The following is a 57,671-nucleotide window of genomic DNA, read 5'->3' on the forward strand; positions in this document are numbered from 1 at the left end:
GGGTCATTGTTTATTCTCAGGTATTGCAACGCCTGAACGTGCACGTTTGGTAGCGTGGAATTTATTAAGTGAGTCGATGTTCTCAGGATGGGGAGTTCGTACAATTGCCACGACGGAAGCGCGATACAACCCGATGTCTTATCACAACGGATCCATTTGGCCGCATGACAATGCGATGATTGCGTATGGTTTTTCAAGGTACAATCTTCAACGTGAAGTGAAGCGATTGCTCACCGGTATGTTCGATACTGCAGTAGCCATGGATGATCAAAGATTGCCTGAGTTATTCTGTGGATTCGAACGTAGAAAAGCACAAGCGCCAACAGCTTACCCCGTAGCGTGTTCGCCACAAGCATGGTCTGTGGGAGCGGTCTTCCTAATGTTACAGGCTTCACTTGGTATGAAGATCAATGCGCTCACCAACACCATTACATTTTGTCATCCTGTGCTACCAGACTTTTTGCAAGAGGTCACCATCACCAATATTCGCATCAACGATAGACAAATAATCTTGCAAGTACGGAAAGGGAAAGAAGGTATAGAAGTGAATTTATTGACACCAGGAACAGATGTGACGATCGATCTTCAGACAGAAACGATGTTGGAACCGGTGTAACTTGAAATGATAAGGCATTAGAATTTTATGTTCAGAAAATCAAAACTAAAAAGGAGGTAATTATGGCGACGAGTTTAGAAACATTAACATCAGAGGTAGAAAACTACAATACAGAACATCGCGAAGGCCGTGTGGCGAGAGCGATTGAAGAGCAAACAGCAAAACTTCCGTCGGATGTGTTTTTATGGACATCCGTTGGTGCAATGGCCGGAGCACTTACATTGAAATTGCTGAAGAAGGATCACCTTGCATTGTTCGTTGGACAATGGGCTGCACCGTTCCTACTATTGGGCATATATAATAAACTTGTAAAACTTGAAGGTCACGATAAGCAAGACGCATAATACTACGTCTGCAATATGGAAAAACAAAACAGCCCGGACGTGCGTCACGGGCTGTTATCTTTTGGTTGATTAGGGGTCGCGCAAAATATCACATCGCGCCGAACTGCTTCAGAAATTTTTCTGAATTCGCACGCACATTAGCAGGAGGGTTAAGGCTCAACGATTTTTTAAAATTCTTAATCGCATTTTCTTTATCACCTTTCGTCGCATAAGCTTCACCCAAGCTATCCCAGGCATTGGCGCTCTTGGGGAATCGCGTCGTGTTTAAAGCGAGTATATCGATTGCTTTGTTTACATCACCTTGTCCCATCAATTGATATCCATAGACATTAAGTTCTGCCTCTGTGGCCATCGCCATGGCTTCCTTCAATAGTTTTTCACCTTCATCGTTTTTGCCTGTTTTCTTCAGTAAATCAGCCTTCGTGCGCAGCGTAGGAAAAGATTTGTTTTGTGCGATTGCTTGATCAATCCAATTAAGTGCCTGAGGCAAGTTAATGTTGTTTTGCAGTGCATAGTTTGCAGCACTTGCATAACCTTGCCATGTGAATCCGGTTACACTCTTCAACTCTTCCGTTGCATTTGCCATGACAATATCATCTACTGCGAACTCGATCTTAACAGGGAATTGTTTTTTCTCCCAATTGAGCATGAGCTCACAGTTATTCTTCGCGATATTTCCGAACTCGATACTTAACAACTCTTCATGAGCAATGTCGCGGAGCTGTATTTTGGCGCGTAGTTGATCTTGTTTCGCGTCGTACCAAAAGCTTCCCCATGAGCGATAGTCTTTTGATAGAATGACTTCACCGGTATTGTCTTGGTTGATGACAAAGAATAAACCATAAGAGCCAGCGGATACATCTTTTCCTTCTACTTTGACTGGATGCGAAAAGGTTATCACCGTGTTTTCATTCGCGCCAGCACGCCAAGGAGCTTCATTCCCGGAGCCGAAACCTTGTTTATTCCAGCCATAAGGTACCAGCGCACCCCATACTTGTCGACCTTTTACTGCGGGGCGCGAGTAGTCTACGTTGATTTTCGAAATGCCAATGGTTTGTGAAACAGATGCTGCCGGACTTGCAGGTCGCGGCGTCGTAATGCCTTGTGCATGAAGCAAACAATTGACCAGTGAAACCAAAGCCATGGTGATCACCAGGAGGGGAGTGATTTTTTCATAGTAGTGTTAGGTTTCAATGAATCTACGGGTAACATTCATGACCATCAACACTTCCGAGGATGAACGCGTTTAATCACGCTAAGCGGTTTAGAAATGTTGTTAGTGGTAAACGAATGAATAAATTCTTCGAAAGTCGCTATTGCGCTGCGATAATTTTGTTCCCGTCACTTGGGGGATCGACGCCACGCCGTAACGTATGTAATCGGAAGCCCCACAGCCACCACTAATATTGCCGCGTTGATGACAGCTTGTATGAGATTAAATTCTTTCGCAGCAGGAACGTTCGATGCAGGAACGACGATTAAATTCATACCGAACCAAATCACAATACCATAAATAATACCAATGATGATTTTATTTTGCAACGATTGGATTACGTAAGGATATACAACATACAACAGCAGCGCCCATCCTGTAGCGATGATGTAGTGAAATAGAATTCCGTACATGACCATGGCAGTGCCACCTTTAAACGCTTCTGGCCCAAAGTAGCCACTGGCGATATACTTGAACACAACCTCAGGTTTTACACCATTCCTGAAGTAAGCGAGTATCATCGCGCCAATACCATCGAGTGTTCCCGCGAGTAAACCAGCAATAAGAATAGTGGAAAATGGTGGTCTGATGGACGTTGTTCGAAGTGGATCAGTTATCATGGCTACCGGGTTGTTCATCTAATTTAAGGCGTAAAACGATAACTCCGGTGCTTCGAAACTGGTGAGTTTTTAATGCATGCAAGATTTTCTGCTTTTTTGCACCTGTTATTGGGCAAACTGCTCTACATTTCAATCTTTCTCAATTGAAAATTATGCATGGCACCCGTATCTTACCCCCTCGCAGGAAGTGCCGTAGGCTATGCAACCAATCATCAGAAAATTCGTCGAAAGACTCCAACAAATTTGGCTTTGGGTCAAACTGAAGTCACAACCCGTTACCGATAAAATTACTTCGCTCTATCAGCGCGCCGCGTTATATTATCGCACACATCCAAAAGCAAAGCGGTGGTCGATTATCGCCAGCATTGTGTTAGGTCCGCCATTACTGCTGTTGCTAATCGTATGGATTGAAATACCAAGTAAAAAAGAATTGCGTAACATTCAGAATCATGAAGCTACCGAAGTATATAGCGCCGACAGTGTACTCCTTGGAAGATTTTATATTCAGGATCGGACAGCAATTAACTTCGACGAAATTTCACCCATTGTTGTACAAGCGTTAATCGCGACTGAAGATATTCGTTTTTACGAACATGACGGCGTAGACTATATCAGCTTGGGACGTGTAATCGTAAAATCGATTTTCATGGGAGAGGAGTCTTCGGGTGGTGGAAGCACTATTTCACAACAGCTTGCAAAGAACCTTTACCCACGAAAAAAATACTGGGTGCTTTCTATGCTCATCAATAAGATGAAAGAAGCCATCACGGCACAACGACTAGAAGACATTTACGACAAGAACCAATTGATCACCTTGTATTTGAATACAGTACCATTTGGTGACGAAGCGTTCGGAATTCAAGCTGCTGCTAAAAGATTCTTCTCGACAACGGCAAAAAAACTCACTGCTGGTGAAGCCGCTGTGTTGATCGGTATGTTAAAGGCGACACATACTTACAATCCAAGACTTTTTCCAGATCGCTCAAAAACACGCCGCAATGTTGTGTTGTCACAAATGGAGAAAGCCCACTACATAGATTCGGTTGCATCAGATTCTATTCGTGCCACACCGTTAACTTTGAAGTATACCAAACTTTCGTTTCATCAAGGACTCGCGCCATATTTCCGTGAGTTCCTCAAGACAGAGTTGATGCAATGGTGTAAAAATCATAAGAAGCCGGATGGTACGACGTACAACGTTTACACCGATGGATTAAAAATATATACAACAATAGATTCACGGCTGCAGGAGTATGCAGAGATCGCGGTGGAGCGCCATATGAAGGAGTTGCAGAAGCAATTTATTGATCAGCTTGGAAAAGATAAGCCCTGGAAAGACAATGAAGCAATTTTGCGTGACGCTATTTTGAGAACATCTCAGTACAAAGCGCTCGCGGAAGATGGTATGTCTGAAGAGGAAATCATGGAAGAATTAAAGAAGCCGATAGATATGCGTCTCTTCTCATGGAACGGAATTCGCAAGGTGAAAATGAGTCCCATCGATTCGATCATTCATCATATTCAGTTTTTAAACGCCGGGTTCTTAGCCATTGAACCACAAACGGGTGCCGTTAAAGCATGGGTTGGAGGTATCGATCATGATTTCTTTCAATACGATCACGTAAAGACAAGTACAAAGCGTCAAGTCGGTTCGATCTTTAAGCCAATTGTGTATGCGATGGCGATTGAGAACGGCGCTTCACCCTGCGAATACGTTTCTGCAGAACGCCAAACTTACATCGACGACGAAGGAGAGAAGTGGACACCGAAGAACATGCAGAACGACTATCAAGTGAAATATTCGATGCGTGGAGCGTTGGCGTATTCGGTAAATACAATCGCAGTGAAGATGATTCAACGTGCGGGCGTTTCCAATACAGTTGAGCTTGCACGAAATATGGGAATACTGAGCGAGATGCCGAATGTGCCATCTGTCGCTTTGGGCTCGTCGTCCATTTCATTGATGGAAATGACCACCGCGTATGGTTGTATCGCCAATGAGGGACTAACAACACCGACACACTACATTACATCGGTGAAAGATCAATACGGAAATTCATTTACGGATTTGATCAGTGACAAGAAACCGAAACAAGTTATTTCGAAGGAGACCGCGATGCTGGTTCGTCGAATGCTTCAAACTGTGGTGCATGAAGGCACAGCATCTCGACTACGCTGGAAGTATGGCGTGTATAACGACGTCGCTGGAAAGACGGGTACAACACAGTCAAACGCTGATGGTTGGTTTATGGCCATCACGCCAAATTTAGCTGTTGGTACGTGGGCGGGAGCTGATGATCCGCGTATTCACTTTAAGAGTACGGAACTCGGACAAGGATCGAACACAGCACTTCCTATGTTTGGCTATTTTATGGAGCAAGTGAACAAAGACAAAGCGTTCGCGACGTTATCCAAAGCGACCTTCCCAGCGATGCCGTCAACATTACAACAAAAACTCGATTGCGATTTGTATGAGCTCGATGAATCATTACAACTTGATATTGCACAGATGATTCAGCAGGCGGATTCCCTGATGAAAGCTGATACCCTTGCGCCTCCACACAAAGAAACATTCCTCGAAAAATTGTACAAACGTAAACTCAAAATGCTTCAGGCAAGCATGCCGCAAGATAGTACGGATGCGGAGGAGATGGAGGGAGTTGAATTGTAATAGCTCTCGACAAGCAAACTTTTTTATCTATTGAAGTGCAGAATAGTCCTCGCAAATTTGGGGCTATGGTATTAATATTTTTTAACCATAATTGAATTAATGAAACAGCTTATGAAAAAAGTAATCTTGTTCGCGTGTTTGGTCGTACTATTTTCTTGTAAAGATGACGACAGTGGCCCAGGTTATGATTTTGAAGATCAAGATGCTATGGGCGAGATTGATGGCAAAGAGTGGCGATATCAAGATGGCTACGCCGACGTGAGTAATAACGAAGTCAGAGTAACATTGATGGTAGCGCAAGATGGTGAATCCGGATGTGATGTGTTTCTGGCTGAAGGTGATCAAGTTTTCTTCACTGTTCCTGCAGAGAAAGGGATATACAAGCTTTCACTTGGAGCGGACTCAAGAACGGTAACACTTTTGAGCGATGAAGAGATTCCTGATAACCATATCGCGAGTGAAGGCGCAGTTGAAATTGTAAGTATTTCCAGCACGGATGTGAAAGGGAAAATAGACGCGCGCAGCAGTGACGATAGTTTTGTAAACGGTGACTTTAGAGTGCTGATTTGCAAATAGGTTTGTGCTCGCTCAAATAGAAAAAGCTGAGATTACTCAGCTTTTTCTATTTATAACGGAGCGTACGATGATCTATTTGACTACCATCCTGTGTGTGACTATTTTCTCGCCACTCATCAGTTTGTAGTAATACGTGCCGGAGATATTTCCAGTTGTAGCGATCTTGTCACTGCTAACTTCGACAGTGTGTTCCCCAGCACTTAATTCTTCATTCAAAATAGTGGCAACCTCGATTCCTTTTTCATTAAAGATTTTGAGTACCACATGCTGGTCGCGATCTAATGTGAAAGGGATCGTTGTACTGGCAGAGAACGGGTTAGGGTAATTCTGTCCAACGCCAAATTCAAACAGAGATTCCTCCACCGATGTTTCATCCGCGGACGAAACTTCCGTTGACATACGCGCAGACGTGTTCGTAATGCCCGGTTTTACGGCGAGCCTAACAATAGAACTCGCAGTCGCACCTTTGTTGTCTTTCACCGTCACTTGGAAAACGTAGGTACACTCCACTGCATTCGATAATGAAAGCTTCGCTGTGGTAGCTCCGGACATGGTAATCGTACCGCCACCAATTTTCGTCCATTGATACGAAACAATGCTGCCATCCGGATCTAATGCTGTTGCTGTGAATGAGGCATAGTTAGTTGGTAGATAGATGTATTTTTTTTCGCCCGCACTAACCACTGGAGATTGATTTGTGTTAGAAGTTGTATTGACGACCAAGTCGACTACGTCGCTACTGGTAGCGCCTTTGTTATCGGTGACCGTAATTTTGAAAGAATATGTTCCTGCTAATGCCTGTGTCAGCTTTAATGTTTGTGATGTCGTACTGCTCATGGTGATGGAACCGCCACTGACTTTAGTCCATGCGTAAGAGACGATTGATCCATCACTATCTTTCGCAGTCGCCGTGAATTGGGCAGAACTCGAGGGTAGCAGAATAGTTTTATCTGCTCCTGCATTCACAGTTGGTGTAACATTCGGTGTGCCCGAACTTTTCACAGTGAGTTGTACATCGTCTTGCCCTTGCAAATTGTGATTGTCTTTAACCACTACGCGAAATACATATGTACCTGATTGTGCATTCGACACAAACAATGTGTTGGTTGCTGTATTAGACAGGGTAACAGAAGGGCCCGACACCTTTGTCCAGTTGTATGAACTCACTTCTCCATCGGCCGTAGCACTCGCGGTGAATGATGTATTTGCAGTAGGCAGTGTAATGGTTTTATCTGCGCCAGCGTTGGCCACTGGTGGATCAGGATTTGAGATTGGCGGAGGAGGCTGAGGTACAGGTGCGCCGTTTCTTCTTTTCGTTAAAAACCATTCGTACACGTTAGGATTATGATACGTGTGGTCGGTGCGATATGCGCGATCCCAACATCCACCGTGACCTACACCAGGATATACTGTCCATAGTGGTGATGGATTCGCGCTAAGATTCAACATGCCAGTGATTGGAAGTAGTCCACCGCCGATGCCCAAAGCTGTATCAGCGTCACCATGAAATGCCCAAACATTGATTTTTCTCAAGGCTGTATTAATGCCATGCTCTAAAGTACCGCGGCCCGCCATCACAGCGATTCCAGCCAAGAGGTTCGGGTTGTTGTCGTCTAGCCCAGACGTTAGCCATGCGCCTTCGCCACCCATGCTGAGACCGGTAACAAAAATTCTATCAGGATCTATTTTATAGTTAGCCACCGCCCATTTAATGAACGGAATCACATCATGCTTCCATGACCAGTCGATAGTTTGTGGAGAGAGCACCACGAAGCATTCTGTTTTTCCATTGACTGTGAAACACATATTATGTCCTTCAGCAATGTATTTTGGAGGGCCATTGCGCTTTACCTTTTCGAGATCTGAAGCTGACCCTGTGCCACGCTCACCGGAACCATGTAAAAAAATGATGGCAGGATATTTTGAGGATGACGATGCGTAACCGCTAGGAAGGTATTCAAGAAATCCGCGACCATCGGGTGTCATCTTAGCTTTTTGAGGATCTTGCCCTTGAGCAATGACGGAGGCAAACAAGAAGAGTAGGAAAGGCAGCATCTTGAATGTTGACTGTACAGGTTTAGGCATAAAGTGAACAAAGTTTATCCATGCTCAACATTAGTTCTGAAGCTGATGTTGAGTAAGGGAGTGAAACAAAATTTGTATTTGCGCTAGTGGGCTACTAACAAGACGAGTGCAAAGGAAGAATAAAAAATTTTCTCACTGCTTAAAATGCAAGTTTAGTAGTGTTGTGAAAAATTTTAAAAGAAGTAACCGGCTGTAATGCATGCTTCACATCGAAACGATCATGTGAAGCATTGTATTGATCATCATACTAATCGACTCACTGCGATGTCGTTCATCTGCACTATCAGAATTTCGTGGTAACAATAAACGTTTACGATCGTCGATAATTGATTTGTGTAAGCTTTGTATGGTCCGCGAAATGCCAGAAGGTAAAACTTTACTCATGTGCGGGTATTTTTCCCCTTTCGTGATGTAAGGTATTTCGAGAAAAGTTAAAATATCGCTGCTTGTTCATCCCCCAAACCAGGCGGTCGCGCAGTAGACCGACCGTTGCAAGCTAACGGAGGAGCATTACATTTCCTTTAAAGTTGTTTTTATTAGAGCTCATCCCAAGATCGATCGTGTAATAATAATTGTCGGTCGGTAATTTTTCACCATGGTAGTTTCCGTCCCATTCGTTGGTTATGCCCACAGCACGGTATACTAAAATGCCGCGACTATTGTAAACACTCACCACGGCAGTCTTGAGTCGCTCGCTATCTTTAACGGCCTGAATCCTCCACGTGTCGTTTGCAAGATCACCATTTGGGGTAAATGCGTTTGGAATGTCGAGCGCAATCTCTTCACCCATAATAATCTCGCGATGGTAAATTTCGCTCACCATTTTTCCATCATTCAACTTGATGTACAAAGTTCTGTTCTCTTGCTCTAGTGGAATTTCTTCGTTGTATCGGTAGCGTATTGAACGTAATGCATCTTGATACTGCCCAAGTGACGCTACACCGATCAGGGACAATACACCTTCCTTTGGGTCGAACACGCCGCGGATGCTTTCGGTGTTCGCGAATTCGAGCAGGTCGCCGTCGGGTGTATAAGTTTCAGAAGTGAACCCTACTTCCGCTAACACGATCTGCTGATCGTCAGGGTCAGTTACTTGTACAGTGCTTGAGATGTTAACGGCCTCCATACCGACCATGTGACGGAGCGCAGTAGTCTCCAGGTCGATAAGCTGAGGTGGATCGTTAATAGGATTGATCGTGACCTGAAACGCATACACGTTACTCGCATCCGGCCCTTTCTGTACCGAGACGTTCACAATCAAAGTACCACTAAAATCAGGCGATGGAGTAATGACTTGATTGTCCACTTGGTAATTCTCTCCTGCACTTATATTTAGCGAAAATCCGTTTGGATACGTGTTACTTGGATCGAACACAACCAAATCAGCGAGCTGTATGCTAAAATTTTCTCCCTCATTTGAAGCAAGGCTCTTTTGGCCGGTAATTCGAAGCGATTTCGTAACATCGATTCGAAGGTTAAAGGGCGGACTATCTGCTCCACCATCGTTAACAACGGTTGGCACAGACAGTGCGCCCGAATAATTTGGCGATGGTGTCACGGTCGTGCCCGACACGGTATAGTTTGCGCCTGCTCCCAATCGCATCGTAAAACCAGTTGGGTATGTGTTATCGGGATCAGAAACTTTTAAGTCCGCTAACTTGACAGTCAATGAGCCATTCATGCCAATGCTCAACGCATTTTGTCCCGTAATTGCCGGCGGCGTGTTGATGTCAACAACGTCAATAATCAAGTTGAATGGATCACTACTATGTTCACCGTCATTGACAGTAACGGGGACGGTCAGCTTTCCATGAAAGCCTCGCTCAGGCGTAACTGTTTTGTCAGCAAACGTATAATGCTGACCGGCGTAGAGTGTCATCGTGAATCCTAGTGGATAAAACCAATCATCACGATCTCTTACATCCAGATCGTTAAAAGTAATGGTGATGGGCTGATTTTCATTTGTACTGAGAGGTCGCTGCCCGCGAATGACGGGAGCATTACGCTGTGCAAACGTCGACGTTGAAGCGAGGCAAAACAGGATCAACAATATCCGCATAAGGCTGTCCGGTTAAAAATTTGAGGCCAATCATCGGTGCGTTGATTCCAGGGGTAATCTTCAAATTTAAGCCATTCTTAAACTCAAGTTTCATTTGCTGTCAACCACAAGTGACCATGAACTTCTACATCTAACGCGTCGCATACTTATCGAAAGCTTCGTAAAGTTTGTCCTTGATTTGATTACAAGAAATGAAAAAACTCTTTTCAACAATTTCGATTTCGAGAACACTTGTTGGTTGATTCCAGGCGTAACGAATGACTATCCCGAAAGGTCCATCTACCGTGCCGGAAGTACCAGTAAGGTTAAATCCCGCTGCAGAGAGATCTCTTTTTACATTGTTAAAAATTTCCTCTGATATATCGCTCAAAACGATCGGTTCACATGCTGCCATAGCTTAATAGTTAAAAAATCGGTGCCCACACAATTGAACACTTTACTGTTCGTAAATGTACAATCTTTTACAAAAGCCTTGCAATTTTCTTTCCATTGCAAGGATAGGAAATGGCATGATGTTGCGTGGTAATAATTTGATGGCGTTTGCCGTTGTATTGTTTCATGAATAGAATAACCTCTTTTTTTTGGATCTGCTCCGGTGCCGATAGAAACCTGCTGCAAAAATGCCCAACCGAATCCAGCAAATACGCTGGGATAGGCGCTACGATTTTTTTTACCGGACTATTCGCTGCTATCGCTGCTGGCTACGCACTGTTTACAGTGTTTGACCACCTTGGGCTGGCAACTGCTTTCGGTTTGTTGTGGGGACTCATGATCTTCAATCTCGATCGATATATTGTGTCGTCCATGAGGAAAGAAGGACGTACAAAGTCGGAACTTCTGATGGCATCACCCCGACTAATTTTGGCTATCATTATTTCAATTGTAATCGCAAAACCCTTAGAGCTGAAGATCTTTGAAAAAGAGATTGAACCGGAACTCGTGATGATGGAACAGGAGACTTATGCACGACAGGAAAAGGAATTTTATGCGCGTGTCAATCCATCACGAGATAGTTTGGGTAGGCAAATCGATATTCTTAAAAAAGAGATTGCGTTGAAAGTGCTCGAACGAAACTCACGTGTGAGGGCCGCGCAAGAAGAAGCCGACGGTACAGGTGGAAGCAAAAAGAAGAATCTGGGGCCCATCTATAAAATCAAGAAGGCCGATGCTGATGCTGTTGAGAAAGAGTTGCAAGAACTATCAACACGGAATAATAAACGTATCAACGAACTACAAGACGCTGTTGATCGTAAAGATTCACTTATTGCGGGCGAATATAATTTACTCGAGAAAAAGAAAATGAATGGGCCGGCTGCGCGTATGGAAGCACTGGATCGAATTTCTGACAAGAGCAGCGCCATTGCTTGGGCCAATTGGTTTATCATGTTGCTTTTTATTGCGATTGAAATTTCTCCCGTGTTGGTGAAGTTGATGTCACCACGTGGACCGTATGATAATCTACTGCGGCAAACTGAGCATGAGTTCAAAGTTCAAGAACTAGAAAGTGTTACGAAACAAAATGCCGAGGCCAAAGAGAAAGCCTCGACATTACCGACACATGAAAAGAATTTTCTATCTGACAAACTAGATGCGTCGCTGTAGTAACTAAACTGATTTTACTTGCTGTTTAGTCTTCTTTGTTACACGGCGAATCAAGAAATACACAATAGGGCCGACAATGAAAAGCGGCCATAGGTAGAGTAGGGCGATTAATACTTTCGTAATACCGTTCCAGCCAGCGCCCAATGCTTCAGCTGAATCTGACCAAAAGGTGTTTTCTATTTTTGCAATCTCTTGCGTGATTGTTTGATAATATTCTAGTTGAAGTGTACTGTACGTAACCTGATCTTTTAAATAATTCAAACGACTAATGGTCGCTTCAATTTCTTCGTGGAGATCTCCAATCTTTTCCTCGGCTTCCAGTAGCTCTTCAATACTACCCGCTTTACTTCGCAAGATTTCCATGTAACGTTGCTCAACTTCACGTTTTGTTTTCAGCCTCGACTCCAGGTCAACAAAATCTTTCGAGATGTCGTCGGTTGTGATGTTTCTAAAATTTACAAACACAGACTGTTGATCGATCTCCTTTAACAGGTCTGCAAATGATTCATTAGGAACCCTGATGGTAATTTTGTTTTCGAGGATCGGATTTTCTAACACCAGTTGAGAGGTTTCTATATACGCACCGAATTTTCTGGCTGCGCTTTCAATCGCTTCCGTTGTTGTTTTTACGTTGTTGACTTCAAATCGGTAATGTGCTTTTTTGATAACCTTCTTTCCGTTCGAATAAATGTCAGGTATCGGAGCGTTGATCGAAACCTGCTGAGATTCAGTTTTTTGCTCTAGTTCCATTACATCGGCCGTAGCCTCGCTTTTCATCGATTGACCACAAGAAACGAGCATGATGCACGCGACAAAGCATGCAAATAGTTTTGCATTCATAAATGATAAAAGTTTTAGTAAAAGAGAAGAAAGGGGCCGTCCAAAGAACGAGGGACGGCCGGAGGAGGAAATGCTAACGAAGTGTTAGCCAGTATTATTTAGCGATAACGCTATCTTGCGCGAGAGAGTCAGTAGAAACGGTGGTTGTAGTATCCACAGGTGTTGCTTCAGGTGCAACAGTTGCTGAATCTGAATCTGCTGCTGTTTTTTCAGATTTTCCACTGCATGAAACGGCCGCAAAAACGATTACCATCAATGCAAAAAGTGACTTAACGTTGTTTTTCATATGCTTTTGGTTAAAATTTTCCTTCATACCAAAAAACTTTGTGGGTAACCCAATCAGAAATACTTTTCTTTTGGGTTACCTTCTCACCACCTTTGTATAAAGTCCGCCTGTGCAAGGGCGACGTCTAACGTATCGATGAATTATAATTCCGACGATCTCATTATCGCCGAAATCCGCAAACATAACCAAATGGCCTTGCGAGAGTTGTATCGCGCACATTATCCAATGGTGAGAAATCTCATCACGAATAATAGTGGCTCGGAACAGGAGGCAAAGGATGTTTACCAAGAGGCTGTTATCGTGTTTTATGAAAAGCTTCAGCGAGCGGATTTTGTTCTTACCTGCAAAATCAAGACCTACTTGTATGCGGTATGCAGAAGGCTGTGGCTGAAAAGGCTAGCTGAAAAGAAGATGTATACTGGGAACATTGAATCTTTGGAAACGTTTTTGGGTGTTGAGGACGAAGTAAATGACGTCGAAGAAAAGGCGCTTGCTTTTAAGAAAATGCAGGTTGCACTAGGAGGCTTAGGAGAACCTTGTAAAACCATTATCACAGATTTTTATATCGGTGACCTAGGCATGGAAGAGATCGCGATAAAATTCGGATATACAAATTCCGATAATGCAAAGAATCAAAAATATAAATGTTTGCAGCGGTTAAAGAAATTATTCTTCGCTGACGACAAAAGGAATTAAATATGAGTGAACGAGACTTGATCGAATTATTGGATAGGCAATCTCGTGGCGACCTGTCGCACCAAGAGACTATACAACTTGAGGAAGCTTTGAAGCATCCTGAGATGCGAGCTGCTGCTGAAAAGCATGGCGTGTTATTATCGCAACTGCACGCTTATGGAAAAAGGCAAGCGTTGCACACCATGATGGATTCGCTCCACGAAACCATCGACGAGCAAAAACCAAAAGGCAAACGTGTATTCTTACGAAAAGCATATTGGCCCATCGCGGGAATAGCAGCGTCGATAGCACTCATCAGCGTTATTTTTACGTGGTCATTGAACCAATCGGTTCAAGATAAAATGGAAGAATATAAAGAACTTCGGTTGGAGGTACAGCGCATCGAAAAATCACAGAATGCCATCGTTAAAGAAATAAAAGAAAAGGAGAAAGCTATTCAACCAAGTCGCTATAGCGGTACGGGATTTTTTATTTCGAGCAAAGGCTACTTAGTGACGAGTTATCACGTGGTTAAAGACGCCGACTCCGTGTACATTGAAAATGGCGCCGTTGGCAACCACAAGGCGGAGGTGATATACTTAGATGCACTGTCTGATCTTGCTTTGCTGAAAGTTGTGAGCGATACATTTGAAATGAAAACGAGTATTCCATTTCTTATTAGAACTGCTGAAGCTGATCTCGGAGAAGAGGTTTATACGTTAGGGTTCCCACGAGAAGATATCGTATTCGGAGAAGGTTCCATTAGTGCACTCACGGGTTATCGACAAAATCCAACGGCATATCAAATTTCAATTCCTGTAAATCCAGGTAATAGTGGGGGGCCATTGCTGAATTCGAAAGGAGATCTAATTGGGGTGATCAGCGGTATACAAACCAAGTTAACCGGAGCAGCTTTTGCTGTAAAGTCAACGTCGTTGTATGAAGTAGTGAAAAACGATTCCATTCATGAGACGATACCGTTGCCACGTCAAAATACAATGCGTGGCAATCGAGTTGATCAGGTGAAAAAATGGAAAGACTTGGTGGTGATGGTTCGAGTTTATAATTAAACAGAAGGAGATTTACCCGACGTATTTTGTTACGCGATCGTGAATAAATGTTTTAAAATCATCAGGGCCTTCTACTTTTATTTCGTCGATAAGTCCCATGGTAAATCTACCTGCACCTTCAAAGCTCACCACAGGAGCGTGGAATTGATAATGATCCTCACGTTTTTCCAAATAAGGTATCGCGAGTGGATATTCTTCGCGGAGCAGTAGGTAGGCTCGCATCGTCATTCGAAGTGTAATCCAAGTATCTGCATCACCCGTGTAACCGAAAATGTCGGTCTGCGTTTTCTTGTGCAGATTTTCAAATGCATAAGATTTGTTCATTTCCACGATATCGCCGATCCGGTCTAGTTTGAATTGCTTGCAAACTTTGTCTTGTGTGTCTAATGCCATTACCGATTGATAATTGTCGCCAAAGTGAATCGGCTCAACGAGTCTATCGCGAATCTCGTTACTATTTGCTGAGTGATAATTTTTGAGTACAATCTGCTTCTTACCGCGAATGGCTTCAGAGACTTGTTCGACAATCTTACTAAGACGTGCTTTAACGAAGAGTTGTGGAACGCTATCCAACTCAGAGTTGAGGGATAGCTTTCGTAAAAGTGAATTTTTTATCGGTGTATCTGTGGCGGCTGATTTGATCAACTTTTTAATGAGACTCATCTCATCAAGCGTGAACTGGGCTTGAATTGGGTCGTCGTCGGAGGTGACGATGAAATAACGATTATTAAAGTCGGTTTCCACGAGAAATTCAACCTGCTCCAAAATTTTCATGTAACGATACATGGTGCGCTTACTGGTGTCAAATCTATCGGCAAGTTGTTGGATTGTCCAATGCCCAGATTTAAGCACGGCTATGATTTGAAATAAGCGGAGAAGCTTGGTTTGAGGAATGAAAGCATCATCGGTGGCTTTAACGGTTTTCGCCTTTGCCTTTGCCTTCGGTTTTGTTTTCGCTGCTTTGGCCATATAGAATCTCTGAGTAGCAATGTTACGCAATTCCAACTTTACAGCACAATTGTTTTTTGCGACCAATATTTTTAGCGGCCCGTGGCAAGTGACAGCCATTGACACTGGGCGCCCATACTTTCGAGCTATCAATTCAAGGAGGACTTATGAGCACCATTAGCAATCCATCGTTATTAGTAAAATGTCCGCATTGTAGTGGCACATTTACACCTGAAGATGCCATTGGCCATGATATTCGTATTCAACTGGAGAAGGAATTTGAGCAAAAACTGCATTCAGCAGCGAAGGCAGTAGAGGCGCGCGTTGTTAAGCAAGAAAGTGACCGCTACCGCGAGAAATTTCTAATGCTGGAGGAGGACCGTAAGATAAAGACGCAACGGCTGCAGGAGTTTGAACGAAATGCCTTGGCGCTTGCGGAACGGGAACGTCATCTAAAGGATAAAGAGGAAACGATGGAGGTTGACATGAAGCGACGTCTGTTAGAGCGTGAAAAATTACTACGCGAACAGGCGGATAAGTTTGCATATGAAAAAGCAGCACTAAAGATTCGAGAAGAAGAACAAAAGCTTAAGCTAGAGCGGGAGCAAATGGAATTCATTTTGAAGAGACGTGTACAACTTGAGGCGGATAAGGCGAGGGACGAGGAACGGATGAAGCAACTGGAACTACAAAAAAAACTAGACGATCAGGCGAAACTCATCAACGAGATGAAGCGAAAGTCCGAGCAAGGTAGTATGCAGACGCAAGGGGAGGTGCAGGAATTAGCCATCGAGACATATTTAGAAACAACGTTTATGCGCGATGAAATTGAAGAGATTTCGAAAGGGAAACGTGGCGGCGATTGTATTCACGTTGTAAAAGATCACTATGGAAATCGATGTGGAAGTATACTCTACGAAAGTAAGCGTACGAAACACTTTAGTAACGAATGGATTCCCAAAATCAAAGATGATCAGCGTTTAAAGCAAGCAGATATTGCTGTCATTGTTACCGAGGCGCTACCAGAAGGGATGAGTCGATTCGGTGAGTTGGACGGCGTATGGGTCTGTTCCTTTTCTGAATTCAAAGCGCTTGCTGTACTTCTCCGCCAGAATTTGGCGCGTATTGGTGAGGTATTAGCAGCGCAGGAAAATCGCGGCGATAAAATGCAACTCATCTACAGCTATGTGACCAGCAATGAGTTTAAACAGAAGTTGGAAGCGTCGTTCGAGTCTTATCATGGTATGCAGGAAGATTTATTAAAAGAAAAAACAATGATCACTGCACAATGGGCGAAACGAGAAAAGCGATTGCTGAAAGCTATGGAGAATCTGGTCTCGTTGTATGGAGACGTTCGTGGCATAGCGGGCGGCGCTGTGCAAGAAATTAAGGCGCTCGAAATACCCGACCTTCTACTCGAGGAATAAAAAGAATTGAATAACAAACGATAAAAACGTTAGCTGTAATTTTGCCATAGTGTTTGGGGAAGACTGCGTCAATGCAGTCTTCTTTTTTTATCGGTAGCGAGAACTAGACAAGCTATTTAAATGCATGCTCCTTCTGGTGCATTAACGGTAAGGATATAATGAACGTAGATCCTTCATTGATCTTACTCCTTGCTGAGATGTAGCCATTGTGCTGTTCAACAATTTTTTTGCAAAGCGCTAGGCCAATACCAGTACCTTCAAATTCTGCATGACGGTGAAGTCGTTTGAACATACCGAAAATTTCTTCAGCATATTTTTGATCGAAGCCAATGCCATTATCCTCTATGTAAATTCTGCAATAACGATTATCAACGGTTCCACCATTCCTTGTGCTGGTCGTCATAGACAGTTCGGATCGGATTTTAATGATCGGTGTAATATCTTTTTTGGAGTACTTTAATGCATTGTTGATGAGGTTATAAAATAGGGGGCGTATCAGTCCTGGGTTGCCTTGTATTGTGTACATATCATCGACTTCAATTTGCGCATGGCGTTGTCTTACTTCCTCGTCGACATCGGCAAGTATATCGTTAATCACTTCCTTCAAATTGCATTCTGAAAAGGTCATTTTTTCGGCTGATACTTTCGAGAACGTGAGGATGTCTGTGATAAGCGCTTGCATTCTTTCCGCGGCCTGCTGAATCCGATTCAAGTTGCTTTTACCATCATCATCCAGAAGCTGCTGATATTTGTGGAAAAGACGATCACTGAAAACACGAATTTTTCGGAGAGGCTCTTGTAGGTCATGAGACGCCATGAATGCAAATCGATCGAGATCGCGGTTAGCTGACTCTAGGTTGCTAATGTTTTCGAGTAAACGGTGATTAAGCATTTTCACTTTCTCTTCGGATGCCTTTCGTTCCTTGATCTCATTCTCCAAGCTTCTGTTGATCGCAACCAACTTCTGCTCCTGCAAAATGAGTTGCTGATTTTTTCGATATAGGTCAATGAGTACAGAAACCTTGGCACGCAATACGTTCGGGTTGATTGGTTTGTAGATGTAATCCACGGCACCGGCCTGATATCCCTTGTATGCGTTTTCGTCGCCAAAATTGTTTGCAGTAATGAAGATGATCGGAATATGCTTTAGCTTTTCACGCTCGTAAATTAACGACGCTGTCTCGAAGCCATTGAGGTTAGGCATTTTTACGTCCATCAATATGAGTGCGAAATCGAATTCTGTCAATAGGATTTTTAGCGCCGAACGGCCAGAGTTTGCTTTAACAAATCGGTATCCGTCCGGCTCAAAAATGGCCTCGATAGAAAGGAGATTATCCTCCCGGTCATCAACAAGTAAAATCTTCGGTTGCATCAAGCCAATATTATTTACAGAACCACAATCTCATTAAAGACAAGAGTTGATCAATCTTTAAAGGTTTTGTGATATAATCGGAAGCGCCTGCTTCAATACATTTTTGCCTGTCGCCCTTCATCGCTTTCGCGGTTACGGCAATGATAGGCAGAGAGCTGTTTTTGTGTTCTCTTCGGATTTTTTGCGTGGTTTCATATCCGTCCATCTCCGGCATCATGATATCCATGAGCACCATGTCTATCCTTGGATTGTCGTTCAAAATCTGGATTGCTTCTTTACCACTTTCTGCTGTAATCGCGTTGATGTTAAAACGTTCGAAGACGGTCGTGAGTGCGAAGAGATTTCTGACGTCATCATCGACGACCAGAATCGTTTTTCCGCTAAGGATATCTTCTTTGCTTCTAACGTTTTCAATAATTCGTTTTTTCTCCGGCGCTAAATTCTTATGGTTGATGTGCAGCAATGAAACGGTTTCTTCAAGCAGTTGATCGAGAGAATTCACGCCTTTGGTGAGTACTGCATTGCTATTATGGTTTACATAATTTAGTTCGTTTTTGTTGAAGTCTTTTGCGGAGTATACAATCAATGGCGTGAGACGTTGCTTGGCTTTACTCGTCTTACTTATTAAATCAGTACCAGAAATGTCTGGCAAAGTATAATCGAGAATGATACAGTCGAAATCTTTTGATTCGATCTGGTGGAGTCCTTCTTCCCCGGTCTTCGCAATCGTTATTCCAATGTTGTCGTCAGTCAGAATTTTAGCGATTTGAGAGGCGTCAAGTTCGTTGTCTTCTACGACGAGTACGTTACGCATTTCTTTTTTGCTATACTCGATAATATCCTTAAATACTTCATTCAAAGATTCATTGTCGAGTGGTTTTAATAAGAAGTTTCGTGCGCCTCGTTTAAGGGCCAATGACTTATTCTCTTCTCCAGAGATCACATAGATTGGGATATGGCGATAGGTGAGATCGTTTCGTAATAGGTCAATCACTTTCCAACCACTCGTGTCTGGTAGTTTTACATCGAGTGTGATGGCGATTGGGTTGAATCGATTTATAAAATCAAACACCTCAAGATAGTTGGTTGCGACGACAGCTTTCATGTCCATGCTGTGCGCTTTCTCGACAACAATTTTTCCAAAGCGAAGATCGTCTTCAACGACTAACACTACCTTATCGTTGGATTGGATATTGTTTCGGTCATCGCCGGAGTCATTGATCATCTCATTCACGATTTCCAGATTACGATTTTCGATGCCTTCGTTCGTGATACGAAGTGTATTCAGCAACGAGTCGATTTCTTCGGATTCTTTGTCGAGCTGTAATTTCTGAATCGCTTTGATGCTTTCGGATGCTTCGCGTGTAGGGGTTACGTTAGTGTGGCTATCCAATGGTAGGTAAAGGGTAAAAGTACTACCTCTGCCAGACACACTTTCAAGTTCAATTGTTCCACCGAGTAGCTCCGCTAATCCGCGACTAATCGACAGGCCAAGACCCGTACCGCCATATTTGCGACTGGTTGATCCTTCGGCTTGTTGGAAAGCTTCGAAAATAATTTGCTGTTTCTCAAGCGGGATACCGATGCCGGTGTCGCTGATCGAGAAAGCAATCACTTTTGAGGCATTGTCTAAGTTCAAGTTGCCCGCCTTCCAGCGGCGTTCGGCTTGATAGATACTTAGTGATACTTCTCCTTTTTCAGTGAACTTGAATGCGTTAGACAGCAAGTTCTTCAGGATTTGGTTGAGACGCTGGATGTCGGTTTCAACATTCACCGGTAAAGCGGAATCGGTTTCAATCTTGAAGCGTAAGTTTCGTGCCTCTGAAATCGGTTTGAACGTTGTTTCGACAAAGCTGGTGATCTCAGAAAGTGAAACAGGAGAGATGTTCGCTGAGATGAAACCAGATTCGATTTTTGAAAGATCCAGAATGTCATTAATCAATTGGATCAAGTCGTCGCCGCATGAGTGAATTGTTTTTGCGTAGCGGATTTGCTTTTCGGTTAAGTTACCTTCGAGGTTTTCGTAGAGCTGTTGCGCTAAGATTAGCAAACTGTTGAGTGGTGTTCGCAACTCATGAGACATGTTCGCCAAAAATTCCGACTTGTATTTTGATGTAAGTGTTAATTGTTCGGCCTTTTCCTCCAGTGACAAACGCGCTTCTTCTACTTCTTTATTTTTTGCTTCTACTTCGTTTTTCTGTTTAACGAGTAGAAGGGCTTTGTCTTGCAGTTCATCATTTGTTCTTCGGAGTTCTTCTTGTTGACTCTTTAATTCACTCGCAAGCGATTGTGATTGAGCTAGGAGTTCTTCTGTTCTTGAGTTAGCCTCAATCGTATTCAATACGATACCGATACTTTCTGTTACCTGCTCAAGGAAGTCAAGGTGAGTTTCGTTAAACGGTTCAAGCGAAGCGAGTTCCATTACGGCTTTCACGTTACTCTCGAATAGTACAGGCAGAATAATCAAGTTGGCAGGAGTCGCTCTACCAAGTCCAGAATTTATCTTAATATAACCATGGGGAATGTTCGTTAGTAAGATGCGTTCTTTTTCAAGTGCACATTGTCCGACGAGGCCTTCGCCGATGGCAAATTCTTTTGGTGTGTTTTTATCTTCTTTATAAGCGTATGCGGCAAACAAGTTCAATTTCACCTGAGGGGTTTCTTCATCTTGTTTGAGAATATAGAACGCTCCGTAGTGTGCATTTACAACTTGTGCGAGTTCCGAAAGGATGCGTTTTGTTACCGTGTTTAGGTCGCGTTGGCCTTGAAGCATTTGTGTGAACTTCGCGAGGTTAGATTTTAACCAATCTTGATCTTGGTTTCGAAGTGTTGTGGCGCGAAGGTTTGCGATCATTTGGTTGATAGTATCTTTCAATGCCTCTACTTCGCCTTTTGCTTCGACGCGAATCGTTCTTGTTAAGTCTCCCTTTGTTACCGCAGATGCCACTTCTGATATCGAACGAACTTGTGTTGTTAGATTCTGTGCGAGCTGGTTTACGTTTTCGGTTAGATTTTTCCAGATGCCCGATGCACCCGGTACGTTTGCTTGACCTCCCAATCTTCCTTCGACACCTACCTCGCGGGCTACTGTTGTTACTTGATCTGCAAATACAGCAAGCGTCTCGATCATTTCGTTGATTGTTTCAGTCAGCTGTGCCACCTCGCCTTTTGCATTGATGGAAAGTTTTTGACGGAGATTTCCTGTAGCTACAGATGTTACCACCTTTGCAATACCACGCACCTGTGATGTTAAGTTGGAAGCCATCATGTTTACCGAGTCGGTGAGGTCTTTCCAAGTACCAGCAACGCCCTTCACTTCAGCTTGGCCACCAAGTTTACCCTCTGTACCTACTTCTCTCGCTACCCGCGTAACTTCAAAGGCGAATGAGTTCAATTGCTCCACCATGGTGTTGATGGTGTTTTTTAACTCAAGGATTTCACCCTTTACGTCGATGGCAACAGTCTTCGATAAATCACCAGAAGCAACTGCTTTCGTAACCTGGGCAATGTTTCGTACTTGCGCAGTGAGATTTCCTGTCATCTGGTTTACGGAGTCAGTAAGATCTTTCCATGTTCCAGCGACACCGGGTACAAACGCCTGTCCACCGAGTTTACCATCCGTTCCTACTTCGCGTGCCACACGCGTTACTTCAGAAGCAAATGCGCGCAACTGATCCACCATCGTGTTCAGGGTTTCTTTCAACTGGAGAATTTCTCCACGAACATCTACAGTGATTTTTTTCGAAAGGTCACCATTGGCCACCGCGATAGCCACGTCAGCGATATTTCGAACTTGCGCTGTAAGGTTCCCTGCCATCTGGTTAACTGAATCGGTGAGATCTTTCCACGTACCTGCTACACCTGGCACGTTAGCTTGGCCACCGAGTTTACCTTCAGTACCAACTTCACGAGCAACACGTGTAACTTCTGACGCGAAGCCACGCAATTGATCCACCATCGTATTGATCGTATTTTTTAGTTCGAGGATTTCACCTTGAACATCTACTGTAATTTTTCGCGACAAATCTCCGTTTGCAACAGCTGTTGTTACTTCGGCAATGTTGCGCACCTGTGACGTGAGGTTCGAAGCCATTTTGTTGACCGAATCTGTCAGATCCTTCCAAGTACCACCAACGCCTGGTACATCAGCCTGGCCTCCAAGTTTTCCTTCTGAACCTACTTCGCGGGCAACGCGTGTTACTTCAGATCCAAAAGAGTTGAGCTGATCAACCATTGTGTTGATCGTATTTTTCAACTCAAGAATTTCGCCCTTAACGTCTACCGTTATTTTCCTTGACAGGTCACCCTTCGCTACTGCGGTAGTTACTTCCGCGATGTTACGAACCTGGCCCGTGAGATTAGAAGCCATTTGGTTTACCGAGTCGGTAAGATCCTTCCAAACACCACCGACACCAATAACCGTTGCTTGTCCACCGAGTTTCCCTTCTGAGCCTACTTCTCTTGCAACCCTTGTTACTTCCGATCCAAAAGAGTTGAGCTGATCCACCATGGTGTTGATGGTGTTCTTCAACTCTAAAATTTCGCCCTTCACATCTACAGTGATTTTCCGCGATAAGTCACCATTCGCTACGGCCGTTGTTACCTCAGCGATATTACGCACTTGCGACGTTAAGTTACCGGCCATCTTGTTCACCGAGTCGGTCAAGTCTTTCCAAGTACCGCCAACGCCGGGTACATCGGCTTGTCCACCCAATTTTCCTTCTGAACCCACTTCGCGTGCCACACGCGTTACCTCTGAAGCAAATGAATTTAATTGATCCACCATTGTATTGATGGTGTCTTTTAATTCAAGGATTTCTCCTTTTACGTCCACAGTGATTTTTCTACTGAGGTCGCCGCGTGCCACTGCTGTAGTCACTTGCGCGATATTTCGAACTTGTCCTGTGAGGTTAGAGGCCATCTGGTTTACGGAGTCAGTAAGATCCTTCCACACACCACCGACACCTTTCACGGTAGCTTGGCCACCAAGTTTCCCTTCGGAACCTACTTCGCGAGCAACGCGTGTTACTTCCGATGCAAATGAGTTTAGTTGATCCACCATCGTGTTGATGGTATCTTTTAACTCAAGAATTTCACCTCTCACATCTACTGTGATTTTTCTGCTGAGGTCACCCCGTGCTACCGCTGTTGTTACCTGTGCAATATTTCGAACTTGGCCGGTGAGGTTCGAAGCCATTTGATTTACGGAGTCTGTAAGGTCTTTCCACACACCTCCAACACCCTTTACTGTAGCTTGTCCTCCAAGTTTACCTTCTGAACCAACTTCTCTTGCTACACGAGTCACTTCCGCTGAGAAGGAGTTCAACTGATCTACCATCGTGTTGATGGTATTTTTTAATTCTAGGATTTCGCCTTTAACGTCGACGGTAATTTTTTTCGATAGGTCACCTTTCGTCACGGCCGTCGTAACGTCCGCGATATTTCTAACCTGACCAGTGAGGTTTGATGCCATCTGATTCACGGAGTCGGTAAGATCTTTCCACGTTCCCGCCACACCTTTCACTTGTGCTTGGCCTCCGAGCTTTCCTTCGGTACCAACTTCAAGCGCTACACGCGTTACCTCAGAGGAGAAAGAGTTAAGCTGATCCACCATCGTGTTGATGGTATTCTTCAACTCAAGGATTTCTCCTTTTACATCCACCGTGATTTTTTTGGAAAGGTCCCCTTTCGCTACGGCGGTTGTTACTTCGGCAATATTTCGTACCTGTGCCGTAAGATTGCTTCCCATCTGATTCACAGAGTCCGTCAAATCTTTCCACACACCGGCAACGCCTTTTACTTTTGCTTGACCTCCGAGTTTACCTTCAGACCCTACTTCGCGCGCCACACGGGTTACTTCCATGGAGAACAGGTTAAGCTGTTTTACCATGTCATTTACTTCTTTTGCAATTTGTGCGAACTCACCCTGCAACGTATGACCACCAATTTCAAGCGGCATTTGTTGGGATAGATTTCCTTTTGCTACAGAACTGATAACGTGTGCAATCTCTATGGTAGGGTGTACAAGGTCGGAGATTAGCACGTTCAATGAATCAACGCCTGTGCTCCACGCGCCCTTTGCTTTTGGTACTTCTATACGCTGATTTAACTTCCCTTGCTTACCAATGATATGTCCTGCGCGTGTAAACTCCAACATCATTTTTTCATTGAGCGAAATGACTTCATTCAATGTGTCGCACACCTTTCCACTTAAGCCAACTTGGTCGAACGGCATCCGCGCTGAGAAATTTCCGTTACGGACTTCCGTCAGCACGCGTAGCAGTTCTCGGTTATCGATGAAGTCTTGATTTTGTACGGAGAACGAAGGAACAATTTCTTTGTTTTTCTTCGCGACTTTTTTTGCAGACCGACTCGGTGGTGTCAGCGTTGCTATTGTCTGCTTAGCGGTATCGTGGTTTTTCTTTCCATTCGTACCTGATGAAGCCTTCTTATTCATAGAAAATGTTGATTCAAAGTAGTGATGAAATCAGTACACTAAATGTAGACATAAAATGCTGAGCGCTGAGAGAAGTTCATTGCTAAATCGTGTGTTAACAAAGAAAAAAAATGTCAGTGATGATAATCATCCACACGCGATCCTTCGTAAAATCTTATGCCAGCTTGACCGCTATAGATTTGTCAATCTTGGATTCGAGAAGGGAACAGAAAGTGCGTGAAAAAGATGCTACTCACTACGATCTCTTGATAAACAAGAAAGAGCGGTATCTACTCAATTAACTAACTTTTAAAACATCTCAGGGGAGCGCACTCTTCAAACTGGCGTAGCCTGTATCGTTGCTCAGACTTGTATCACAATCAAGTTCTTCTGCTTTTTTGTTGATGTCTTCGATTCTGTTTTCGGGATTTGGATGTGTACTCAAAAATTCGGGAGGTTGGCCTCCGCCTTGTTCTTCTAATTTAATGAAAAATGTAGCCGCACCGTTGCAAGCGTATTTCGTTTGAGAAAGATATTCTACAGAGTTTGCGTCAGCTTCGCGTTCAAAATCACGACTGAAACTCAAGCCAGCAAGAGAACCGGCTATCTGAGCTGCGATTTCTTGAAGGGCGGAAGGATTTTGTCCGAGCGCGATCGCCAGAAGTGCATTAACACCATACGCCTTTTGCAAATTTCGCACAGTATGTCTTTCGTCCGCGTGCGCTAATTCATGCCCCAATACGCCCGCGAGATCGTCAGCGTTATCAAGATATTTAATCAATCCAGTATAGATGTAAATATATCCGCCCGGCGTGGCAAACGCGTTAAGGACGTTGTCGTCATGAATGACATGTAATTCCCACGCGAATTCCTCTTTATAGGCCAGCTTTCCCGAATTTAGTATTTCGTTTTTCATGCCGTTTAGGTAAGCGTACACTTGCGGATACTGACTTTCTGAAAGGATTTTATATTCCGGATTTGCCATGATTTCTGCTTTCACCTGTTGTCCCAGGGCGACATCATCTTGAACCGAGAATACAATGAAATTATTGTTCTCATCACAGCTTGTTGCAAGTAGGAGAGAACTGAAGACAAATAAACAGATCAGACGTTTCATAATCTAAGTTTGTATACAATCTCAATACCAGCGGCTATTCCAGGATTTTTCCCCTTCTACACATTGTTTCGAAACTTCCTAGTGCCACTTTCCGAAAACGACTTCGATAAATGTTTATCGTTGGCATACGATTTCTATAATCGATTATCGCCGAGTTAATGTCGGAGGATTATGGAAGTTATGAAAAGTATAGCGAAAGATTCCACCAATTGTATGCTGAGCTATATGTTATCGCAGCCGGTGGAAATTGATTTGATCATGTTGTTATTATTCATTCTCGAATATGTTGGCGTATTGCGTGTAGGTGAGGCGTTGCGTAGTGTAAGGTTGATGTTCGATTTGACACTTAAAGCGTTCAAACATTTTTTGTACTACGCCGGAAATCTAACGGTATATGGACGGTCGCGCGAATGATGTGGGATGATGTAGGCAACCGAAGATAAATGTGCAGTATGAATAATTTCCTACAATAAATTCTTCTCCTCTGAGTCAATGAGCTTCTCCACCCACGAAGTTATCATCAATACAAAAAAACATTTTGTTGTGCATCGGTTGGAGGTGTTCGTCACAGTAATCGTTCGCGGTGATTTTTCTTTATCATCCTTATGATAATTGCAGTGCAATGTGAAACTTCGTAGTAAAGCTTTCGTATTGAGAGTCGAAACGATGTAAGAAAACAAGCGCAAAGAAATAGGATCGCTTGATCGTAAAAAGAAACGTTATAAGGCAAACCGGCTAACTGACAAAACTTTTTAAACTTAAACTAAGCCGGGGCAATTTTTAAAAATGAATATGAATTGGAACACAATATACATTACGGGTAAACCTGGTTTTCAGCAGGAGTTGCGTCGTAAACTTGAGCACACTGATTTAGAGTGTATGCCGGGTTACGTAGATAATTCCACAGCAGATGTTAGCCATGATTTGTACTGGCTCGATGAGCGTACTGAAATTCGTGAGCTAAAAGAAGCGATTGGAAGCAAAATGGTTTGGAAGTACAGGTTGAAATTCTATGCGTCGCTGGAATCATTTCTCGAAGCGCAAGAGCGTGGAAAGCCGAAGGGATTAACAAAGGACGAAATGGACCTCATGGCGCACATGAGAGAAGTGGCATAAGCGCCTTTATCGTTAGCCACCATTTATTTTTTGGAACTTCATCGTCTACCGAACTGTTAGGGATAATTATTGCTGGTAGGCGTCTCTATCGATTGAAACTCATCACAAACACTTGTTTGGACTTTTAAGTGGAGAGAAAATATCTCGGAATGATTTGAATTGATGAATAATATCTATAATATTGATCGATATTTAGGACAATGAGAAACAATAAGACCTGTTCGAGCAAGAAGTTTGCAGCCAAGATGTGGTGCTGTAAACAGGTACGCCGTGCAGGAATTATGGATTCGTGATGATCTCTGATAGACTAACACAGAAATTAATAGCATAACGAGCCTTTCCTGCACCGAAACACGGGGAAGGCTCTTTTATTTTATAAACATATACCCGAACTAACAGCCCTTAGCCATATGCAAAGCTTTCGTTCTGAACTTGAAGATTTAAATAACCCGGTTGTCGCGCGCGATATTATCGATCTGGAAAAGAAGATCAGGTTATTTCGTGAGGGAAAAATTGATGACGATAAATTTCGCAGCCTTCGCTTAGCGAGAGGAATTTACGGCCAGCGTCAGTCGGGTGTGCAAATGATCCGCATAAAGCTTCCCTTAGGACGCGTATCTACGAAACAACTTCGTACCATCGCCAATATTTCAGATGAGTACGCGAGCAAGAATCTGCACGCCACTACGCGTCAAGATATTCAAATTCACTTTGTGAGTTTAGATCGTACACCAGAGCTGTGGGCGCGACTCGAAAAAGATGACATCACAACGCGTGAAGCTTGTGGTAATACTGTTAGAAATATCACAGCGTCTGACTTAGCTGGTATTGACCCGAAAGAACCATTTGATGTGTCGCCGCATGCTTATGAGATGTTCCGTTATTTCTTGCGCAATCCGATTTGCCAAGAGATGGGTAGAAAATTTAAGATCTCTTTTTCATCTAGTGAAGACGACTCTGCTTTCAGTTTTATCCACGACCTTGGTTTTATTCCCAAGATCGTTGACGGTAAGCAAGGCTTCAAGGTAATGATTGGCGGCGGGCTTGGTGCAAATCCATACCTCGCGCTCGTTGCCTATGAGTTTTTGGAAAGCGATCAAATCATTCCATTTGCAGAGGCTGTGCTTCGCGTATTTGATCGTTATGGAGAACGCAATCGCAGGATGAAAGCACGATTCAAATTCTTGCTTGATGATCTCGGATTGGAAAAAACGATGGCACTTGTCGAGGAAGAAAGACTAGCGATAAAACACAAATCTTACGCGATCGATTTGAATGTTCTTCCGCAGTCTACCAGCCCAGTGTTTAGAGGTGTAGATCCTTTTATAGCAGACCAAACCAAATTCGAGCGCTGGAGAAAGACCAATGTGTTTGAACAAAAGCAAAAGGGATTTTACGGTGTCTATGTTAAACTTCCGTTAGGAAACATGTCATCAGACCTGGCGCGTACATTTGCAGACATTGTTGATCAACATGCGTCAGAAGAGCTTCGCATTACAGTGAATCAAGGTTATTTGATACGTTACGTACGTCCCGAAGCGTTGAAATCATTGTATGTCGCGTTAGATCAATATGCGCTTGCAGAACCTGGTTTTGATAGTGTTGCTGATGTTACTGCATGTCCTGGAACTGAGTCGTGCGCGTTAGCAATTTCTGACAGCACGCATATTTCGCTTGCGCTTGAGAAGGTAATACGCGAAGAATTCCCTGACATGATTTTTAATACTGATATTAAGATTAAGATCAGCGGATGCCCTAATTCATGCGGCCAACATGGTTTAGCTGCGATAGGGTTACATGGCAGTACAATCAAGGATAAATCTGGTAAACTCCTACCAGCATTGGTTGTCTTGTTAGGGGGCGGAAATCTGAAAGACGGAAATGCGATAATCGCGGATAAAGTTGGTGTGAAGATTCCGAGTAAGCGTGGTCCAGATGCGTTGCGTTTAATCTTAAATGATTACGAAGCAAATGCAATTGATGGCGAATATTTTCACGATTACTACAAACGACTTGGGCAAAAGTATTTTTATGCGATGCTTAAGCCATTGGGAGATTTGACGACGGTGACGCCAACAGATTATATCGATTGGGGTGAAGATCATAATTTTATTCTTCATACGTCGGTAGGAGAATGTGCTGGTGTGATCATCGATTTAGTTGCTACGTTGCTTTACGAATCAGAAGAGAAGATCGGATGGGCAAATGAAGCGATTCAGCAGAAGCAGTATGCTGATTCAATTTATCACAGCTACAATACGTTCATCAACACGGCAAAGGCAATGTTGTTAACCCGCGAAACAAAACCAAGCACACAAATCCAAGTGTTGAATGACTTTCAAAAAGAGTTTGGTGCGAGTGGTATTTTTGGCGCTGCAGATTTTAAAGAATTTGTACTGCGGATTAACAAGCAGGAGCCATCAGAAGAATTTGCGATAGCATTTTTAGAAGATGCGAAACGCTTTTTAGCAGAAGTTTCTGCCTATAGAAAACAAGAGACAACAGAGAAAGAAGCAGTAGCGAAATGATTCCTACGGTATTTACTTTTCATAAAGAACCTCGTCTGACCTTAGTAGGTGCAGGGCCTGGTGATCCTGAGCTGATCACCGTGAAGGCAATAAATGCGCTGAAGGAGGCAGATGTGGTTCTGTATGATGCCTTGGTGTCGCCTGAAATACTACGGCTGATTCCGAATGGCATTCCTGCATTTTCCGTGGGGAAACGTGCTGGGGAACATTCGCATACGCAAGATGAAATCAATCAGCTCATTGTTGAGTTTGCTTTTCTTTATGGCCATGTGATTCGATTAAAAGGTGGAGATCCTTTTGTGTTTGGACGCGGATCAGAGGAGATCGAGTTCGCAGAATCGCATGGTATTGCCACGCGTGTGATTCCTGGAATCACGAGCGCACTTGCTGTACCTGCAAGTTTGAAAATACCGGTGACTGCGCGGGGTGCCAGCGAAAGCTTTTGGGTAGTGACGGGTACTACTAAGGCAGGAAAGATTTCTGGTGATATTGAATTAGCGGCACAGTCTACCGCTACCGTTGTGATATTGATGGGATTACATAAAGTGGATGAGATCATGGCAAGCTTTTGCAGACATGGCAAGCATGACATGCCTGTCGCTGTGATTCAAAATGGAACCTTACAGACCCAGCGTAGCGTTATTGCTACAGTAGAAACTGTAACGGAACAAGTGAAGGTCAATAAAATTGAAGCGCCGGCTGTCATCGTCATTGGTGAAGTCGTTCGATATGCAGAAACGCTTCGCCACATCATGACCAAGGTCAAATCGGCCTAATTTCTTTCGCATTTTTTCTAAAAACGAATAATTTACAAATGACAATGCACGAGGTATGGAACGCAACAATCTTTTTCCGGTTTTCTTAAAGTTAGAGTCGCTTGAGACTTTAATTGTTGGTGGTGGACATGTTGGTTTGGAAAAACTGACAGCGCTTTTGAAGAACAGTCCATCAGCGAAAATTACATTGGTAGCACGCGCTATTGGTGAGCCGATAAAGGAACTTGCACGAAAACATACCCAAGTCAAATTGTTCGAGCGAAATTTTAAGTTGTGGGATCTTTGGGATAAAGATCTTGTGTTGCTTGCGACTGACAATCGTCAACTTCACGAGACGATTCGGAATTTTGCGCGTACGCGTCGTTTACTTATCAATGTAGCCGACACACCCGATCTCTGCGATTTCTATTTAGGTTCTGTGGTTACTAAGGGTAATTTAAAGATTGGTGTTTCGACCAATGGAAAATCACCGACGATATCGAAAAGAATTCGAGAGTATCTAGAGGATGCGCTTCCTGATAATACCAACGAGTTGTTGGATAACATGCAAAAAATTCGCGACCAAATTAAAGGCGACTTCAGCAAGAAGGTGCAAGTGCTCAACGATGTTACGGCAAGTTTCCTAGAGCGCGGCGGCGCTTAGGGATACCGTTGTATTGGTTCACAGTTCACGTTGATATTGTGGCTCATGTTAGTCGATGTGGCGTGCGTTGTGAACCTACATTTGTCTATCGTTTTGCACGTGCCGTTTTTTTCGAACGCTTTGCCATTCGTTTTGTAGGCTTGCGTCTGGCTGATTTTTTTGCGCGTGTTTTTGAAGGTGTTTTCTTGCTCGGCACCTTCGCTCCTTTCTGTCGTGCTTCCGACAGACCGATTGCAATGGCTTGTTTACGACTTGTGACTTTCGCACCGCTGCCGCTTCTCAGGGTGCCCTTTTTTCTGCGCTTCATCGCACTGCGTACAGTACTTTGAGCCTTCTTTCCATACTTTGCCATAGTTGTAGTTTTGGAAAGAGGCCGAAAATGTGATGCCATATTAGTTCAGGCACCACGTCTAAGTATAAAACAACGGAGCGTTTATTTCCACAGCGTGATGATGTTATCGGAAGTTCACGCGTCGAAGAGAACGATGGTGCAATATCTGACAACAGTATAAGGTCGTTGTTTAGCGTAAACTTTTATTAGAGGCTGCCTTGGTGTTACTGATCTTGTTAAGAGACGGTGGACATTAAAATTTGTGCGACGAGTTCTCCTAACGCGGGTCCATGCTTGAATCCGTGACCCGAGCCACCTCCGAGGAAGATAACGTTCGAGGCGTTGGGGTGGGCTTCTAGAATGAAATTTCCGTCGACGGAGTTTTCATATGGGCAGACACGATTCTCTAGGAGTGGAGCGTTTTTTAAAAGCGGAAAACGATGTGCGATAAAGTTTCTCGCTTTTGATAGTACCTCTTGGTTAATGATTCGCTCTCCATTACTAGGATCGAAAATTTCTCCTCTAATATCAACGCCGATTTTGAATCCACGATTCGCATTACCTGGGATGCCGTAGTAAAAGTCTTTGCCATCGACATCAATCCACACAGGTAAATCATCGAAAGCTTTCGCGGAGGTTTGTGGTGTGCCGAAGTAATATACTTCTTGTTTTGTGCAGGTGATAGTTTGTGCGAGAACCTCCGGAAACATTTTACCGAGCCAAGCGCCACAAGCAAAAATATAAGCGTCAGCGTACAGCGATTGCCCATCGGAGAGTTTAATGTTCTCAATTTTGCCATTGGTAATACGTCCAGGCTGTGCCGCGGCATTAATCAATGTGCCGCCTTCTTTCACAAATGCTTCTACCACGGCTTGTGTTGCTTCACGAGCTTTTAAATAACCGCCGAAAGGATCGAAGAAGGCATGGTGAAGGTCGTTGCTGTTAATGACCGGAAACCGTTTCTTCAGCTCCGCGGTTGAGAGATACTCAAGCGGCATATTGTGTTGAGAAGCAAATGGCAGTGATTGATCAACGATAGGTGTTTTTTCGTCGTAGCAGAGCCAGAGCACGCCCGTGTTGAAAAAAAGCTTTCGCTTAAAGATAGCTTCATTTTCCTTCCACAGTGAAAACGCCCTTACATTCAAGTCGAAATAGAATTGGTTGTTGCCGTACGTTGAGCGAATGACGCGTGTTTCATCGCCTGAGCTTGATCGTGCATTTCCTGGTCCCCAAGCATCTACGAGCGTAACTTTACATCCGAGACGTAGAAGGTATAGGGCAGTCCAACCACCAAACGCGCCCGCACCAATTACAACGATAGGGCTACTGGCGTTTATCTTTGCAATATCCTTATTGTGAAAAGGATTCTGAGCAGGTGCAAAGGTGTTGATGTTTGGACTGGCCATTTATTTTTTCCAGTTCGAAGGATCAACGCGCCACGCTTTTAGCGAAGTTAGCTGATCGTCGTTAATGTAATTTTTACTTTGTGCGTAATTCAACAAAGAGCTGTAGTCAGAGAGACTGATGAGTGACGTGTTTGCTTCGTAGAAGTTCCGTTTGGCGATATCGAATCCGTAATTGAAGATTGACACCATTCCAAGTACTTCGAATCCGGCGTCGCGAAGGGCTTGCACGGCTTTTAGAGAGCTGCCTCCGGTAGAGACTAGATCTTCGACAACGACTACTTTTTGATTTTTTACAATGCGGCCCTCAATCAAATTCTCCATGCCATGGTCTTTCGGTTTAGGTCGCACGTAAAGAAAAGGCAGTTCCATGTCTTGTGCCACCAGTGCACCTTGCGCAATACCTGCCGTAGCCACGCCGGCGATTGCTTCAACGGTGAAGAAGTTTTCGCGAATGGCTTGAATTAAGCCCGCTTTAATGGCCGTACGAATAGCCGGGAATGATAATGAAAGTCTGTTATCACAATAAATCGGCGATTTCCAGCCGGAAGCCCATGTGAAAGGTTTTTCTGTGTTGAGTTTAATGGCTTCTATTTGCAACAGCATATCAGCGATTTTGCCGGCTGTTTCATCTTGAACTTTAATGATAGGCATATGCCGAAAGTTAGGACTAAAAGTTGACCAGAGAAAAGCGATCGATGTGATTCCTGTAGATTGAAAATATTATTGAAAATAGAAGCCTAAAATCTTACCTTGCCCTTGACTGCAAGGGATAATTTTATTCTTTTGCGAACCTCGTATCGTGTAAATGCCATTCGAATGATCATTTTTATCAACGACATTCCTGTCAGGATTTGGAAGGCCGGAAATGAACCTGAAAGTGGGCGGATCAATCATGTAGTGGATGCTGCAACGGAGCCAGTAACACAATCGAAGATGATTCACCATGTGTGGGTGAAAAATGCCGAGGCAAAAGACCTTGATGCACTTTTAGCGCTTTTGGATTCGAAGGTTCCCACGAACTTACTTTCGCTGGATATTACCGCTAAAGATTACGACACGGCTAAAGATTATCTCTTAAGCAAATTTAAAGTTGTAAAGGCTGCAGGCGGACTTGTTCGCAAGAAGGAAAAGTTTCTCATGATTTATCGCATGAAGAAATGGGATCTTCCAAAGGGGAAGAAAGAAAAAGGGGAGAACTACAAAGAGGCTGCGGTGCGTGAAGTAGGTGAAGAGTGTAATATTACTGTGAAGCGCGGTGGAAGAATTTGCACCACTTGGCATACCTATACAATGAATAAAAACGCCATGATCAAGAAGACCAAATGGTATATCATGGATGTTATTGACGATACGCGCTTGAAGCCCGCATTGGAAGAAGATATTGAAGAAGCTCGTTGGATGAGTCAGAAGGAAGTGTACCATGCACTGGAGCATTCTTACAAATCTATCCGCTATGTGGTGGAGCAGTATTATTCTTTGCGCGAACTGAAGTCCACGAAATAGTGTTTTGAATAGCCTCAAGTTGCAGGTTACAAGTTACAAGCATGCGCAAAAGATCATAAGGCTTTGCAGCTTGAAGCCTCTCTACAAAGTATATGGGAGAAACTTTGACACGTCGCCGCCATAGCGATGTACTTCGCGAACGATCGATGAACTGATCCATGCCAGAGTCGGCGTTGTGATAAGGAATACGGATTCAAGTTCGGCGTTCAACTCCCGGTTTACCTGGCTGATGCTGTTCTCGTATTCGAAGTCGGTGGTGTTACGCAATCCACGGAGTAAAAATTTAGCACCATGTTTCTTGGCCAGGCCCGCGGTGAGCTCTGAATAGGTGATCACCTTAACAGGGCGATTATTGAATGTTTGCTCGATGTAACCGAGCATCTTATCTATGGGAAAATAGCGAGCATTTTTTTGACTATTGAATCCAACTGCGATAATAATCTCGTCGAACACTTCAAGTCCTCTGAGCACAATGTCTTCATGTCCTTTCGTAAATGGATCAAAAGAACCCGGGAAAAGTGCAATGCGTTTGCTCATAAATGTGGCCGTTAGGCTTGAATGAGATGTATCGAGTACAGATCGAAGAAGTGATGTTCTTGGATCTCATCGAAAATGTAATTGAATTGAAGATGGTCCGGACGATTTCCAAAAACGACGTTGCTAACGTATTTGTAAAATTCGTGGTAGTGCGGCGAGTTCTTACCGATATATCCCCATAAAACAACCTTGCTAGACTGTTGATCCATGTTCAGTGACTTCATCACGAGCATGATATATTTTACGTAGTCAGAAAATTGTTTGATCGCGAATTGATTATAGTACAAAAGCTTACCGTCGCGACATGCCAACAGGTGGAGTTTGAATCGATCGACGTAAATGTATAACGGTTCGTCTTTTCGATTGCCAGCAAATTGCATCATGCCTTCGATTAGAGCCGCGGCTTGGTGTGTATAGATCGGCGGGTTGTTAGGATAAACGCTGTCGAGCCAAAGTTTAAGGTCCTTGTTAATGGCGAAAATCGTAACCGCATGCGCGCGTTTATTGACGGTTGATAAGAATACTTCTTTGTCGGGATCAACTTGGGCGTTGAAGCGGAGGTATTCTTCCATTGCTTCTTCGGCAAACAAAGCCTGTGGAACTTGAACGAACTTCAGGTTTTTGATCGAGACTTTTATTTGTTTCCAGAAGCCTGCTTTCAGCAATGCGTGAGAGTCGAACAGTTGATCTAACATGTTCATCAACTCTTCGTGCGAGGTGAGGTTGGGCAGAACGAAATCTTCGAGAAGCAGTATTTTATTATCGCTCGGGTCGACAACCAGAAGTTGGAAGTCGCGGGTGCCCAGTTGAATCAAGAGATGGTAGTGATGCAGGAACTCTTCATCAAAACGTTCGTCCTTGATTTTCTTGATGAGCTTGTAGTTGAGCGAGGTTGTTTGCAAGACTTTTGATTAACGGTCCAATTGCAATAATAAAAAATAAAAGCCGAAAGCAGAAAGCGAAGCGGGTAAAGCACTTTCTGGTGTTTGCGTGAGCGATAGGAGCGGCACCCCGCAGTGGCGGAGGGTGTGCTGTGGCACGAGGAGTATAGCGGATAGCGCGACCCCGAGTTTTCGAGGGGGCACGCCCAATGGAAACGTAGCGAAATTTATATCTTGTAGAACCCTTGGAGCTGGGAAAGGTCGGTAATGTTGCTGACGAGGCTGAAAATGCCGTGGCGTTCATCCTTTACAATGCGGAAGATTTCGTCGTTAGAAAGGAGGGCAACGGCCTGAATGATGTTGTATTCTGGATCGTGGCCTACGCCGATGGACCCTGATTTTACCGATACGTTGTAGAACAATTCGACGGCGTGTAGGGGCGGCTGAATGAATTCGACGCCAAAAGCAAATGAGCCGACATTGATGGTGAGGCCAGTTTCTTCAAGAAATTCTTTTTTTAGGGTTTCTTCGATGGAAAAACCAAAATCGACACCGCCGCCGGGTGGCGCCCAAAAGTTGCCATTTTTTATGCCGGAATGATTGACCATCAGCATTTTACCCTCGTTGATCAAGAGCCCACAAGCACGGATTCGCACCTTGTTTCCGTATATTTTGTCGATTTCAGGGTCGGTCATTGATCAGGTGCTTGGTTATGGCTTGATTTCTCGCGAATTCTGGTAGTTGTCAGAATTTTCGTTTTTCTGGCAATATACTTGCAGCGAGGTGCTTAAATTTGTAAAAAATTTTCTGTTATGAAGAAATATCTGTTTTTATTGTTTGTGATTGGACTATGCGCGCCGGCTTTTGCTCAACAGGCAAATCAGAAGGGTCCAGTGATCACATTTGAAAAGAAGACCTTCGATTTCGGTGACATCAAGCAAGGTGATAAAGTTGAACACACCTTTACGTTTACGAATACTGGTACAGAGCCTTTGATCATTACAAATGTTGAGGTGACTTGTGGTTGTACGACACCAAAAGGTTTTACGCGTGATCCGATAGCACCAGGCGGTAAAAGTGAAATCACCGTGGCCTTTAATAGTGCGGGCAAACTTGGACGTCAGAACAAAGTAGTAACGGTTGTGTCGAATGCCGTGAATGCTGGCGGAAATAAAATTTCATTCACAGCAAACGTGTTGGCTGGCGAAAGCGTGCAGTAGCACTGTTTCGAAAGAGATTATTAGGTCGTTAATCAAGGATTTGGTTAACGACCTTTTTATTTGGTAAGTGCGTCTATCGTTTGTTGGTGTTAAACAAGGATAGGAGCATAAGGAGCCACGCTACAATCAGCAGTAACCCTCCGATTGGTGTGATGAGTCCGAAGCCGCCGCCTATTTTTACAAAAGACATGGTGTAAAGACTGCCACTAAAACACACCACGCCGAGTACAAAGAATAGTGCTGCATAGCCAAGGCGATTGGCGTTAAAATTATTCATGAGGATACCTGTAGTGAGAAGCGCAAACACGTGAAAGAAGTGGTAGCGATTGGCGAGTTCGAACATTTCGGTGGTTTGATTTGCGGCGAGCTGTGCCTTAAATCCGTGGGCGCCAGAAGCCCCCAAGACAACAGCGGTTAACCCAAGTATTGCAGCGGCGGCGAGCGTGATTCGTTGATTCATTCTATGCGTACTTTTTAATGATAATTACGTTCTCCAAATAAAGCGGTACCAATTCTAATCATCGTACTTCCTTCTTCGATAGCAATTTTATAGTCGCCACTCATGCCCATGGAAAGTTCCTTCAAATCAACATTGGCTGGAAGCGATAGCGTTTTGAGGTCGTCGAAAATTTTTCTTAATGATTTGAATTCTCTTCGAACTTGATCGTGGTTGTCGGTGAATGTGGCCATGCCCATGAGTCCGTGAATTTTAATGTGCTTATATTTTTCAAACGTTGGCTCAAGTAGGAGTGATCTGATTTCATCTGCTGAGAAACCAAACTTTGTTTCTTCTGTGGCGATGTGTACTTGTAAAAGGCAGGCGATAACGCGTTGTGCTTTGTTTGCTTGTTTGTTGATTTCGTCAAGAAGTTTTACGCTGTCGACGGCGTGAATCCAATGCACAAAGGGTGCGATGTATTTCACTTTATTGGATTGCAGATGGCCGATCATGTGCCATTGGATGTCTTTTGGAAGGGCTTCAAACTTAGGGACAAGTTCTTGCACCTTGTTTTCGCCAAAAACGCGCTGTCCGGCATCGTACGCTTCTTGAATAGCGCTGATGGGTTGGGTCTTGCTTACCGCGATAAGGTTACAACGTTCGGGTAAGTTTTGGCGGAAATTATTGATGTTATTCTTAATATTCATTCCTATTTTAGCCCCTTAAAATCCACCAAAGCTAATTGAATATGGCGATACTCGGAACATTGCTAAAAAAAGGGATACGCATACGTGAGATGTTGGAGCAGGAGTATACCTCGCCATATGATCTGCAGAAGAAAGAGCTGAAAGAATTGTTGATTACCGCAGCGCAGACGGAGTTCGGCAAGCATTATAACTTCTCTGATATTCTTGGGAAGTTTCGCCGTGGCGACAAGGGTTTTTATAATCAGTTTAAGACGAATGTGCCGATCCATGCCTATAACAAAATGTATAGCGATTGGTGGAACATGGCGTTGAAAGGAGAGAAGAATATCTGCTGGCCGGGGCGCGTAAAATATTTTGCGTTGAGTTCAGGTACATCGGAAGCGTCGTCGAAATATATTCCGGTAACGAAGGATATGACGAAGGCAATTCAGAAGACAAGTATTCGTCAGATCTTAACGTTGTCAAAGTATGATCTTCCGCCGGAGATTTTTGAATCCGGGATTATGATGCTTGGCGGAAGTACACACTTAAATAAACGGGGTAGTTTCTTCGAAGGCGATTTAAGTGGTATTCAAGCGGCGCGTCTACCTTTTTGGTTTCAACATTTTTACAAGCCAGGAAAAAAAATCGCGAAGACGCGAAACTGGGATGCGAAGTTGGACGAGATTGCGGCGAAGTCGAAAGATTGGGATATCGGAATCATTGTCGGAGTTCCCGCGTGGATACAAATTTTGATGGAGAAGGTGGTGAAGTACCACGAGGTGAAGAACATTCATGAAGTGTGGCCAAACTTGATGGTGTACGTTCATGGCGGTGTGTCTTTTGATCCATATCGAAAGGGATTTGAGAAGTTGTTGGGACGTCCAATACACTACATCGAAACCTATCTCGCATCAGAAGGATTTATTGCGTTTCAAGCTTATCCCAATCGCAGGTCGATGCGTTTGGTGTTGAACAATGGAATTTTTTATGAGTTCGTTCCATTCGATGAAAAGAACTTTGATGCCAATGGTGAGATCAGGCCAGATGCTGAAACATGTTTGATCGACGAAGTGGAAGAAGGAAAGGAGTATGCGATTCTATTGTCGAGCTGCGCGGGTGCATGGCGTTATTTGATTGGTGACGTTATTAAATTTACATCGCTGGAGGAGAGCGAGATTGTGATCACTGGCAGGACGAAACACTTCCTGAGTTTATGCGGCGAACACCTTTCTGTTGATAATATGAACAAAGCGGTGGAGCTAGCAACGAACGACTTTAATATTAATATTCCTGAATTCACGGTTGCGGGTATTCCGCATGGCACTTTGTTCGCGCACCACTGGTACATCGGCACCGATGATCCTGTAGATGAGAAGGCTTTAAAGGAAAAAATTGATTTTCACCTGAAGGCATTGAATGATGATTATGCTGTTGAAAGAAGCGCTGCCTTAAAAGAAGTGATTGTTGAAGTACTTCCGGTAAGAAGGTTTTATGATTACATGGAATCGAAAGGGAAAGTTGGCGGTCAGAATAAATTTCCTCGCGTGATGAAGAGCGCACAGCTTAGCGATTGGAAGAGCTTCCTTGAAAAGAAATAAGGATGGACATTATTTCAAAAGGCGTTGTATCAGGTTTGGTATTGGCCCTTATGATCGGGCCTGTCTTCTTTACCATTATTCAGACAAGCATTGAGCGCGGCTTTTCAAATGGCGTATTCGTTGCCATTGGTGTATCGGTAAGTGATGCCATGTACATTCTAATCTCCTACTTCGGATTAACACAGTTTTTGAGTCAGCCTGATGTTCGTCTTTATATGGCGTACGTTGGCGGAGCCGTGTTGATGGCTTTTGGTCTTTACTATTTGTTTGTGAAAAGTCGAAAGCTAGGGAAAACAGATTATGGGAGCTTGCCGGCGAAAAGTTGGCGACGTTTAGCGGTGAAAGGTTTTATCATTAATGGTCTTACACCAACAGTATTTTTCTTTTGGCTGGGTGTGGTTAGCGTGGCCACAACAGAATTTGGATATCGAACCAATGCGCAAGCGCTAACATACTTTGCAACGATTGTGGGTACTGTCTTTATCACCGACGTGATCAAAGCGAAGCTTGCAGACAAACTTCGTGTGGTGATGACGCCGCGATTTATTCAGGTGATGAACATCGTGTTGGGTGTCGTGCTTGTGGTGTTTGCGGGCAAGCTAATTCTCTATCCTGAGATTTGAGTTAGCATTTACTACATGCATTCAAGGATCTTATGATATGGATGAAATGGAAGATGATTACGGTTTGCTTTCTCGCGATAACGGTGAGTCGTTTCTGAACGATACAATGGTCATCAAAAAAGCCGGTTAATCTTGCAATACGTTGCTTATAAATGTGCTCTTCAATAACAGCCACAGCAAGAAAAAAGCAATGGCCCATTGCAGGTAGATTGTGTAGAAGTCGGAAGTGTTTTTGAACCGCGTTTCTTTGATCTCTGCTTTTTCATATTGATCGATTTTGGCAAACACTTGCGACAGTGCGCGGTTATCGGTTACACGAAAGAATTCGCCTCCACCAATGCTGGCCATTTTGCGCATGGTTGTTTCATCTACAGTGTTGTCGTAGTACACTGGCCTTCCAAAGAAATCTTTCCCCATGGGCACACGTCCTTCTTTTCCAACAATAATAGAATAGATTTTAATGCCGTATGCAGACGCCAATTCTGCCGCCGTGACAGGATCAATATTGCCCGCGTTGCTGTCGCCGTCGCTAAGGAGAATACAGACTTTTGATTTCGCTTCCGATTCACGCATACGATTGGTAACTACCGCCATCGCGCTCCCAATGGCCGTTCCTTTCGCATCGATCATTTCGAAGTTGATGTCTTTGAGATAGTTTTTCAGTAGATCATAGTCTGTGGTGAGCGGTGCGAGCGAAAATGCATCGCCGGAGAAAACGACAAGTCCGATGCGATCTTGGATTCTACCTTCAATAAATTTCTTAGCAACCTCTTTGGCTGATTCCAAGCGATTCGGACGGAAGTCTTCCATCATCATGGATTCAGAAACGTCCATGGCAATCATGATGTCGATACCTTCTGCCCACTGCTCTACTTTTTCGTTGCTATGTTGAGGACGCGCAAGACAAACGATGATCAAAGCCGCGGTGATCATTAACAGTAATTCTGGTATGAGCGCGAGTAGAATAATGGGTGAGAGTTTTAGATCGCGACGTACTACAGCGATAGGCACTTTTTGATCGTTGAAATATTGTAAGACGTGGCGAATGACAAAGACCACAGGCACTGCAAGGAGAAGATATAAAATCCATGGTGTCTCCCAGTTGTAAGCCTTCAAGGTTGAAGGTTCGAACCATTCCAGTGAATACCAGGGTGTAAGATCCTTATCCATGCTTCACTTCCTCCAATTTCTTGTTGAATCTGTTTTGCGCGAAAGTTTTTAAGCTCTCGAATAGCACAGTAGTCTGCGTGTTATGTCCATAGATCGCTTCGTCGATTCCGTGTAAAGTTTTTCCAAGCTGATCATCTTTCTGGATGCGTTGAATCTCACGGCTCGTAAGTTTAGTGTATGGAAGGCGCTCGAGCTGTTCCAGGTATCGCTTCCAATACACTAAGGTGGCTTCTGTTGAAAGCGGCGAATACTGTTTTTGTAAGCCTGATATATTTGAATCGAATCCCACCAGGAATGCCTGATGCGCTTTCATCATGCGTTTGATCTTGAAATGTTTTCGAACAGGCTTTCCAAAGAAGAACCAACCGAGGGCGACTAATACGAGTGTAATACCGACAACAAAAATCAGTAATGGGTAGTTGAATAGTTTATCCGTAGGTTGATAGGTGGCTTGATGTTTCAAGTCTAACCGTGCAATAGAGACGGTGTCGACGTTGGGCGTTGTCAACGTTAGTTTGATACTGTCGATATTCGAAACGTGCAGCGTACAATCGTTGGGGTTAATTTGAAATATTGGGAGGCTTAAGGTTTGGATTGGGTCGATGCTAAATGAAGCGAGATGATATACAACGCTATCGTAGCTGATGTCATTTTTTGTTTCTGTATCGAAGTACTCTTTGCTTCGAAATTCCAAAGAGGCGAAATCAAAAGTCGAGTCAGGAAAGAGTATGTTTATCTTGCTTGGATAACGTGCGGCAAGGTAGAAGCGCGCGGGTTCTCCCACTTTAATGCTGTCTTCAAAAAATCCACCTGTCACTTTAATTTCTTGGCAGAAGCTTTCTGAAAAAACGAGTAGGAATGGAAGGAGAAAGAGTCCTTTAATTTTCGTCAGCCGCATCATGATGTTTTCATCGATTTGTTTCTGACTTTGAAAAGACGAAGGAGTTTCGGCACATAATCTTCATCGGTATCTAAAGAAATAAAGTTGATCTCATGCTTTCTCGATAATTGCGTGAGGTAGTCCTGACGTTGTCGATGGTGTAAGCCTACGTTATTTCGAAACTCGCCAAAGGAAGTATTCACCCAAACAGTTTTTTTAGTTTCCTTGTCAATCACAGGAATGATGCCCAGTCGCGGTAAATCAGTTTCGCGTTTATCGCTGATGTGAATTACAACAAGGTCGTGTCGTTGTGCCAGTGCTTTAAGGTTATGTTCGTACCCTTCGTCAATAAAGTCTGAAATGAGAATGACGACACTTCTTCTGCGGATGGCGTTTAGTGCAAAGGCCATCGCTTTTGTCAGGTTTGTACCTGTTGACGTAGGCTTCAGAGACGTTAGCGTACTAATGATCTCGTATGCTTGAGAATGACCTTTCGTTGGTTTGATGTAACGTTCGCGGATGTCGGAGTAGCAGATTAGTCCAACGTGACTTGACTCTTTCACGGCAGCGAGGGACAATACACCGCAGATTTCTTTGCCAATATCAACTTTTGTTTTTCCGGGAGCGCCGATATCTTTTGATGCGGATACGTCAAGGATAAAAAATACGGTTTGCTCCTTTTCTTCGCGAAAAGTTTTCACGTACATGCCGTGGCCTTTTGCCGATACGTTCCAGTCGATGGTGCGAATGTCGTCGCCATACTGGTAGGGGCGTACGTCATCAAATTCCAATCCTGTACCTTTAAAAACCGAATGGAAGTCACCTTGCATTTGGCTGTTAATCGCCTTGCGGATTTGGATCTCGTATTTTCGAAGCTTCTTTAGTAACTCTTTCATTGCTCCTTAACTTTTTTTCCGCCGTTCGACAGCAGCTTGGGTTAAGTTGATTGACACTGGCCAAATTATTGTTTGATGGACAGCGTTTCTGATGTGACACTCCTGTTAGAGAGTACCTCAACATCCAAAAATATAACAATTATGATTATTTTGCCCACCCTTTGCAGTGGAGGACCGACAAAAGTGAGATGAGGTTGATACACCCTGTAAATGGTAGATTAGAACGAGCGATGACCATGAGAACATTCTTGATAATCGGATTGATCCTGTTCGGCTGTGCCAGTAAGGAGGCTGTTCCGGCTGGGATCCTAACGTCCGAGGAGATGGTGGAAATGTATTCAGAGATGTATTTGGCTGAGGAGAAGGTCAACCGAATGGGCCTTCCCCGCGATTCAGCTGTAAAAGTCTTCAAGATCATTGAGCGGAAAGTATTTGAGAAGACTAAGGTTTCGGATACTGTTTTTCGCCAATCCATTCATTATTACATGGATCGTCCGCTGGAAATGGAACAGATTTACACGGCTGTCGTTGATTCACTGAATCTGCGTGAACAGCGCACGACCGTGAAGAGTGTGAAAGAATGATTTATCCCGAAACTTTTGAACAGAAATTAGGCTTCGACCAAATCAGGCAGAAGCTTGTAGCGTATTGCTTGTCGCCAGCGGGTGCCGCTTGGGTAGATAAGATGCGTTTTAGCAGTGAAGTAGATTTTGTAAAGATACTCCTGAAACAAAATTTAGAATTCCGGCAGATTTTAGAGAAAGGTGAGCCTTTCCCATCGCAGCATTTTTTCGATGCCACTGACTGGATCAAAAAGATTTCACTCGAGGGAAATTGGTTAGAAGCTGAGGAGTTTTTGCATTTGGCCTATGGATTGGAAACCATATTAGCATGCAAAACCTTTCTCGTGAAATCCGCAGAACTCTACCCTGAGTTGCATAAACTTTCGCAGCCTGTAACGATCACGAGTCAATTGTCGCAGAAAATTTTTACGACGATTGACGATAAGGCGCAGGTAAAGGACAGTGCGAGTGCTGATCTTGGAAAAATCAGAAAGAGATTGCGTGATGAGCAATCACGACTGCGGCGATTGGCAGAGCAAATATTTCGTATGGCGGTGCAAGAGTCATGGGTTCCTGAAGGTGCACTTCCGACGATTCGCGAGGGAAGGTTAGTGATTCCTATTCAAGCGGAGCATAAACGCAAAGTGAAGGGTTTCATTTTAGATGAGTCTGCAACTGGGCAAACCGTGTTCATGGAGCCAACGGAGATGCTAGACGCAAACAACGAGATCCGCGATCTTGAACATGCCGAGAAGCGTGAGGTCATACGAATTTTACGCGATTTAACCGGCGACTTTAGAACTCAGCTTCCTGTTTTGAATGCTGCATTTCAGTTTTTAGCCCAGATAGACTTTATCAGGGCCAAGGCTAAATTTTCTTTGGAGATTGGCGGTGATCATCCGGTGATCGAAAAACATCCTGAGTTGATTTGGTATCAGGCGAAGCATCCCTTGCTTTTTCTGAGTTTGAAAGGTAAACGAGATGTAGTTCCGTTAAATATCGAACTTGATCAACAGGATCGATTGCTGTTGGTGTCGGGGCCGAATGCGGGCGGTAAATCTGTTACACTCAAAACCGTGGGGTTGCTTCAGTACATGTTGCAATGTGGGATGTTGATTCCGCTTTCAGACCGGTCGCGTGTAGGGATTTTTAAAGACATCTTCATTGATATCGGTGATCAGCAGTCTATCGAGAACGACTTGAGTACCTATAGCAGTCACCTTCGAAATATGAATGCGTTTATACAGCATGCCGGTGATCGTTCTTTGGTTTTGATGGATGAGCTTGGTTCTGGTACAGATCCAAATTTTGGTGGTGCCATTGCTCAAGCTATTTTGGAATCGTTGTTGAAAAAGCGCGTATGGGGTGTAGCCACAACACACTACTATAACTTGAAGTTATTTGCGGGACAACGGCAAGGTGTGAAAAATGCGGCGATGCGTTTTGATGACAAGAATCTGGTGCCGCTTTATGTATTGGATATTGGTAAACCGGGGAGTTCGTTTGCGCTGGAGATCGCACGTAAAACAGGGTTACCACAGTCGGTATTGATGGAGGCGGAGAAACTTGTCGGAAAGGATCTGGCTGGGTTTGAAACGTTGGTTCGTTCGTTGGAGAAGGAGCGTGTGCAGCTTGCGGAAAAGATCAAAAAGATGGAGCGACAAGAGGCAGATTTAAAACAATCGCTTGCGAAATATCAGACACTCTCATCAGAACTTGAAACGAAGAAGAAGGAGATTATAGGCAAAGCAAAAGAAGAAGCAGCGAATCTCTTAAAGGACACAAATCGGGAGATTGAAAAAACGATTCGACATATTCGCGAGAATCAAGCTCAGAAAACAGAAACACTTCGCGTTCGCAAGGGGCTGGAGAATCTCACCAAGAAAGTGAATACGCAGCAGGTGCAAAAAGAAAAACCTGTTCAGCAAAAGGAGGAATTGAAAGAAGGTGATCGTGTAAAATTGCTAGGTCAGGATAGTAGTGGCGTAATTCTAGCGATCCAAGGAAAAAATGCGACGGTTCAATTCGGTGAATTGAAATCGGTAACAAAACTTGATAGGCTTGAAAAGATTACGGGTGCCGTAGCAAAAGAGATGGCGTCGCGTCTGACTACATCGAGTTTGAATGTTCATGAAAAAAGATCAACGTTCAGTAACACACTGGATATCCGCGGACGTCGTGTCGATGAGGTTCTATCCTTGGTAGATCAATTTATGGATACGGCAATTTTATTAGGGCAAAGTGAATTGAAAGTGCTTCACGGGAAAGGAGAGGGCGTCTTACGAAAAGTTGTGCGCGATCATTTACGTCGCTACAAGGAAGTCGCGTCCATAAGCGATGAGCATATTGAAAGGGGAGGCGATGGGATTACTGTGGTGGTCTTGAAGTGAACCTGTTATATGAAAATAAAAAAGGGCTTCCGACGAGGAAGCCCTTTTTGTTATTCGATTGCGAATTAATTCTTGGTAAGTGTGAATTTCCAGTCACCCTCAACAACAGCAACGCGTGCTTCGTGATCGTAATTTTCACCGGTATAGTTGTTCAAGTCGATTGATAATGTGTTACCTGACACGCTATACGTAGCAGGAATGTTGTCACCATTCCCATGAACAAAAGTCAACTGAGAAGTAATGTCTGATCCAAATTCAAAAGTTCCGCTGGTTGGCCAAGGGCTTGCAACGATGGTACTTGCAGCGTCAAAGGCGAAAGTTTTGCCACTTGTGATAGAAAGTGTTGAATTTACGAATTCGGTTTTAGCAGCGCCCTCAAAAGACGCGGCTGTGATTTTCCATGTACCCACGAGTAACTCGAGTTGTTTGTCAGCAGCAGATGGCTCATCGCCCCCGTCAGATCCGCAGTTAGTTAAAAACAAAGCTGTGCAAACGAGCACGAGTAATGAAAGAATTCTTGAAAGATGTTTCATGGGATTTAATTGTTGTTTTTGGCTTCCTCCCGCCCCGATGTCTATCCTTGCCGGAGCAGTGACTTCCAATTGGGGACGGTTCTTGTCAAACCAGTTCTAACTACGAATATGTGGGTAAAAATTATCAAAGTCAACTGTGATAACCCGCCGGTATTGTTAATCTGCGAAAACGAGATTGTGTAACCTCATTTAAACTGCATAATATCAATTTTATGAGCACTTTCTGGGTATTCGGAAGATTGATTGCTGGCAATGAGCACCATACACGTGGGGGGCAGCAAATGGAGCTGTTTCCTGTACCATTCAAACGCTTGTTGATCGAGGTTTGTACTCGGCTCGTCCAGGAAAATAATGTCGGCCTCAGTAAAAAAGGCTAGCCCTAACTTCACCCTTTGACGCATGCCAGAGGAAAAATTGGAAATGAATTTATGTCTTGCTTTACCGAGGTATAACGTATCAATCATTTCATCGATGGATAGTCCGCGGCTCTTTCGAAGACTAAAATGGAATTTGAGTTGCTCTTCGAGTGTAAACTCTTCGATCAAATCCATGTAGGGTGTAGCGATCGTTAGCGATTTAAAAATTTGTTCGCCATCAAGTTCCTCGGTGCAGCGGTAGTATTTGATCTCCCCGGAAGTAGGTGGTGTTTGACCCCAAAGGATTTGAAGCAATGTCGATTTTCCGGAACCGTTCGCGCCCGTAATAGCGTAGGTGTTTCCGGAAGAAAATGTATGCGTGAAGTTTCTAAAAATCCATTCGCGGTTAAAGCGTTTAGAAAGTGATGTGGTTACGATGGAAATCGGCTCTAAGGCTTTCGGCTTTTCGCTAGTGGCTCTAGAAATCATGATGAGCTTGATGTCTGCGCTTGCGCGACGCGTTGTTTTTTATCACCGTAAATACATGACCTTCAAAACGCTGAAGCTATGTTGAACATTGACAGGATTGTGTTGTTGCGCTAGTCGTTGCCGCCGTATCCTTTCATTATGCCACGCTCTGAGGTGCGAATAAATTCGAGGATGTAATCGCGTTCCGGACTTGGCGCTACTTCCTTTTCAACTAATTCGATAGCCTTTGAGTTGTTTAATCCCTTTAGGAAGATGAACCGATAGATTTCTTGGATCTCTGAAATTTTCTCAGAAGTAAAACCTCTGCGACGGAGTCCTACTGTATTAATGCCGGCATACGTGAGTGGCTCGCGTGCTGCTTTTGTGAATGGCGGAACGTCTTTACGAACGAGTGATCCCCCTGAAAGCATAACGTGCGCACCGATTTTTACAAATTGGTGAAGGGCGCTTGCACCACCTACGATTGCCCAATCATCGATCGTTACGTGCCCTGCGACTTGCACTGTATTCACGAGGATACAATGGTTTCCAATAATACAATCGTGCGCCACGTGTACGTAGGCCATCAACAAACAGTTCTTACCGATAACGGTCTTGTATTTATCGGTTGTTCCACGACTGATGGTTACCGATTCACGGATAACCGTATTGTCGCCGATGTGCGTTTCAGTTTGCTCACCTGCAAATTTCAAATCCTGCGGGACTGACGAAACTGAAGCGCCAGGGTATATTTTTACATTTTTGCCGAGACGAGCGCCATCCCAGATGATCGCGCCTGGACCAATCCAGCAACCATCATCGATGACAACATCTTTTTGAACTGTGGCAAAAGGCTCGATGATAACATTGTTACCAATCTTAGCCTCGGGATGTACGTTAGCTTGTGGGAATCTGCTCATGAATCTTTTCGAACTATACTTGCTGTCATAGTACCTTCACATACCAACGTGTTGCCAACATAAGCTCTGCCGCTCATTTTCGCGATACCACGTTTGATTGGCGCCAATAAGTCACATTGAATGACCATCGTGTCGCCAGGAAGAACCATCTTTCTGAATCTCATATTTTCAATGCCCAAGAAGTAAGTCCAGTAGTTTTCAGGATCAGGCACTGTGTTCAATACTAAAATACCACCAATTTGAGCCATGGCTTCTACTTGGAACACACCTGGAAATACGGGATTCCCTGGGAAGTGTCCTTGGAAGAAATACTCATTCGCGGTTACGTTTTTCACCCCTGCGACACTTTCATTGTCGAGGTAAATAATTTTGTCAATCAACAAAAAGGGATAGCGATGCGGAAGCGTCGCCGTGATCTTGTTGATGTCCATTACTGGCGGAAGGTTCGGGTTATATTTCGGTCTTCCTTTTTTGTCGGCTTCAGCCATTGCGCGCTTAAGCTTTTTGGCGAACGCAACGTTAGCAGCGTGTCCAGGACGTGCTGCAAGTACTTGGGCTTTCAACGGTCTTCCCGCAAGCGTGAGGTCTCCAACGATGTCCAGCAGTTTGTGACGCGCTGGTTCATTTTTGTAACGGAGCTCGATATTATTAAGGATACCTTCTTGCTTCACTTCTACTTTTGGTTTGCCGAGCATCTTGGCGATGTTCGCAAGCTCGTCGTCCTTCACAACACGGTCAACAATAACGATGGCGTTGTTCAAATCTCCACCACGAATAAGGTTGTTGTTATACAACATCTCCAATTCGTGGAGGAAGCAGAAGGTTCTACAAGAGGCAATCTCTTTCTCAAATTGTCTGATGTCAGTAATCGATGCATGTTGACTGCCGAGTACGGGCGAGTTGTAGTCGATCATTACCGTTACACGATAGTCATCGAGTGGGAGTGCGGCAATTTCGACATTGCGTGCGGCCTCACGATAGAAGATCGGCTCTTGTACTTCAAAGAAATCGCGAAGGGCGTTTTGCTCTTCCGTGCCGGCCTCTTTTAAAACTTCAACAAACTGGATTGAGCTTCCATCCATAATCGCGCACTCAGGGCCGTCAAGTTGGATCAACACATTGTCGATCTCGAGACCCGTGAGGGCAGCCAATGTATGTTCGATAGTGCTTACACGAGCACCACTTTGTTCGATAGTCGTTCCCCTCGATACGTCGGTTACGTTATCGCAATCTGCGTCGATGATCGGAGAACCCGGAATGTCTATCCGCTGAAACTTAATACCGTGATTAGGCTTCGCGGGAAGGAATGTCATGTTCGTCTGAACACCGGTGTGAAGGCCAACGCCGGAGATGGTTACAGACTTCTGAATGGTTTGCTGTTTGATGTTAAGCATGATCTGGAAAAGTGGGCAAAGTTAACCTCATTATCCAGATAATCCAATAGTGGCCGGTTTGGCCCGCTAAAACGATTGTACGCGCTCTAATCAACCGATGAGTGGGCATTATTATGCTTGAGCACTTTCGATTCCAGTTCGCGCAATCGGTAATTCAAATCTGGTAGTTTCTTAAATACGGCGTACGACTTAAAATACTCTTTTATGTCGAATACAGGGTAGCCAATTAATTTCTGACCTTCTTCTTTGATTGATTTCGAAACACCTGCTTGTGCGCCAAGGCTCGTATTGTTGGCGATCACTAAGTGTCCAGCAATTCCTACCTGGCCGGCGAGTAAACAGTTTTCGCCGATTTTTGTAGACCCCGATATCCCGGTTTGGGCAGCAATTACGGTGTGCTTACCAACTTCAACGTTGTGAGCGATTTGGATGAGATTATCGAGCTTCACACCCTCGCGAATAATGGTCGCGTCTCCGAACATCGTAGCACAGTCGATTACAGTGTTGCCGCCAACGGTTACGTTATCTTCTATGATCACATTTCCAAGCTGTGGAATGGTCTTGTAAGAACCATCTTCTTGGGGAGCAAAGCCAAAGCCATCGCTCCCGATTACAGTGCCCGAATGGATTACGCAGTTGTTCCCGATACGGGTACCGCTATAGATTTTTACACCTGGATGAATGATTGTATTGTTTCCGATCTGGACATCGTCACCAACAAAAGCCTGCGGATGAATTTTAACATTATCACCGATCTTGACATTCGTGCCGATGTAGGAGAACGCTCCGCGATAGATATTTTTACCGGTAGTTGAATTGTCGCCGATAAAACTTGGTTGCTCAATTCCTGATTTTTGGAAACTGATGAGCTTATGATATTCTTCAAGCAATGCCGTGAAGCTGCTATAGGGGTCATCAACGAGAATAAGTGTTGATGTCACTTCTTTGCGCGCCACGAAGTCTTTCTTCACGATCACAGCCGAGGCTTGCGTTGTATAAATGTATTGCTCGTATTTAGGGTTCGACAAGAACGCGATCTGTCCAGGTTTTGCATCCTGGATTTTAGAAAGCATTTTAATCTTTGCTGATCCATCTCCTTTAACTTCGCCGCCAAGCATGGCTGCTACTTGTGCTACGGTAAATTCCATTCGTTAGGTATTTTGCATTGGCATCAGGCATTCGTTCCTTCTCACAATAAATGTCTAAATGCTCCCGCGGTTTGGTCTCAAAAAATAGGCCGGCATTGTTGGACCTGAATACTTGGTTGGCCAATGCCGGGAAAGTCACAAAGATACATTTTTAGGCCAGCAGAGATAGTTTTTTTTAACGATTTTACTGATTGCCTGGATGTTGGGGAGATCGGATGCCTGAGCGATGTCAAGTAGCTCGCCGCTCCGCATGTAAATATTGATTTGCTTCCCTAGTGCGTAAGCCTCATTGGTCACTTGCCCGTGCGAAAAAAGGTATGACGTTTCAGCTCTAAGTGTATTGAAGTCGCGCGAAATAGCGTCGCGAATTTTCTCTACAAATTCTCTGCTGATCGGATCGGCGCTGAGCCTGATCTGGAAGAGCTTACGCTCCAATAGCATGCGCGACAGCATCGATAAAATTCTATCGGGATGATCGCACCACAACTTGATCGCGCCCCAAATATCGTGGTCGTCGAGTTGGCCATAGGCATCTAGCAGTTCAACGCGCTCGGTAAAATTCGCCAACGTAAATTCACCCTTCAGGAAGGTCTTCAACGGATTACTCGCTGGGATATTTTCATCTGCACGCATTAGGGTTTGCGAGCGGCGTATAACATTCACCAACATGCGCTCAGCGCTCACCGAGGTTTTATGAAGGTAAACTTGCCAATACATGAAACGACGCGCGTTCAAAAAGTTCTCGATATTGAGAATACCTTTTTCTTCAACGACGAGTTCTTCTTTGTGAACATTGAGCATGGCAATGATGCGCTCCACGCCGATGTTTCCCTCTTGAACGCCCGTGAAAAAACAATCACGGTTTAGATAGTCAAGACGATCGATATCGAGCTGGCTGGATACCAATTGATGGAAAAATTTTCGTTCGTAACTATTCTGGAAAATTCTAATCGTTAGGTCGAGTGCATTATTAAATTCTTGATTAAGCCGTTTCATGAATAGAAATGAAAGGCTTTCATGGTGAATGCCGGGTAATAAGCTTTCTTCTAGCGCGTGCGAAAATGGTCCATGGCCAATGTCATGAAGGAGGACGGCTAGTTGGGCAGCTTCAAACTCTGTGGCGCTGATTTCTACATTCTTCGTCCGCAGACTTTCCAAGACTTTGCCCATCAGGTGCATAGCACCAAGGGCGTGTTGGAAGCGTGTGTGGAGGGCTGCTGGATAGACTAGGTCAGTCAGTCCGAGTTGTCGAATATGTCGAAGGCGTTGGAAATATGGATGCTCGATAATATCAAAAGCAAGCGACCCAGGGATGGTGATGAAGCCATAGACGGGGTCGTTGATGATTTTCTTCATGGGAGTCGTTAATCGCTATTCGTTAATCGTTAATCGTGAAATGCAGGTAAACGGACGAAAACGGTCTTGGTAAGATGTTTGTGTCAGGTATCAATATTTCTATGTAATTATCGGATTAACTTTTTTGTTTTCAAGATTAAACGGTAAAATTATTGGCTTTTGCCATTCAGCAAAGGCACGGATACGATTAACGTTTAAAAAAACGTTTAACGATTAACGACTAAAAAATGCAGCGCTACAACATACTTTGGGCCGACGACGAGATTGATCTTCTGAAGCCACATATACTCTTCCTCGAGCAACGAGGCTATGACATTACGCCAGTGAACAACGCTTCGGATGCCGTTGAACTTAGTGATGAAAAACATTTCGATGTAGTTTTCCTCGATGAGCACATGCCGGGTATGTCGGGACTTGAAGCTTTGGCATTGATCAAAAGCAACAAGCCCAATCTTCCGGTGGTGATGATCACCAAAAACGAAGAGGAACATATCATGGAAGAGGCCATCGGTTCCAAGATTGCCGACTATCTTATTAAACCTCTTAATCCAAGTCAGATCCTATTGTCCGTTAAAAAAATTCTTGACAACAAGCGATTGGTGCTTGAGAAAACGAATCTGAACTATCAGCAGGAGTTCCGGAAAATTAGTATGGCGTTCATGGATGACATGAATCATGAGCAGTGGGCTGACATTTATCGCAAGTTGGTACACTGGGAGCTTCAGATGGATCAGCCCGATAATCAGGAGATGGGCGACGTGTTGGATATGCAAAAGACTGAGGCAAATGCCAACTTCGCAAAGTTTATCATTCGCAACTATGAATCTTGGTTGAATAACCCAAGTTCCGACAAGCCGATGATGTCGCATCAGTTGATGAAGAAGAAGGTCTTCCCAGAACTCGGAACAAAACCGGTATTCATGATATTGATCGATAACCTTCGCATTGACCAATGGAAGGTAATTGAGCCAGAGTTACTAGAGTATTTTACCCTCGACAAGGAAGAATCGTATTATTCGATCTTGCCAACAACAACGGCGTATGCGCGAAATGCAATTTTCTCTGGACAGCTTCCTTTAGAGATGGCGAAGACGAATCCTGACTTATGGGTAGGTGAAGATGAAGAGGAAGGTAAGAACAACTTTGAAGATGAATTCTTGGCGAAGCAGCTACGCCGTAACAACCTCAATGTAAAAATGTCTTATCACAAGATTAAAAACTTGGAAGAAGGGCGGAACCTTGCAGATACGGTTAATAATCTTTTCAAGAATGATCTTAACGTTATCGTCTACAACTTTGTGGATATGCTTTCGCATGCGCGCACCGACATGGCGATGGTTCGCGAGCTAGCGCCGGATGAATCTGCCTATCGATCGATTACGAAATCATGGTTCTTACATTCGCCGTTGTATGATATTTTGAAGAAGATCGCCGAGAAGGATGTAAAGGTTATCATTACCACCGATCACGGCACGATACGGGTGAAGAGACCTTTCAAGATTATTGGTGATCGGAATGTAAATAGCAATCTACGGTATAAACAAGGTAAGAATTTGGGGTATGAGGGGGAGAAGGTGATGACGGTAGCCAAGCCGGAGAAGTTGTTTTTACCAAAGCCCAACGTGTCTACAACCTACGTTTTTGCAATTGAAGACCAGTTCTTTGCTTACCCCAACAACTACAACTATTACGTTAATTTCTATAAAGATACTTTTCAGCACGGCGGTGTGAGTATGGAAGAGATGATCATTCCTATAATTTTCCTATCTTCGAAGAATGTATCATGATCATGACGGAATATGTGTTTACTGCTGTGTCCGCTGAAGGACTGGAAGCAGTCGCGGAAAAGGTAGTGGAGCACATTGACCGGTACAAGGTCTGGATCTTTCACGGTGAAATGGGGAGTGGCAAAACAACTCTGATTAAAGAGATTTGCCGGAAGCTAAATGTTTCAGATGTGATGAGTAGTCCAACCTTTTCGATCGTGAACGAGTACGCAACAACGGGTCATGGTAAAGTTTTTCATTTTGATTTTTACCGGATCCGTCATGAGGCTGAAGCTTTTGATATCGGTACTGATGAATATTTTTATTCGGATTATCCATGCTTCGTGGAATGGCCCGAGAAAATACCGTCACTTATTCCATCAGCACATGGCGTTGTAAGCGTAACCATCACTAGCAAAACTGAACGCACTATAGCGATTTCTTTACATGACTGAGAAGAAGAAAAAACCTGGGTTTGAAGCATTGGCTAAAACCAGCTTAATTACCCAGGAGAAGTTACTAGAAGTAAGAAAGCGCCGACACGCTTTTTTTATAGGTCTTCCCAAAGAGATCTCCCTTCAAGAGAACCGTATTAGCTTAACACCTGACGCTGTTGAATTGTTAGTCAATAACGGACACGATGTTTGGGTGGAAACAAAAGCTGGTGTTGGCTCTAAATTTAGCGACAAGCAATACAGTGACGCGGGTGCTAAAATTGTTTACTCTCCGCAAGAAGTCTATCAGGCCGATGTAATCCTGAAAATTGAGCCACCGACATTAGAAGAAATAGAGTTGATGCACTCGGGGCAAACACTCATTTCGGCTATGCAACTTGGTCACATGAAAGTTGAGTGTCTTCAAGCGTTGCTGAAGAAAAAAGTTACGTCGCTTGCCTACGAGTTTATTGAAGATAAAGTTGGAGGTATGCCGATCATCCGTGCGATGAGTGAAATCGCTGGAAGTACGGTGCTACTCATTGCGTCTGAATTTTTGAGTACAGCCAATAATGGAAAGGGAATTATTCTCGGTGGAATTACCGGTGTGCCACCGACGAAAGTTGTTATTATCGGCGCAGGAACAGTAGCCGAGTATGCCGCCCGTGCTGCGCTCGGACTAGGTGCCGACGTTCAAATTTTCGATAACCATATCTACAAGCTGCGAAGAATTAAACATCTCCTCGGTCAGCAAGTGTATACGTCTACAATCGACACGATTACGTTGAGTGATACGTTGAAGACTGCCGATGTAGTAATCGGTGCGTTGCGCGCTGAAAAGGGAAGAGCACGCCATGTGATTACGGAAGATATGGTTGCGCAGATGAAGCCGGATTCGCTGATCATCGACTTAAGCATCGATCAAGGAGGTTGTGTTGAAACTTCGGAGATCACAACGTTGAGTAAGCCAGTTTTTAGAAAACATGGTGTTATCCATTATTGTGTGCCGAATGTTGCTTCTCGCGTGGCGCACACCGCGACCAATGCGTTGAGCAATATTTTCACGCCTACCATTTTGCGCGCAGCTGAGGAAGGTGGCGTGGAGGCGATGATATTCTCACACAAGTGGTTCATGAAGGGTGTGTACACCTACAAGGGGGGCCTTACCAACGAATACGTCGCAAGAAAATATGGATTGAAGTACCGAAGCATCGAACTGTTGATGGCGGCTAGATTTTAAGTATCGTTCGTAACCTTGGTTCGGCATTCTATTGTTTGTTATTGTAAAATCAGTTTTTCTATTTACGTACCCCAACGCTCAGGTGAGCTTATTATGATTAGACCTTTATTCCTTTTCGTCGTGTTTTTGTTTGCAACTGTTGGTGCATTATCAGCGCAAACTTATAAACAATTGATCAGGCAGGCAGATTCACTGTACCGTGCCAAGGATTATAAAAAATCACTTGGAGTTTATCAGCAAGCCATAAAACTCGATGCGAAAAATTATAATGATTTGTACAATGCAGCATGTGCCGCGGCACTAGCAGGAGATAAAACGAATGCACTGAAATTTCTCAGCGCGTCCATTGATAATGGCTGGACGAATATCAGTCATATGAAGCAAGATTCAGACCTCAATGCGCTTCATGATGACAAACGTTGGGCTGCACTGGTAAATGAACTTCAAAAAAAAGTAGATGCAATTGAGGCCCGATATGATAAGCCTCTACAAAATACGTTGTTGGAGGTTTTGAAAAGCGATCAGGATATCAGACAGGTATTTATGAAGGCTTCGAAGGAATTTGGTTATACACATCCAAAAGTTGATAGTTTGGGACGAGTGATGAATGCCATCGATAGCGTTAATTTGATTCGGGTGCGCCAAATTTTAGATGAACGAGGTTGGGTAGGAGAGGAAATCGTTGGACCAAGAGCAAATCAAGCGCTTTTTCTCGTCGTGCAGCATGCTGATTTAGCGACGCAAGAACAATATCTTCCCATGATGCGCGACGCCGTGAAAAAAGGAACTGCGAAAGGTGATGCGCTTGCACTATTGGAAGATCGGGTTGCGCTACGAAAGGGGGATAAACAAATTTATGGTAGCCAGATTTACCGTGATCAAAATAAGAATGTTTTTTACGTTGCGCCATTACTTGATCCTGACAATGTAGACAAGCGCCGGGCATCAGTTGGATTAGAGCCGATATCGGATTATGTGCAGCAATGGCAAATCGTTTGGGATGTCGTACAATACAAAAAGAATTTGCCTGAATATGAGCAATTATTAAATGCACGCACGAAGGCGAAATGATTTCTTGTCAATGCCTGTAAAAAAAGATGGCTGTCTTTACAAAAGGCAGCCATTTTTTTTGTGGAAGCGTTTAAAGTCTCGCTAATGATTCTTCGATCGCTTTAATTTTTGCTTCGGCGTCAGCTCTCTTCTTACGTTCGCCAGCCACTACTTCTGGTTTTGCATTGGCTACGAATTTTTCGTTTAGTAGTTTTTTATCGACTGAAACGATGAACCCTTGATGGTATTCTAATTCTTTCTGTAACGTTTCGCGCTCTTTCGCCGTATCGAGTTTTCCTTCCAATGGGATGTAGAATTCTGTCGTTCTAACCATGAAAGACGTCGACGTAGTAGTTGGCGCTTCATTTACAAAAACTACCTCGTTGATGTTGGAGAGTTTTTTTACAACGGGCCAAAAATGTTTGAGTGGCGTTTGATCACCATTGCGCACAAATAGTTTCAAAGCTTCTTTCGGTGATAGACCTTTTGTATTGCGCGTGTTTTTTACTGCGGTAACAACATCGAAAGCAATTAAACTTTCATCTAAAATAGATTGTTCGAATTTGCCGGCTTGTGGCCATGGTGCTGTAATGATGCAATCTTTTTCGTCACGCTGTTGAAGTTCATGCCATAGCTCTTCGGTAATGAATGGCATAAATGGGTGAAGCGCTTTCAAAATAGTCTCGAAATATGCGATCGTTTTGTTGTAGGTTGTTACATCGATTGGCTTCTCAAACTCGGGCTTGATAATCTCCAAGTAAGCAGAACAGAAATCTGTCCATACAAGCTTGTAGATTGTATGAAGCGCGTCAGAGATTCGGAACTTATTGAGGTGATCGTTGTATTCTGCGAGCCCTGCA

The 57,671-nt window shown here is 43.9% G+C and carries 53 protein-coding genes (2 of these 53 cut by a window edge); 23 read left to right on the forward strand and 30 right to left on the reverse strand.

The annotated features are described in order from the left end of the window. Together DQQ10_RS22245 and DQQ10_RS22250 are read left to right on the forward strand one after the other, a co-directional pair. On the forward strand, positions 1–616 hold the 3' end of the coding sequence (locus DQQ10_RS22245) for an amylo-alpha-1,6-glucosidase (protein WP_112749140.1). It extends 1,568 nt beyond the left edge of the window; 616 of the gene's 2,184 nt are visible here — the last part of the coding sequence; its start codon lies beyond the left edge, outside the window; the stop codon is at positions 614–616. A gap of 62 nt (positions 617–678) precedes the next feature. Further along, positions 679–960, forward strand: coding sequence for a hypothetical protein (locus DQQ10_RS22250; RefSeq protein ID WP_112749141.1), 282 nt, complete (start codon positions 679–681; stop codon positions 958–960). Positions 961–1,048: 88 nt separating this feature from the next. On the opposite strand, the gene DQQ10_RS22255 is transcribed toward DQQ10_RS22250, so the two are convergent. Next, complete coding sequence (locus tag DQQ10_RS22255; RefSeq protein ID WP_112749142.1) at positions 1,049–2,104, reverse strand: DUF2911 domain-containing protein; 1,056 nt, start codon at positions 2,102–2,104, stop codon at positions 1,049–1,051. Between the two features lie 197 nt (positions 2,105–2,301). Continuing rightward, positions 2,302–2,793 (reverse strand): hypothetical protein, encoded by a 492-nt coding sequence (locus DQQ10_RS22260; RefSeq protein WP_133259728.1) that lies wholly within the window; start codon positions 2,791–2,793, stop codon positions 2,302–2,304. 199 nt (positions 2,794–2,992) lie between these two features. Here DQQ10_RS22260 and DQQ10_RS22265 point away from each other — a divergent pair, with 199 nt between their 5' ends. Then, a complete protein-coding gene (locus tag DQQ10_RS22265; protein WP_112749144.1) occupies positions 2,993–5,464 on the forward strand; it encodes a transglycosylase domain-containing protein in 2,472 nt (823 codons plus the stop codon). A gap of 111 nt (positions 5,465–5,575) precedes the next feature. Further along, the gene (locus DQQ10_RS22270) at positions 5,576–6,040 is read left to right on the forward strand and encodes a hypothetical protein (RefSeq protein ID WP_133259729.1); all 465 of its coding nucleotides are present in this window, start codon (positions 5,576–5,578) and stop codon (positions 6,038–6,040) included. 72 nt (positions 6,041–6,112) lie between these two features. Here the strand turns inward: DQQ10_RS22270 and DQQ10_RS22275 are convergent, their stop codons facing one another. From DQQ10_RS22275 to DQQ10_RS22285, 4 genes are all read right to left on the reverse strand, one after another. Next, entirely contained in the window at positions 6,113–8,125 is a 2,013-nt protein-coding gene (locus DQQ10_RS22275) for a PKD domain-containing protein (protein WP_112749146.1), read from the reverse strand. A gap of 204 nt (positions 8,126–8,329) precedes the next feature. Beyond that, entirely contained in the window at positions 8,330–8,509 is a 180-nt protein-coding gene (locus DQQ10_RS27795; protein WP_133259730.1) for a hypothetical protein, read from the reverse strand. Between the two features lie 112 nt (positions 8,510–8,621). Then, positions 8,622–10,184: a T9SS type B sorting domain-containing protein gene (locus DQQ10_RS22280; RefSeq protein WP_112749147.1), complete on the reverse strand. Its 1,563-nt coding sequence runs from the start codon at positions 10,182–10,184 to the stop codon at positions 8,622–8,624. Positions 10,185–10,314: 130 nt separating this feature from the next. Continuing rightward, positions 10,315–10,578 (reverse strand): hypothetical protein, encoded by a 264-nt coding sequence (locus DQQ10_RS22285; RefSeq protein WP_112749148.1) that lies wholly within the window; start codon positions 10,576–10,578, stop codon positions 10,315–10,317. Positions 10,579–10,742: 164 nt separating this feature from the next. On the opposite strand from DQQ10_RS22285, the gene DQQ10_RS22290 reads away from it, so the two are divergent. Next, complete coding sequence (locus DQQ10_RS22290) at positions 10,743–11,786, forward strand: DUF4407 domain-containing protein (RefSeq protein WP_112749149.1); 1,044 nt, start codon at positions 10,743–10,745, stop codon at positions 11,784–11,786. Between the two features lie 3 nt (positions 11,787–11,789). On the opposite strand, the gene DQQ10_RS22295 is transcribed toward DQQ10_RS22290, so the two are convergent. After that, complete coding sequence (locus DQQ10_RS22295; RefSeq protein ID WP_112749150.1) at positions 11,790–12,626, reverse strand: DUF4349 domain-containing protein; 837 nt, start codon at positions 12,624–12,626, stop codon at positions 11,790–11,792. A gap of 94 nt (positions 12,627–12,720) precedes the next feature. Continuing rightward, on the reverse strand, positions 12,721–12,912 hold the full coding sequence (locus DQQ10_RS22300) for a hypothetical protein (RefSeq protein ID WP_133259731.1): 192 nt from the start codon (positions 12,910–12,912) through the stop codon (positions 12,721–12,723). A 135-nt stretch (positions 12,913–13,047) separates the two neighbouring features. Here DQQ10_RS22300 and DQQ10_RS22305 point away from each other — a divergent pair, with 135 nt between their 5' ends. Together DQQ10_RS22305 and DQQ10_RS22310 are read left to right on the forward strand one after the other, a co-directional pair. After that, a complete protein-coding gene (locus tag DQQ10_RS22305) occupies positions 13,048–13,608 on the forward strand; it encodes an RNA polymerase sigma factor (protein ID WP_112749152.1) in 561 nt (186 codons plus the stop codon). Positions 13,609–13,610: 2 nt separating this feature from the next. Beyond that, positions 13,611–14,657 carry a S1 family peptidase gene (locus DQQ10_RS22310; RefSeq protein WP_112749153.1) on the forward strand — a complete coding sequence of 349 codons (1,047 nt, stop codon included), beginning with the start codon at positions 13,611–13,613 and terminating at the stop codon, positions 14,655–14,657. Between the two features lie 12 nt (positions 14,658–14,669). Here DQQ10_RS22310 and DQQ10_RS22315 read toward each other — a convergent pair whose 3' ends face one another. Next, positions 14,670–15,626: a helix-turn-helix transcriptional regulator gene (locus tag DQQ10_RS22315; protein ID WP_165824058.1), complete on the reverse strand. Its 957-nt coding sequence runs from the start codon at positions 15,624–15,626 to the stop codon at positions 14,670–14,672. A 146-nt stretch (positions 15,627–15,772) separates the two neighbouring features. Here DQQ10_RS22315 and DQQ10_RS22320 point away from each other — a divergent pair, with 146 nt between their 5' ends. Then, the gene (locus DQQ10_RS22320) at positions 15,773–17,032 is read left to right on the forward strand and encodes a DUF2130 domain-containing protein (RefSeq protein WP_133259732.1); all 1,260 of its coding nucleotides are present in this window, start codon (positions 15,773–15,775) and stop codon (positions 17,030–17,032) included. Positions 17,033–17,144: 112 nt separating this feature from the next. On the opposite strand, the gene DQQ10_RS22325 is transcribed toward DQQ10_RS22320, so the two are convergent. From DQQ10_RS22325 to DQQ10_RS22335, 3 genes are all read right to left on the reverse strand, one after another. Continuing rightward, positions 17,145–18,404: a response regulator gene (locus DQQ10_RS22325; RefSeq protein ID WP_112749156.1), complete on the reverse strand. Its 1,260-nt coding sequence runs from the start codon at positions 18,402–18,404 to the stop codon at positions 17,145–17,147. Between the two features lie 10 nt (positions 18,405–18,414). Beyond that, entirely contained in the window at positions 18,415–24,861 is a 6,447-nt protein-coding gene (locus tag DQQ10_RS22330; protein ID WP_112749157.1) for a HAMP domain-containing protein, read from the reverse strand. A gap of 298 nt (positions 24,862–25,159) precedes the next feature. Beyond that, on the reverse strand, positions 25,160–25,957 hold the full coding sequence (locus DQQ10_RS22335) for a M48 family metalloprotease (RefSeq protein WP_112749158.1): 798 nt from the start codon (positions 25,955–25,957) through the stop codon (positions 25,160–25,162). 171 nt (positions 25,958–26,128) lie between these two features. Here DQQ10_RS22335 and DQQ10_RS22340 point away from each other — a divergent pair, with 171 nt between their 5' ends. The 5 genes from DQQ10_RS22340 (at position 26,129) to DQQ10_RS22360 (ending at position 31,020) form a co-directional block, all read left to right on the forward strand. Next, positions 26,129–26,371, forward strand: coding sequence for a hypothetical protein (locus DQQ10_RS22340; RefSeq protein ID WP_133259733.1), 243 nt, complete (start codon positions 26,129–26,131; stop codon positions 26,369–26,371). Between the two features lie 378 nt (positions 26,372–26,749). After that, positions 26,750–27,073 (forward strand): hypothetical protein, encoded by a 324-nt coding sequence (locus tag DQQ10_RS22345; protein WP_133259734.1) that lies wholly within the window; start codon positions 26,750–26,752, stop codon positions 27,071–27,073. Between the two features lie 410 nt (positions 27,074–27,483). Continuing rightward, positions 27,484–29,601 carry a nitrite reductase gene (locus DQQ10_RS22350; protein WP_112749161.1) on the forward strand — a complete coding sequence of 706 codons (2,118 nt, stop codon included), beginning with the start codon at positions 27,484–27,486 and terminating at the stop codon, positions 29,599–29,601. Continuing rightward, on the forward strand, positions 29,598–30,377 hold the full coding sequence (gene cobA / locus DQQ10_RS22355) for a uroporphyrinogen-III C-methyltransferase (RefSeq protein WP_112749162.1): 780 nt from the start codon (positions 29,598–29,600) through the stop codon (positions 30,375–30,377). Before DQQ10_RS22350 ends, cobA begins: the two co-directional genes overlap by 4 nt. 55 nt (positions 30,378–30,432) lie before the next feature. After that, the gene (locus DQQ10_RS22360) at positions 30,433–31,020 is read left to right on the forward strand and encodes a precorrin-2 dehydrogenase/sirohydrochlorin ferrochelatase family protein (RefSeq protein ID WP_112749163.1); all 588 of its coding nucleotides are present in this window, start codon (positions 30,433–30,435) and stop codon (positions 31,018–31,020) included. Between the two features lie 85 nt (positions 31,021–31,105). On the opposite strand, the gene DQQ10_RS22365 is transcribed toward DQQ10_RS22360, so the two are convergent. The 3 genes from DQQ10_RS22365 to pyrE all read right to left on the reverse strand — a co-directional run bounded on the left by DQQ10_RS22365 (position 31,106) and on the right by pyrE (position 33,408). Next, a complete protein-coding gene (locus DQQ10_RS22365) occupies positions 31,106–31,372 on the reverse strand; it encodes a DUF6496 domain-containing protein (RefSeq protein ID WP_112749164.1) in 267 nt (88 codons plus the stop codon). A 215-nt stretch (positions 31,373–31,587) separates the two neighbouring features. Next, positions 31,588–32,757, reverse strand: a complete 1,170-nt coding sequence (locus tag DQQ10_RS22370; RefSeq protein ID WP_112749165.1) for an NAD(P)/FAD-dependent oxidoreductase — start codon at positions 32,755–32,757, stop codon at positions 31,588–31,590. Then, positions 32,758–33,408, reverse strand: a complete 651-nt coding sequence (gene pyrE, locus DQQ10_RS22375; protein WP_112749166.1) for an orotate phosphoribosyltransferase — start codon at positions 33,406–33,408, stop codon at positions 32,758–32,760. Positions 33,409–33,573: 165 nt separating this feature from the next. Here pyrE and DQQ10_RS22380 point away from each other — a divergent pair, with 165 nt between their 5' ends. Next, on the forward strand, positions 33,574–34,260 hold the full coding sequence (locus DQQ10_RS22380; RefSeq protein ID WP_112749167.1) for an NUDIX hydrolase: 687 nt from the start codon (positions 33,574–33,576) through the stop codon (positions 34,258–34,260). Between the two features lie 81 nt (positions 34,261–34,341). Here DQQ10_RS22380 and coaD read toward each other — a convergent pair whose 3' ends face one another. From coaD to DQQ10_RS22395, 3 genes are all read right to left on the reverse strand, one after another. Continuing rightward, positions 34,342–34,797 carry a pantetheine-phosphate adenylyltransferase gene (coaD, locus tag DQQ10_RS22385; RefSeq protein ID WP_112749168.1) on the reverse strand — a complete coding sequence of 152 codons (456 nt, stop codon included), beginning with the start codon at positions 34,795–34,797 and terminating at the stop codon, positions 34,342–34,344. Positions 34,798–34,808: 11 nt separating this feature from the next. Next, positions 34,809–35,699 carry a DUF3822 family protein gene (locus DQQ10_RS22390; protein WP_112749169.1) on the reverse strand — a complete coding sequence of 297 codons (891 nt, stop codon included), beginning with the start codon at positions 35,697–35,699 and terminating at the stop codon, positions 34,809–34,811. Positions 35,700–35,905: 206 nt separating this feature from the next. Next, positions 35,906–36,373, reverse strand: a complete 468-nt coding sequence (locus DQQ10_RS22395) for an NUDIX domain-containing protein (protein WP_112749170.1) — start codon at positions 36,371–36,373, stop codon at positions 35,906–35,908. 117 nt (positions 36,374–36,490) lie between these two features. On the opposite strand from DQQ10_RS22395, the gene DQQ10_RS22400 reads away from it, so the two are divergent. After that, positions 36,491–36,898, forward strand: coding sequence for a DUF1573 domain-containing protein (locus tag DQQ10_RS22400; protein ID WP_112749171.1), 408 nt, complete (start codon positions 36,491–36,493; stop codon positions 36,896–36,898). Positions 36,899–36,971: 73 nt separating this feature from the next. Here the strand turns inward: DQQ10_RS22400 and DQQ10_RS22405 are convergent, their stop codons facing one another. Both DQQ10_RS22405 and DQQ10_RS22410 read right to left on the reverse strand, forming a co-directional pair. Next, positions 36,972–37,358, reverse strand: a complete 387-nt coding sequence (locus DQQ10_RS22405) for a DUF423 domain-containing protein (protein WP_112749172.1) — start codon at positions 37,356–37,358, stop codon at positions 36,972–36,974. Between the two features lie 14 nt (positions 37,359–37,372). Then, entirely contained in the window at positions 37,373–38,044 is a 672-nt protein-coding gene (locus DQQ10_RS22410; RefSeq protein WP_112749173.1) for a YggS family pyridoxal phosphate-dependent enzyme, read from the reverse strand. A gap of 41 nt (positions 38,045–38,085) precedes the next feature. On the opposite strand from DQQ10_RS22410, the gene DQQ10_RS22415 reads away from it, so the two are divergent. Then, the gene (locus tag DQQ10_RS22415; protein ID WP_112749174.1) at positions 38,086–39,624 is read left to right on the forward strand and encodes a GH3 family domain-containing protein; all 1,539 of its coding nucleotides are present in this window, start codon (positions 38,086–38,088) and stop codon (positions 39,622–39,624) included. A 2-nt stretch (positions 39,625–39,626) separates the two neighbouring features. Beyond that, on the forward strand, positions 39,627–40,247 hold the full coding sequence (locus DQQ10_RS22420) for a LysE family translocator (protein WP_112749175.1): 621 nt from the start codon (positions 39,627–39,629) through the stop codon (positions 40,245–40,247). 126 nt (positions 40,248–40,373) lie between these two features. Here the strand turns inward: DQQ10_RS22420 and DQQ10_RS22425 are convergent, their stop codons facing one another. Genes DQQ10_RS22425 through DQQ10_RS22435 form a run of 3 tightly spaced genes read right to left on the reverse strand, consistent with a single transcriptional unit; the run spans position 40,374 to position 43,193 of the window. Continuing rightward, positions 40,374–41,417 carry a vWA domain-containing protein gene (locus DQQ10_RS22425; RefSeq protein ID WP_112749176.1) on the reverse strand — a complete coding sequence of 348 codons (1,044 nt, stop codon included), beginning with the start codon at positions 41,415–41,417 and terminating at the stop codon, positions 40,374–40,376. After that, on the reverse strand, positions 41,410–42,318 hold the full coding sequence (locus DQQ10_RS22430) for a hypothetical protein (RefSeq protein ID WP_112749177.1): 909 nt from the start codon (positions 42,316–42,318) through the stop codon (positions 41,410–41,412). Before DQQ10_RS22430 ends, DQQ10_RS22425 begins: the two co-directional genes overlap by 8 nt. Then, the gene (locus tag DQQ10_RS22435) at positions 42,315–43,193 is read right to left on the reverse strand and encodes a DUF58 domain-containing protein (protein WP_112749178.1); all 879 of its coding nucleotides are present in this window, start codon (positions 43,191–43,193) and stop codon (positions 42,315–42,317) included. Before DQQ10_RS22435 ends, DQQ10_RS22430 begins: the two co-directional genes overlap by 4 nt. Before the next feature lie 236 nt (positions 43,194–43,429). Here DQQ10_RS22435 and DQQ10_RS22440 point away from each other — a divergent pair, with 236 nt between their 5' ends. Continuing rightward, positions 43,430–43,777, forward strand: a complete 348-nt coding sequence (locus tag DQQ10_RS22440) for a DUF4296 domain-containing protein (protein ID WP_165824060.1) — start codon at positions 43,430–43,432, stop codon at positions 43,775–43,777. Continuing rightward, the gene (locus DQQ10_RS22445; protein WP_112749180.1) at positions 43,774–46,146 is read left to right on the forward strand and encodes an endonuclease MutS2; all 2,373 of its coding nucleotides are present in this window, start codon (positions 43,774–43,776) and stop codon (positions 46,144–46,146) included. The genes DQQ10_RS22440 and DQQ10_RS22445 overlap by 4 nt, the downstream gene beginning before the upstream one ends. A 65-nt stretch (positions 46,147–46,211) precedes the next feature. Here the strand turns inward: DQQ10_RS22445 and DQQ10_RS22450 are convergent, their stop codons facing one another. The 6 genes from DQQ10_RS22450 to DQQ10_RS22475 all read right to left on the reverse strand — a co-directional run bounded on the left by DQQ10_RS22450 (position 46,212) and on the right by DQQ10_RS22475 (position 52,321). Beyond that, positions 46,212–46,679, reverse strand: coding sequence for a hypothetical protein (locus tag DQQ10_RS22450; RefSeq protein ID WP_112749181.1), 468 nt, complete (start codon positions 46,677–46,679; stop codon positions 46,212–46,214). Between the two features lie 185 nt (positions 46,680–46,864). Next, entirely contained in the window at positions 46,865–47,524 is a 660-nt protein-coding gene (locus DQQ10_RS22455; protein ID WP_112749182.1) for an ABC transporter ATP-binding protein, read from the reverse strand. A gap of 110 nt (positions 47,525–47,634) precedes the next feature. Continuing rightward, positions 47,635–48,423 carry an acyl-ACP--UDP-N-acetylglucosamine O-acyltransferase gene (lpxA, locus tag DQQ10_RS22460; protein WP_112749183.1) on the reverse strand — a complete coding sequence of 263 codons (789 nt, stop codon included), beginning with the start codon at positions 48,421–48,423 and terminating at the stop codon, positions 47,635–47,637. Then, positions 48,420–49,817: a bifunctional UDP-3-O-[3-hydroxymyristoyl] N-acetylglucosamine deacetylase/3-hydroxyacyl-ACP dehydratase gene (locus DQQ10_RS22465; RefSeq protein ID WP_112749184.1), complete on the reverse strand. Its 1,398-nt coding sequence runs from the start codon at positions 49,815–49,817 to the stop codon at positions 48,420–48,422. The genes lpxA and DQQ10_RS22465 overlap by 4 nt, the downstream gene beginning before the upstream one ends. Before the next feature lie 86 nt (positions 49,818–49,903). Then, positions 49,904–50,965: a UDP-3-O-(3-hydroxymyristoyl)glucosamine N-acyltransferase gene (lpxD, locus tag DQQ10_RS22470; RefSeq protein ID WP_112749185.1), complete on the reverse strand. Its 1,062-nt coding sequence runs from the start codon at positions 50,963–50,965 to the stop codon at positions 49,904–49,906. 135 nt (positions 50,966–51,100) lie between these two features. Further along, positions 51,101–52,321 carry an HD domain-containing protein gene (locus DQQ10_RS22475; RefSeq protein WP_112749186.1) on the reverse strand — a complete coding sequence of 407 codons (1,221 nt, stop codon included), beginning with the start codon at positions 52,319–52,321 and terminating at the stop codon, positions 51,101–51,103. Between the two features lie 227 nt (positions 52,322–52,548). On the opposite strand from DQQ10_RS22475, the gene porX reads away from it, so the two are divergent. From porX to DQQ10_RS22495, 4 genes are all read left to right on the forward strand, one after another. After that, positions 52,549–54,108, forward strand: coding sequence for a T9SS response regulator signal transducer PorX (gene porX / locus DQQ10_RS22480; protein ID WP_112749187.1), 1,560 nt, complete (start codon positions 52,549–52,551; stop codon positions 54,106–54,108). Beyond that, a complete protein-coding gene (tsaE, locus tag DQQ10_RS22485) occupies positions 54,105–54,542 on the forward strand; it encodes a tRNA (adenosine(37)-N6)-threonylcarbamoyltransferase complex ATPase subunit type 1 TsaE (protein WP_245970503.1) in 438 nt (145 codons plus the stop codon). Before porX ends, tsaE begins: the two co-directional genes overlap by 4 nt. Next, the gene (locus DQQ10_RS22490; protein WP_112749188.1) at positions 54,535–55,761 is read left to right on the forward strand and encodes an alanine dehydrogenase; all 1,227 of its coding nucleotides are present in this window, start codon (positions 54,535–54,537) and stop codon (positions 55,759–55,761) included. Before tsaE ends, DQQ10_RS22490 begins: the two co-directional genes overlap by 8 nt. Before the next feature lie 93 nt (positions 55,762–55,854). Continuing rightward, a complete protein-coding gene (locus tag DQQ10_RS22495) occupies positions 55,855–56,832 on the forward strand; it encodes a DUF6624 domain-containing protein (RefSeq protein WP_185147042.1) in 978 nt (325 codons plus the stop codon). Between the two features lie 70 nt (positions 56,833–56,902). Here the strand turns inward: DQQ10_RS22495 and DQQ10_RS22500 are convergent, their stop codons facing one another. Continuing rightward, on the reverse strand, positions 56,903–57,671 hold the 3' end of the coding sequence (locus tag DQQ10_RS22500) for a valine--tRNA ligase (protein WP_112749189.1). It continues 1,865 nt past the right edge of the window; 769 of the gene's 2,634 nt are visible here — the last part of the coding sequence; the start codon falls outside the window, past its right edge; its stop codon occupies positions 56,903–56,905.

This window comes from Pseudochryseolinea flava (assembly GCF_003286915.1).
Taxonomy (GTDB): Bacteria; Bacteroidota; Bacteroidia; order Cytophagales; family Cyclobacteriaceae; genus Ohtaekwangia; species Ohtaekwangia flava.

Coding starts and splice junctions, on each gene's coding strand:
- DQQ10_RS22250 (WP_112749141.1), top strand. CDS start 679: ATGGCGACGAGTTTAGAAACATTAACATCAGAGGTAGAAAACTACAAT.
- DQQ10_RS22255 (WP_112749142.1), bottom strand. CDS start 2,104: ATGGCTTTGGTTTCACTGGTCAATTGTTTGCTTCATGCACAAGGCATT.
- DQQ10_RS22260 (WP_133259728.1), bottom strand. CDS start 2,793: ATGATAACTGATCCACTTCGAACAACGTCCATCAGACCACCATTTTCC.
- DQQ10_RS22265 (WP_112749144.1), top strand. CDS start 2,993: ATGCAACCAATCATCAGAAAATTCGTCGAAAGACTCCAACAAATTTGG.
- DQQ10_RS22270 (WP_133259729.1), top strand. CDS start 5,576: ATGAAAAAAGTAATCTTGTTCGCGTGTTTGGTCGTACTATTTTCTTGT.
- DQQ10_RS22275 (WP_112749146.1), bottom strand. CDS start 8,125: ATGCCTAAACCTGTACAGTCAACATTCAAGATGCTGCCTTTCCTACTC.
- DQQ10_RS27795 (WP_133259730.1), bottom strand. CDS start 8,509: ATGAGTAAAGTTTTACCTTCTGGCATTTCGCGGACCATACAAAGCTTA.
- DQQ10_RS22280 (WP_112749147.1), bottom strand. CDS start 10,184: ATGCGGATATTGTTGATCCTGTTTTGCCTCGCTTCAACGTCGACGTTT.
- DQQ10_RS22285 (WP_112749148.1), bottom strand. CDS start 10,578: ATGGCAGCATGTGAACCGATCGTTTTGAGCGATATATCAGAGGAAATT.
- DQQ10_RS22290 (WP_112749149.1), top strand. CDS start 10,743: ATGAATAGAATAACCTCTTTTTTTTGGATCTGCTCCGGTGCCGATAGA.
- DQQ10_RS22295 (WP_112749150.1), bottom strand. CDS start 12,626: ATGAATGCAAAACTATTTGCATGCTTTGTCGCGTGCATCATGCTCGTT.
- DQQ10_RS22300 (WP_133259731.1), bottom strand. CDS start 12,912: ATGAAAAACAACGTTAAGTCACTTTTTGCATTGATGGTAATCGTTTTT.
- DQQ10_RS22305 (WP_112749152.1), top strand. CDS start 13,048: ATGAATTATAATTCCGACGATCTCATTATCGCCGAAATCCGCAAACAT.
- DQQ10_RS22310 (WP_112749153.1), top strand. CDS start 13,611: ATGAGTGAACGAGACTTGATCGAATTATTGGATAGGCAATCTCGTGGC.
- DQQ10_RS22315 (WP_165824058.1), bottom strand. CDS start 15,626: ATGGCCAAAGCAGCGAAAACAAAACCGAAGGCAAAGGCAAAGGCGAAA.
- DQQ10_RS22320 (WP_133259732.1), top strand. CDS start 15,773: ATGAGCACCATTAGCAATCCATCGTTATTAGTAAAATGTCCGCATTGT.
- DQQ10_RS22325 (WP_112749156.1), bottom strand. CDS start 18,404: ATGCAACCGAAGATTTTACTTGTTGATGACCGGGAGGATAATCTCCTT.
- DQQ10_RS22330 (WP_112749157.1), bottom strand. CDS start 24,861: ATGAATAAGAAGGCTTCATCAGGTACGAATGGAAAGAAAAACCACGAT.
- DQQ10_RS22335 (WP_112749158.1), bottom strand. CDS start 25,957: ATGAAACGTCTGATCTGTTTATTTGTCTTCAGTTCTCTCCTACTTGCA.
- DQQ10_RS22340 (WP_133259733.1), top strand. CDS start 26,129: ATGGAAGTTATGAAAAGTATAGCGAAAGATTCCACCAATTGTATGCTG.
- DQQ10_RS22345 (WP_133259734.1), top strand. CDS start 26,750: ATGAATTGGAACACAATATACATTACGGGTAAACCTGGTTTTCAGCAG.
- DQQ10_RS22350 (WP_112749161.1), top strand. CDS start 27,484: ATGCAAAGCTTTCGTTCTGAACTTGAAGATTTAAATAACCCGGTTGTC.
- cobA (WP_112749162.1), top strand. CDS start 29,598: ATGATTCCTACGGTATTTACTTTTCATAAAGAACCTCGTCTGACCTTA.
- DQQ10_RS22360 (WP_112749163.1), top strand. CDS start 30,433: ATGGAACGCAACAATCTTTTTCCGGTTTTCTTAAAGTTAGAGTCGCTT.
- DQQ10_RS22365 (WP_112749164.1), bottom strand. CDS start 31,372: ATGGCAAAGTATGGAAAGAAGGCTCAAAGTACTGTACGCAGTGCGATG.
- DQQ10_RS22370 (WP_112749165.1), bottom strand. CDS start 32,757: ATGGCCAGTCCAAACATCAACACCTTTGCACCTGCTCAGAATCCTTTT.
- pyrE (WP_112749166.1), bottom strand. CDS start 33,408: ATGCCTATCATTAAAGTTCAAGATGAAACAGCCGGCAAAATCGCTGAT.
- DQQ10_RS22380 (WP_112749167.1), top strand. CDS start 33,574: ATGATCATTTTTATCAACGACATTCCTGTCAGGATTTGGAAGGCCGGA.
- coaD (WP_112749168.1), bottom strand. CDS start 34,797: ATGAGCAAACGCATTGCACTTTTCCCGGGTTCTTTTGATCCATTTACG.
- DQQ10_RS22395 (WP_112749170.1), bottom strand. CDS start 36,373: ATGACCGACCCTGAAATCGACAAAATATACGGAAACAAGGTGCGAATC.
- DQQ10_RS22400 (WP_112749171.1), top strand. CDS start 36,491: ATGAAGAAATATCTGTTTTTATTGTTTGTGATTGGACTATGCGCGCCG.
- DQQ10_RS22405 (WP_112749172.1), bottom strand. CDS start 37,358: ATGAATCAACGAATCACGCTCGCCGCCGCTGCAATACTTGGGTTAACC.
- DQQ10_RS22410 (WP_112749173.1), bottom strand. CDS start 38,044: ATGAATATTAAGAATAACATCAATAATTTCCGCCAAAACTTACCCGAA.
- DQQ10_RS22415 (WP_112749174.1), top strand. CDS start 38,086: ATGGCGATACTCGGAACATTGCTAAAAAAAGGGATACGCATACGTGAG.
- DQQ10_RS22420 (WP_112749175.1), top strand. CDS start 39,627: ATGGACATTATTTCAAAAGGCGTTGTATCAGGTTTGGTATTGGCCCTT.
- DQQ10_RS22425 (WP_112749176.1), bottom strand. CDS start 41,417: ATGGATAAGGATCTTACACCCTGGTATTCACTGGAATGGTTCGAACCT.
- DQQ10_RS22430 (WP_112749177.1), bottom strand. CDS start 42,318: ATGATGCGGCTGACGAAAATTAAAGGACTCTTTCTCCTTCCATTCCTA.
- DQQ10_RS22435 (WP_112749178.1), bottom strand. CDS start 43,193: ATGAAAGAGTTACTAAAGAAGCTTCGAAAATACGAGATCCAAATCCGC.
- DQQ10_RS22440 (WP_165824060.1), top strand. CDS start 43,430: ATGAGAACATTCTTGATAATCGGATTGATCCTGTTCGGCTGTGCCAGT.
- DQQ10_RS22445 (WP_112749180.1), top strand. CDS start 43,774: ATGATTTATCCCGAAACTTTTGAACAGAAATTAGGCTTCGACCAAATC.
- DQQ10_RS22450 (WP_112749181.1), bottom strand. CDS start 46,679: ATGAAACATCTTTCAAGAATTCTTTCATTACTCGTGCTCGTTTGCACA.
- DQQ10_RS22455 (WP_112749182.1), bottom strand. CDS start 47,524: ATGATTTCTAGAGCCACTAGCGAAAAGCCGAAAGCCTTAGAGCCGATT.
- lpxA (WP_112749183.1), bottom strand. CDS start 48,423: ATGAGCAGATTCCCACAAGCTAACGTACATCCCGAGGCTAAGATTGGT.
- DQQ10_RS22465 (WP_112749184.1), bottom strand. CDS start 49,817: ATGCTTAACATCAAACAGCAAACCATTCAGAAGTCTGTAACCATCTCC.
- lpxD (WP_112749185.1), bottom strand. CDS start 50,965: ATGGAATTTACCGTAGCACAAGTAGCAGCCATGCTTGGCGGCGAAGTT.
- DQQ10_RS22475 (WP_112749186.1), bottom strand. CDS start 52,321: ATGAAGAAAATCATCAACGACCCCGTCTATGGCTTCATCACCATCCCT.
- porX (WP_112749187.1), top strand. CDS start 52,549: ATGCAGCGCTACAACATACTTTGGGCCGACGACGAGATTGATCTTCTG.
- tsaE (WP_245970503.1), top strand. CDS start 54,105: ATGATCATGACGGAATATGTGTTTACTGCTGTGTCCGCTGAAGGACTG.
- DQQ10_RS22490 (WP_112749188.1), top strand. CDS start 54,535: ATGACTGAGAAGAAGAAAAAACCTGGGTTTGAAGCATTGGCTAAAACC.
- DQQ10_RS22495 (WP_185147042.1), top strand. CDS start 55,855: ATGATTAGACCTTTATTCCTTTTCGTCGTGTTTTTGTTTGCAACTGTT.